At 71.8% G+C, this 48069-nt stretch carries 45 protein-coding genes (1 of these 45 only partly in view); 23 read left to right on the top strand and 22 right to left on the bottom strand.

Annotation, left to right across the window (positions count from 1 at the left end; genetic code table 11):
- A partial coding sequence (gene legP, locus ACFWZ2_RS00755) for a Dot/Icm T4SS effector Zinc-dependent metalloprotease LegP (RefSeq protein ID WP_384539691.1) occupies positions 1-1348 on the bottom strand: 1348 nt, incomplete at its 3' end.
- A 102-nt stretch (positions 1349-1450) separates the two neighbouring features.
- Between legP and ACFWZ2_RS00750 the strand changes: the two genes are divergently transcribed.
- Positions 1451-1792, top strand: a complete 342-nt coding sequence (locus ACFWZ2_RS00750; RefSeq protein WP_384539688.1) for a hypothetical protein — start codon at positions 1451-1453, stop codon at positions 1790-1792.
- Between the two features lie 52 nt (positions 1793-1844).
- On the opposite strand, the gene ACFWZ2_RS00745 is transcribed toward ACFWZ2_RS00750, so the two are convergent.
- Both ACFWZ2_RS00745 and ACFWZ2_RS00740 read right to left on the bottom strand, forming a co-directional pair.
- Positions 1845-4076 (bottom strand): OmpL47-type beta-barrel domain-containing protein, encoded by a 2232-nt coding sequence (locus ACFWZ2_RS00745; RefSeq protein WP_384539685.1) that lies wholly within the window; start codon positions 4074-4076, stop codon positions 1845-1847.
- Entirely contained in the window at positions 4073-6598 is a 2526-nt protein-coding gene (locus ACFWZ2_RS00740; RefSeq protein WP_384539683.1) for a ThuA domain-containing protein, read from the bottom strand. The genes ACFWZ2_RS00745 and ACFWZ2_RS00740 overlap by 4 nt, the downstream gene beginning before the upstream one ends.
- A 229-nt stretch (positions 6599-6827) precedes the next feature.
- Here ACFWZ2_RS00740 and ACFWZ2_RS00735 point away from each other — a divergent pair, with 229 nt between their 5' ends.
- The gene (locus ACFWZ2_RS00735; RefSeq protein ID WP_384540344.1) at positions 6828-7856 is read left to right on the top strand and encodes a multicopper oxidase domain-containing protein; all 1029 of its coding nucleotides are present in this window, start codon (positions 6828-6830) and stop codon (positions 7854-7856) included.
- 40 nt (positions 7857-7896) lie between these two features.
- Here the strand turns inward: ACFWZ2_RS00735 and ACFWZ2_RS00730 are convergent, their stop codons facing one another.
- Positions 7897-8673, bottom strand: a complete 777-nt coding sequence (locus ACFWZ2_RS00730; protein ID WP_384539680.1) for an IclR family transcriptional regulator — start codon at positions 8671-8673, stop codon at positions 7897-7899.
- A gap of 212 nt (positions 8674-8885) precedes the next feature.
- On the opposite strand from ACFWZ2_RS00730, the gene ACFWZ2_RS00725 reads away from it, so the two are divergent.
- The 8 genes from ACFWZ2_RS00725 to ACFWZ2_RS00690 all read left to right on the top strand — a co-directional run bounded on the left by ACFWZ2_RS00725 (position 8886) and on the right by ACFWZ2_RS00690 (position 15939).
- Positions 8886-8993, top strand: coding sequence for a putative leader peptide (locus ACFWZ2_RS00725; protein WP_384539677.1), 108 nt, complete (start codon positions 8886-8888; stop codon positions 8991-8993).
- A 112-nt stretch (positions 8994-9105) separates the two neighbouring features.
- Positions 9106-10218 (top strand): ABC transporter substrate-binding protein, encoded by a 1113-nt coding sequence (locus ACFWZ2_RS00720; protein ID WP_384539675.1) that lies wholly within the window; start codon positions 9106-9108, stop codon positions 10216-10218.
- A gap of 10 nt (positions 10219-10228) precedes the next feature.
- Positions 10229-11218 (top strand): NrtA/SsuA/CpmA family ABC transporter substrate-binding protein, encoded by a 990-nt coding sequence (locus ACFWZ2_RS00715; RefSeq protein WP_384539672.1) that lies wholly within the window; start codon positions 10229-10231, stop codon positions 11216-11218.
- The gene (locus ACFWZ2_RS00710) at positions 11215-12180 is read left to right on the top strand and encodes an ABC transporter permease (protein ID WP_384539669.1); all 966 of its coding nucleotides are present in this window, start codon (positions 11215-11217) and stop codon (positions 12178-12180) included. Before ACFWZ2_RS00715 ends, ACFWZ2_RS00710 begins: the two co-directional genes overlap by 4 nt.
- Complete coding sequence (locus tag ACFWZ2_RS00705) at positions 12177-12890, top strand: ABC transporter ATP-binding protein (protein ID WP_384539666.1); 714 nt, start codon at positions 12177-12179, stop codon at positions 12888-12890. Before ACFWZ2_RS00710 ends, ACFWZ2_RS00705 begins: the two co-directional genes overlap by 4 nt.
- A complete protein-coding gene (locus tag ACFWZ2_RS00700; protein WP_384539663.1) occupies positions 12891-13757 on the top strand; it encodes an ABC transporter substrate-binding protein in 867 nt (288 codons plus the stop codon).
- Between the two features lie 4 nt (positions 13758-13761).
- Positions 13762-14838 (top strand): LLM class flavin-dependent oxidoreductase, encoded by a 1077-nt coding sequence (locus tag ACFWZ2_RS00695; protein WP_384539660.1) that lies wholly within the window; start codon positions 13762-13764, stop codon positions 14836-14838.
- A 60-nt stretch (positions 14839-14898) separates the two neighbouring features.
- Complete coding sequence (locus ACFWZ2_RS00690) at positions 14899-15939, top strand: LacI family DNA-binding transcriptional regulator (RefSeq protein ID WP_384539657.1); 1041 nt, start codon at positions 14899-14901, stop codon at positions 15937-15939.
- Between the two features lie 18 nt (positions 15940-15957).
- On the opposite strand, the gene ACFWZ2_RS00685 is transcribed toward ACFWZ2_RS00690, so the two are convergent.
- Together ACFWZ2_RS00685 and ACFWZ2_RS00680 are read right to left on the bottom strand one after the other, a co-directional pair.
- On the bottom strand, positions 15958-17196 hold the full coding sequence (locus ACFWZ2_RS00685) for a glycoside hydrolase family 64 protein (RefSeq protein ID WP_384539654.1): 1239 nt from the start codon (positions 17194-17196) through the stop codon (positions 15958-15960).
- Between the two features lie 221 nt (positions 17197-17417).
- Entirely contained in the window at positions 17418-17972 is a 555-nt protein-coding gene (locus ACFWZ2_RS00680; RefSeq protein WP_384539651.1) for a hypothetical protein, read from the bottom strand.
- A 248-nt stretch (positions 17973-18220) separates the two neighbouring features.
- Here ACFWZ2_RS00680 and ACFWZ2_RS00675 point away from each other — a divergent pair, with 248 nt between their 5' ends.
- Together ACFWZ2_RS00675 and ACFWZ2_RS00670 are read left to right on the top strand one after the other, a co-directional pair.
- Positions 18221-19006, top strand: a complete 786-nt coding sequence (locus ACFWZ2_RS00675; RefSeq protein ID WP_384539649.1) for a VOC family protein — start codon at positions 18221-18223, stop codon at positions 19004-19006.
- A 163-nt stretch (positions 19007-19169) separates the two neighbouring features.
- Positions 19170-19418: a WhiB family transcriptional regulator gene (locus ACFWZ2_RS00670; protein ID WP_384539647.1), complete on the top strand. Its 249-nt coding sequence runs from the start codon at positions 19170-19172 to the stop codon at positions 19416-19418.
- A 67-nt stretch (positions 19419-19485) separates the two neighbouring features.
- Here the strand turns inward: ACFWZ2_RS00670 and ACFWZ2_RS00665 are convergent, their stop codons facing one another.
- A complete protein-coding gene (locus tag ACFWZ2_RS00665; protein WP_384539644.1) occupies positions 19486-21957 on the bottom strand; it encodes a hypothetical protein in 2472 nt (823 codons plus the stop codon).
- A 100-nt stretch (positions 21958-22057) separates the two neighbouring features.
- Positions 22058-22516 carry an Lrp/AsnC family transcriptional regulator gene (locus tag ACFWZ2_RS00660; RefSeq protein ID WP_384539641.1) on the bottom strand — a complete coding sequence of 153 codons (459 nt, stop codon included), beginning with the start codon at positions 22514-22516 and terminating at the stop codon, positions 22058-22060.
- Positions 22517-22578: 62 nt separating this feature from the next.
- On the opposite strand from ACFWZ2_RS00660, the gene ACFWZ2_RS00655 reads away from it, so the two are divergent.
- On the top strand, positions 22579-23322 hold the full coding sequence (locus ACFWZ2_RS00655; protein ID WP_384539638.1) for an AzlC family ABC transporter permease: 744 nt from the start codon (positions 22579-22581) through the stop codon (positions 23320-23322).
- Entirely contained in the window at positions 23315-23644 is a 330-nt protein-coding gene (locus tag ACFWZ2_RS00650) for a branched-chain amino acid transporter permease (protein ID WP_384539635.1), read from the top strand. The genes ACFWZ2_RS00655 and ACFWZ2_RS00650 overlap by 8 nt, the downstream gene beginning before the upstream one ends.
- A gap of 41 nt (positions 23645-23685) precedes the next feature.
- Here the strand turns inward: ACFWZ2_RS00650 and ACFWZ2_RS00645 are convergent, their stop codons facing one another.
- The 4 genes from ACFWZ2_RS00645 to ACFWZ2_RS00630 form a co-directional block, all read right to left on the bottom strand.
- On the bottom strand, positions 23686-24660 hold the full coding sequence (locus ACFWZ2_RS00645; protein ID WP_384539632.1) for an acyl-ACP desaturase: 975 nt from the start codon (positions 24658-24660) through the stop codon (positions 23686-23688).
- A 156-nt stretch (positions 24661-24816) separates the two neighbouring features.
- Positions 24817-25593 carry a dimethylargininase gene (gene ddaH, locus ACFWZ2_RS00640; RefSeq protein WP_384539629.1) on the bottom strand — a complete coding sequence of 259 codons (777 nt, stop codon included), beginning with the start codon at positions 25591-25593 and terminating at the stop codon, positions 24817-24819.
- A 37-nt stretch (positions 25594-25630) separates the two neighbouring features.
- Entirely contained in the window at positions 25631-27946 is a 2316-nt protein-coding gene (locus tag ACFWZ2_RS00635; RefSeq protein ID WP_384539625.1) for an ATP-binding cassette domain-containing protein, read from the bottom strand.
- Between the two features lie 10 nt (positions 27947-27956).
- Complete coding sequence (locus tag ACFWZ2_RS00630; RefSeq protein ID WP_384539622.1) at positions 27957-29600, bottom strand: ABC-F family ATP-binding cassette domain-containing protein; 1644 nt, start codon at positions 29598-29600, stop codon at positions 27957-27959.
- Positions 29601-29930: 330 nt separating this feature from the next.
- Between ACFWZ2_RS00630 and ACFWZ2_RS00625 the strand changes: the two genes are divergently transcribed.
- Both ACFWZ2_RS00625 and ACFWZ2_RS00620 read left to right on the top strand, forming a co-directional pair.
- A complete protein-coding gene (locus ACFWZ2_RS00625; RefSeq protein WP_384539619.1) occupies positions 29931-30614 on the top strand; it encodes a GPP34 family phosphoprotein in 684 nt (227 codons plus the stop codon).
- 91 nt (positions 30615-30705) lie between these two features.
- Positions 30706-31554, top strand: a complete 849-nt coding sequence (locus ACFWZ2_RS00620) for an isocitrate lyase/phosphoenolpyruvate mutase family protein (RefSeq protein WP_384539616.1) — start codon at positions 30706-30708, stop codon at positions 31552-31554.
- 36 nt (positions 31555-31590) lie between these two features.
- Here the strand turns inward: ACFWZ2_RS00620 and ACFWZ2_RS00615 are convergent, their stop codons facing one another.
- On the bottom strand, positions 31591-32007 hold the full coding sequence (locus ACFWZ2_RS00615) for an SsgA family sporulation/cell division regulator (protein WP_384539614.1): 417 nt from the start codon (positions 32005-32007) through the stop codon (positions 31591-31593).
- Between the two features lie 213 nt (positions 32008-32220).
- On the opposite strand from ACFWZ2_RS00615, the gene ACFWZ2_RS00610 reads away from it, so the two are divergent.
- Positions 32221-33330 carry a WD40/YVTN/BNR-like repeat-containing protein gene (locus ACFWZ2_RS00610; RefSeq protein WP_384539612.1) on the top strand — a complete coding sequence of 370 codons (1110 nt, stop codon included), beginning with the start codon at positions 32221-32223 and terminating at the stop codon, positions 33328-33330.
- A gap of 23 nt (positions 33331-33353) precedes the next feature.
- On the opposite strand, the gene ACFWZ2_RS00605 is transcribed toward ACFWZ2_RS00610, so the two are convergent.
- The 3 genes from ACFWZ2_RS00605 to ACFWZ2_RS00595 are packed head-to-tail and all read right to left on the bottom strand — an operon-like array spanning position 33354 to position 34763.
- Entirely contained in the window at positions 33354-33653 is a 300-nt protein-coding gene (locus tag ACFWZ2_RS00605; RefSeq protein ID WP_384539609.1) for a YciI family protein, read from the bottom strand.
- 43 nt (positions 33654-33696) lie between these two features.
- Positions 33697-34152, bottom strand: a complete 456-nt coding sequence (locus ACFWZ2_RS00600) for a GNAT family N-acetyltransferase (RefSeq protein ID WP_384539607.1) — start codon at positions 34150-34152, stop codon at positions 33697-33699.
- Positions 34153-34211: 59 nt separating this feature from the next.
- Positions 34212-34763 carry a GNAT family N-acetyltransferase gene (locus tag ACFWZ2_RS00595; RefSeq protein ID WP_384539605.1) on the bottom strand — a complete coding sequence of 184 codons (552 nt, stop codon included), beginning with the start codon at positions 34761-34763 and terminating at the stop codon, positions 34212-34214.
- A 50-nt stretch (positions 34764-34813) separates the two neighbouring features.
- Here ACFWZ2_RS00595 and ACFWZ2_RS00590 point away from each other — a divergent pair, with 50 nt between their 5' ends.
- Positions 34814-35464 (top strand): TetR/AcrR family transcriptional regulator, encoded by a 651-nt coding sequence (locus tag ACFWZ2_RS00590; RefSeq protein WP_384539602.1) that lies wholly within the window; start codon positions 34814-34816, stop codon positions 35462-35464.
- On the opposite strand, the gene ACFWZ2_RS00585 is transcribed toward ACFWZ2_RS00590, so the two are convergent.
- Together ACFWZ2_RS00585 and ACFWZ2_RS00580 are read right to left on the bottom strand one after the other, a co-directional pair.
- Complete coding sequence (locus ACFWZ2_RS00585) at positions 35423-38959, bottom strand: BTAD domain-containing putative transcriptional regulator (protein ID WP_384539600.1); 3537 nt, start codon at positions 38957-38959, stop codon at positions 35423-35425. The two genes, ACFWZ2_RS00590 and ACFWZ2_RS00585, sit on opposite strands and share 42 nt — an antisense overlap.
- Before the next feature lie 144 nt (positions 38960-39103).
- Complete coding sequence (locus tag ACFWZ2_RS00580) at positions 39104-39532, bottom strand: hypothetical protein (protein WP_384539597.1); 429 nt, start codon at positions 39530-39532, stop codon at positions 39104-39106.
- A 217-nt stretch (positions 39533-39749) separates the two neighbouring features.
- Between ACFWZ2_RS00580 and ACFWZ2_RS00575 the strand changes: the two genes are divergently transcribed.
- Entirely contained in the window at positions 39750-40568 is an 819-nt protein-coding gene (locus ACFWZ2_RS00575) for an SAM-dependent methyltransferase (protein ID WP_384539594.1), read from the top strand.
- 58 nt (positions 40569-40626) lie between these two features.
- Here the strand turns inward: ACFWZ2_RS00575 and ACFWZ2_RS00570 are convergent, their stop codons facing one another.
- Complete coding sequence (locus tag ACFWZ2_RS00570; protein ID WP_384539591.1) at positions 40627-42078, bottom strand: flotillin family protein; 1452 nt, start codon at positions 42076-42078, stop codon at positions 40627-40629.
- A gap of 103 nt (positions 42079-42181) precedes the next feature.
- Positions 42182-42697: a hypothetical protein gene (locus tag ACFWZ2_RS00565; protein ID WP_384539589.1), complete on the bottom strand. Its 516-nt coding sequence runs from the start codon at positions 42695-42697 to the stop codon at positions 42182-42184.
- 164 nt (positions 42698-42861) lie between these two features.
- On the opposite strand from ACFWZ2_RS00565, the gene ACFWZ2_RS00560 reads away from it, so the two are divergent.
- Positions 42862-43554 (top strand): endonuclease V, encoded by a 693-nt coding sequence (locus ACFWZ2_RS00560; protein WP_384539587.1) that lies wholly within the window; start codon positions 42862-42864, stop codon positions 43552-43554.
- Positions 43555-43582: 28 nt separating this feature from the next.
- Here ACFWZ2_RS00560 and ACFWZ2_RS00555 read toward each other — a convergent pair whose 3' ends face one another.
- Both ACFWZ2_RS00555 and ACFWZ2_RS00550 read right to left on the bottom strand, forming a co-directional pair.
- A complete protein-coding gene (locus ACFWZ2_RS00555; protein WP_384539584.1) occupies positions 43583-44806 on the bottom strand; it encodes a saccharopine dehydrogenase family protein in 1224 nt (407 codons plus the stop codon).
- Positions 44807-44889: 83 nt separating this feature from the next.
- A complete protein-coding gene (locus ACFWZ2_RS00550) occupies positions 44890-45417 on the bottom strand; it encodes a DUF523 domain-containing protein (protein ID WP_384539582.1) in 528 nt (175 codons plus the stop codon).
- Positions 45418-45562: 145 nt separating this feature from the next.
- Here ACFWZ2_RS00550 and ACFWZ2_RS00545 point away from each other — a divergent pair, with 145 nt between their 5' ends.
- The 3 genes in view from ACFWZ2_RS00545 to ACFWZ2_RS00535 are tightly spaced (at most 42 nt apart) and all read left to right on the top strand, a layout consistent with a single transcriptional unit that may run on beyond the window.
- Complete coding sequence (locus tag ACFWZ2_RS00545) at positions 45563-46708, top strand: CaiB/BaiF CoA transferase family protein (RefSeq protein WP_384539580.1); 1146 nt, start codon at positions 45563-45565, stop codon at positions 46706-46708.
- Positions 46708-47733, top strand: coding sequence for an LLM class F420-dependent oxidoreductase (locus ACFWZ2_RS00540; protein ID WP_384539577.1), 1026 nt, complete (start codon positions 46708-46710; stop codon positions 47731-47733). The genes ACFWZ2_RS00545 and ACFWZ2_RS00540 overlap by 1 nt, the downstream gene beginning before the upstream one ends.
- Before the next feature lie 42 nt (positions 47734-47775).
- On the top strand, positions 47776-48069 hold the start of the coding sequence (locus ACFWZ2_RS00535) for an acyl-CoA dehydrogenase family protein (protein WP_384539574.1). It continues 849 nt past the right edge of the window; the window shows 294 of its 1143 coding nt (coding positions 1-294); it begins with the start codon at positions 47776-47778; its stop codon lies beyond the right edge, outside the window.

Raw genomic sequence — 48069 nt, 5'->3', positions numbered from 1 at the left:
CCCACCATTTGTGGTGGAGCGCGGAATCGGTGCCGACGACGAAGAGGTCGAGCCGGTTCGCGCCCCAGGAGACCGCGACGGGTTCACTGGTGCAGATTCCGCCGAGGGATTCCCAGCCCTTGACGCTCGGACCCCACGCGTTTCCGTCCCACCACTTGTGGTGCAATGCCGAGTCGGTGCCGACCACAAAGAGATCCAGCCGGTCGGGACCCCAGGAAACAGCCTCGGGCGCGCTGGTGCAGATTCCGCCCAGGGATTCCCAGTCCTTGACGCCAGGTCCCCAGGAATTCCCGTCCCACCACTTGTGGTGCAACGCCGAGTCCGTCCCGATGACGAACACGTCGAGCCGGTCGTGCGCCCACGCGAGGGACGTCGGCGGGCTGGTGCAGATGCCGCCGAGGGATTCCCAGCCCTTGACGGCCGGGCCCCACGCCTTGCCGTCCCACCACTTGTGGTGGAGCGCCGAGTCGGTGCCGATCGCGAAGACGTCCAGACGGTCCGACTCCCACGACACCACGGGCCCCGACGCCGGTGAAGGACCGTACATCGCGTGCACGGCGGAGATGTCGTCCGTGCTGAGCCCGGCGCGCTGGCCGATGACGGCGCCCTGCACGGTCGGCACGATGGTGTCCTGGCCGTTCCTGGAGAAGGCGTCCCGCGGGTAGTGCATGATCGAGCCGTAGTCGTACGCACCCACGTCGTCGCCGTCCGTGATGTGCTGGTCGAAGTTGTGCTCGAAGCCCTGGGTGATGTTGGCCCAGATGATCGTCACGAACTGGTCCCTGTCCTCACGGCTCTGCTCGTGCCAGAGGCCGACCGCGTGCCCGATCTCGTGAATGCAGTTTCCCGTCGTGCAGCCGGTGCCGAGCGTGATGTTCTGCCCACCGCCCTGCCGTCCCACGAAGGACGAACAGCCGCCGCCGGGCACGAAACGCACGAAGTCGGGGAACTGCCCCTGATTGGCGGCCGTGCGCTGCACGAAGCGCATCCGGGTGCGGGACTGCCAGTGCGCGATCGCGTCGGTCACCCGCTGCTGGTTCGGCAGGTTCGCGTCGATCTCGAAGGGGACGAGCGCATTGGGCCAGCGGAACTGCTTTCCCGTGATGACGACCGCCGACTCCGGTACTTTCCCTTCCGATTCCGCCCGCAATTCCGAGGTGCGGCGCTCGACTTCCGCGACGGACCCGAGCACGATGTCGCCTTCGAAGACCGCGAGCCCGTCGATGTCCACATACTGCACGGGCTTGATCCGGAAGCTCACACCGTCGATCAGACCGGTCCGCACATCCCGCGAGGAGCGGAACTCCCCGTGTCCCTCACCAGAAACTCGCGACTCGGAAGCCGGCATGGTGTCTCTCCCCTCTACCCTGACTTCCCGCCCCGCCACAAAGGGCGCTATTTTGCGGAAAGTAGCGGGGCACCTGCCGACCAACAAGGGCTGGGCGAGCGTATGCGCAACGTAGAAATCGCTGTCCGTCTCGCGCCGGGCACGACGCCGCCGCGGGGCACCGTGACCCTGCGCGCACAGGTCGAGGAGATCACCGCGGCGGACGCGCCGGCCCACGTCGTGTCCCGCACCGCCGAGCGGGACGTCGACCTGACCGCGGCGCCCCGCCTCACGCTCGCGGTGCCGCGGCCGGACCCCCGGGCCCGCTACACGGTCCGGGTGCACGCGGATGTCGACGGCTCCGGGGCCGTGGCGCCCGAGGACTATGTCTCGGTGCGGAGCAACCCGGTGCTCACGCACGGCAGTCCGGACTCGGTGGCCGTCGAGGTGACGCCGGTCCGGTGACACGACGGTGCCCCCGCCCCTGGGGGACGAGGGCACCTGGAAACACCGGCCGCTATAGCTCCTTGATCCTGATGTCCCGGTACGACACCACGTCCGTCACGCCGTGCACCTGGAGGCCCAGATAGCCGGACGCGTACCGCCGCCCGTCCGTGCCCGGGTCGTCGCCGCGCGGCGGGACGAACTCCTGGCCGCCGACGTTGTCGAACTCATTGAGCAGGACGCCGTTGCGGTAGACCGAGTAGTGCTGGTCCACCACGCGGATCTCGTAGTCGTTCCACGTGCCCTTCGGGGTGACTCCGGCGCCCGCGAGGCCCACCCGGTCGAAGCCGTAGATCGATCCCGTCTTGTACATGTCGCCGTCGGGACGGTCGAGGACCTGCACCTCATGCCCGTACTTGATGGCGACCCACTCCGGACGTGACTCCTCCGGATGGTCGTGGACCTGCGGGAAGCGCACGAAGACACCGGAGTTGGTGTTGCCGTTGCCCGGTGCGTCGTCGCGCCACTGGAGCTTCAGGGAGAAGTCGCCGTACTTGCGCTCGGGGAACCAGAGCATGCCCATGCCCGGGACCGATGTGCTGCTGGTGATGGTGCCGTCGGCGTTCAGGCCGAACGTGCCGCCGCCCACCTGCTCCCACTTCTTGAAGGTCTCCTGGGTGCCGTCGAAAAGCTTGCGGTAGCCCTCCGTCTGGCCGGGCCTGCCGATGCCGGACTCCTTGGCGGCGCGGTTGATCTTGTTGTACTCGCGCTGGTCGATCTCACCCGCCTTCAGGAGCTTGTCCGTGACGCCCTTGACGTGCTTCAGGAAGAGGGCGTGCGACGTCCACTCCTTCTCGTCCTCGATCAGCTCGTTGATGCGGCAGCGGTTGTTCGTGACACGGTTCGGGATGCCGGTGTCGACCGTGCCGACGATCACCGTCAACCGCTCGTCGAATTCGGGGCAGTTGGGCGCGGGGACCCCGCCGCCCTCGGAGACGGTGAAGGAGACGGTCTTGGCCGCCGCCGTGTTGCCCGCCTTGTCGCTCGCCCGGTACGCCACGGAGTGCCGCCCCACGCGGTCGACGACGACCGGTGTCCCGTAGGCGAGATAGGGGCCGCCGTCCAGGGAGTACTCGACCTTGGCGACGCCCGATCCGGCGTCGGTCGCCGTGACCGTCACCTTCGCCCTGCCGAGGTAGGCGCCGTCCGAGTCCTTGTCGCCCTCGACCTTCGCCGAGGTCTCGGGCGGCGTCCTGTCCTCGACCGGCGGCGCGACGACCGTGAACTCGACGGACTTCTCGGCCGCCTGGTTGCCCGCCTTGTCGGACGCCCGGTAGCGGACCTTGTGCGGGCCCGTCTCGTGGACCATGACCGGCGCGGTGTACGCCGTCCAGGCGCCGTCCCCGATCGCGTACTCGATCTTGTTGACGCCGGAGCCGGTGTCGGACGCCGTCACCGTGACGGTCGCCATGCCCACGTACTGCCCCTGGTCGTTCTTCTCGCCGGTCACCGTGGCCGAGGTCTCGGGCGGCGTCTTGTCGTCCGTGGGCGGCGGGACCACCGTGAAGTCGACGGCCTTCTCCGCGGCGACGTTGCCCGCCTTGTCGGACGCCCGATAGCGGATCTTGTGGGTGCCGACCTGGTCGACGACCACGGGCGCGGTGTACGGCTGCCAGGCGCCGTCCGCCCCGACCGCGTACTCGATCCTGTCGACGCCGGAGCCCGCGTCCGTCGCCGTCACCGCGACCGTGGCCGAACCGACGTACGCGCCATCGGAGTTGGTCGTCCCCTCCACCTTGGCCGAGGTCTCCGGCGCCGTGGTGTCCTCGCCTCCGCCCTCGGTCACGACGAGGATGCCCTGCATCGACTCGTGCCCGGGGATCGTGCAGTGGTAGCGGTAGCGGCCCGGGGTGAGGGTGACCTCGGCGGTGTGCTTGCCGCCCTGGGCGTCGTTCGGGTTGGCCAGGATGTTCAGCTGGACGTCGTTGTTGTACTCGGGGTCGGAGACGTCGAACGTCAGGGTGTGCGGCATGCCGGTGGTGTTGCCGGTCGCCTCGCTGTTCTCGAACACGATCGTCGTCCTGCCCGCCACGGCCGTCGTGGGCGCCGACTTGTACGTGGTGATGTCGTTGTCGGCGGTCCAGGTCAGCGTCTGGTCGGCGGCGAGGCCGGTGTTGTCGGGGCGCGCCGTCGCGGCGGTCGACGTCAGGCCGAGCACCATGAGCAGCGCGGCGAGCAGCGCCGTCCACAGTCTTCGCTTGCGTACGGACCTCGGGACGGTCCTCGTCGTGGGGGAACGCATCATCCCGCCTTCCTTGCCAGGTCGTCGGCGGCCGGGGTCGCGGCCCCGCCCTGGTACGTCACGCGCCACAGCGCCGACTTGGCGTCCGAGGTGAAGAAGCCGCGGCCGTAGTCGAGGACGTACAGCGAACCGTCGGGGGCGAACTTCCAGTCCATGAGGTTCTTGATGCCGTCGTTGCCGATCGGAATGATCTTCCGCAGCGATTCGGCGTGCACCGGAAGGCCGCCGCTGCCGACCGTCTTCGGGTCGGTGAGCACCGCGTGGCGCGGCTGGTCGCCGTCGTAGAAGTCGCCGACGAACCACTTGCCGTCCCAGTACGAGGGCCACTTGTCGGCGCTCGTGCTCGCCGCGTCGTAGCGGTAGACCGGGCCGTTCATGGTGGCCTGGCCGCCGCCCTTGAGCCAGGGCAGGAGCTGCTTCTGCTCCTCCGTCTTGTAGCTCGGCACGCCGTTGGCGTCGCGCGGGTAGTCGACGCCGCCGCCCTGCGGCGAGTACCAGATGTTGTTGGGCTCGGCTGGCGGGATGTTCACCAGGCCGTCGTTGTTGGGCGACTCGTTCTTGAGGTTCTTGCAGTCGTACCAGCCGAGCGGCTTCGTCGGGTCGGGCAGATTGCGGTCGCGGTAGGGCTGGTTGTTGCCCATGCAGTACGGCCAGCCGCGGTTGGAGGCGTGCGTGATCGCCGCGAACGTGTCGTACTTCGCGGGGCCCCACGTCGTCGACGGCTCACCGGCGTCCGGACCGACCCAGCCCGCGTACAGGGTGTCGGTCTTCTTGTCGATGGAGATGCGCGCGGGATTCCTGACGCCCATCACATAGATCTCGCCGCGTGTCTTGCCGCCGCCCTCGTCCTGCTCCTTGCCCGTGAACAGGTTCCCTTCGGGGAGCGTGTACGTCCCGTCGGGCTCCGGGTGGATGCGCAGGATCTTGCCGTTGAGGTTGTTCGTGTTGCCCGCCGTGCGGCGCGCGTCGGCGAAGGACACGCCCTTGAAGTTCGGCTGCGGGTTGTTGCCCGAGTAACCGTCGCTGAACCGCGAGGAGTTGTTGTCGCCGGTCGCGATGTAGAGATTGCCCTTGGAGTCCCAGGCCATCCCGCCGCCCGCGTGACAGCAGCTGTGGATCTGCACCGGCCATTTCAGGAGCACCTTCTCGCTGGCCATGTCCAGCTTGTTGGTGGCCAGGTCGAGCGTGAACCGGGAGACGTAGCGCTCGCCCATGTGCGTGTCGCGGTTGATCCTGGAGTGCGGCGTGTAGTGCAGGTACACCCAGCCGTTCTGCTCGAACCCCGGGTCCAACTCGATGCCGAGCAGGCCCTCTTCGACCTTGATGAGCTCGTCGCCGCCGCCCTTGTTGCCGAAGACGGACAGGGCGCCCGCGAGGGTCACCTTCTTGGTCTTCGGGTCGTAGACGTGGATCTCGCCCTTGCCCTTGCCGATGTCCGGGTTGTTCCAGTCGGTGACGACCGGCTGCGACGCGTCGGCGCCGCCGCGGCCGATGTAGAGCACGCGTCCGTCGGGCGCGGTGACCAGGCCGTGCGGCTCGCCGATCTGGTCGTTCTGGCCCGGCTGATTGGCCTGGGTGAGGCGCTGCGCCTGGTAGTTGGCGTTGATCGTCGACTTGCAGTCGGCGCGCGCGATGCGGGTGGTCCACAGCAGGGCGCCGCGCAGATGGCCGCGGAAGTCCACTTCGTCGTACGACGATGCCGTGCCGCCCATGCCGGTGTAGAAGGAGCGGCCGCCGTCGTAGTCGCGGCACCACGACACCGGGTGGTCCCAGCCGTTCTTGGAGTCGCCCGGCTGATAGGTCGACTCCCGCACCCTGGCCACCGTGTGCACGTCGCCGGACGGGTTCCTGGTCCAGTTCAGCCACCGGTCGGGGCGCTTCCACTGGAGGGGCAGGTCCTTGGTCGCCGGGTTCTCGCGGTCGCCGACCTCGACGGTGGCGCGCTGGACGTTCGCCGGGCTCGATTCGGCGGGCCGGGCGCCGATCAGCCCGGTGAACCAGTTCGAGTACGGCTCCGCGCGCGCCGCGTCATGGATGCCGAGGAAGCCGCCGCCCGCCTCCATGAACGCCTCGAGGCCCGCCTCCTGTTCGGGGTCGAGGACGTCGCCGCCGCCGGTGAGGAAGGTGACGGCGTTGAACTTGCCGAGCTTCGCCTCGTCCGTGAAGACCGCGGGGTCGTCCGTCGCCTCGACCTTGAACCGCTGGGCGGCCGGGCCCGACTGGCCGATCTTCTCGATGGCCTCGATGCCGGCGTTCACGACCGGGGACTCGTCGCCGTCCGCGGCGGAGCCGTAGAAGATCAGGACCTTGACGTTGGCCCCGCCGGGCGGCGAAGGCAGGGACATCGTTGTCAACGGCGGTTCAGGGTACGGCCGCGCGGACGCGGCCTGCGCCGAGAGCGCCCCGGTGACCAGGGCGCCGGACAGCAGTGCGGCCGCCCAGGCCCGTCGCGAGCGGTTCGGTCTGCGTCGTGCTCTGCTCAACCCTCGTACGTCCAAGGGTTTTTGATGCGGTGTGAGCCGCATGAGTACACCCACCCCTCGTCGGTCGCAGCAACAGCGCCGTCGAAGCTAGACCTCTTTTCGCCAGTCGCCAATAGGTATGACCGTGATAGCACCAACTTTGTCCTGCCTGTGGATAAACGAAGATCACGCGGATACCGTGTGGCCGTCCCCGGGGCCTCCTGTGCCCCGTCACCCTCCGTACCGCAGTGGGGAGTTCGGCATGGACAGACGCAGTCAGGACCGGCGTGGCCTGGACCGAAGGAGCTTCAACCGGCGGATGCTGGTGGGCGGCGCGGCAGCGGCGGCGGGGGTGACATCGTTGTCGGTCGCGAGTGCGCCCGACGCGAGCACGGCCGAGGCGCCACCGCGGACCGCGCCCGCGGGCGGCGAGGTCAGACGCATCAAGCTGTACGCGGAGAAACTTCCGGACGGGCAGCTGGGCTACGGCCTGGAGAAGGGCAAGGCGTCGATCCCGGGACCGCTCATCGAACTCAACGAAGGCGACACGCTGCACATCGAGTTCGAGAACACCCTGGACGTCAACGCCAGCCTGCACGTCCACGGCATGGACTACGAGATCTCCAGCGACGGCACCAAGCACACCAGGAGCGATGTCGAGCCGGGTGGCAAACGTACCTACACCTGGCGCACGCACGCGCCGGGCCGCCGCAAGGACGGCACGTGGCGGCCGGGCACCGCGGGCTACTGGCACTACCACGACCACGTCGTCGGCACCGACCACGGCACCGGCGGCCTGCGCAAGGGGCTCTACGGTCCGCTCATCGTGCGCCGCAAGGGCGACATCCTGCCGGACAAGACCTTCACCATCGTCTTCAACGACATGACGATCAACAACAAGGCCGGTCACGACAGCCCCAACTTCGAGGCCACGGTGGGCGATCGCGTCGAGTTCGTGTCCATCACGCACGGCGAGTACTACCACACGTTCCATGTGCACGGTCATCGCTGGGCCGACAACAGGACCGGCATGCTCACCGGACCCGACGACCCCAGCCAGATCCTCGACGACAAGATCACCGGCCCCGGCGACTCGTTCGGCTTCCAGGTCATCGCGGGGGAGGGCGTGGGCGCCGGGGCCTGGATGTACCACTGCCATGTGCAGAGCCACTCCGACATGGGGATGGCGGGGCTCTTCCTGGTGAAGAAGGCGGACGGGACGATCCCGGAGTATGAGCCGCACCATGCCGGGGCGGCGCCGAAGAAGTCCTCGGGGGCTTCCAAGGGGTCCGCCGGGGCGACGGAGCATCGGCACGGGTAGGCGCGGGCCGACGGGAGGGGCAGCCCGCCGCCGGCGAAGTTCACGATTCGCTCCGGTCGCCCGGCGGAAGCAGCAGGATTTCCAGGGCGCGGGCGCAGCCCCGTGCCCTGGCCAGGAACCAGTCCGTCCGGTCGTCCGTGATCAGCTGCGGCGTCGCACGCAGGGCGAGCGCGAAGCGGGCGTACCCCGCGCGGTCGAGCACCGGCACGGCCAGGGTGCGCACGCCGTGGGCCGACTCGCCGTCGTTGCGGGCGTACCCGTCGGCCCGTACGCGGTCCAACTCGGCCTCCAGGGCCGCCGGTTCGACGATGGTCCGCTCGGTGAACGCGAACAGCGACGGCAGCGTCGCGGGGCCGCCCTCGCCCGGCCGGGCCCAGGCGAGCAGGACCTTGCCGAGCGCCGTCGAGTGCAGCGGGCGGCGCAGACCGACCTTCGGGGTGACCGAACCACCCGCCACGATCACCGCGTGATGCCCGCTGCGCAGCGCCAAGTCCGCGGTGACACCGGTGCGTTCGGCCAGATCGGCGAGTTCGGGCGCGGCCAGGTGGAGGCCGCGCTGGTGGTACGAGAGGCGCCCCAGCTCGGTGACGGAGGGGCCGAGCCGGTAGCGCGCCGTGCGGAAGTCCTGCTCAAGGAACCCGGCGTCGAGCAGGGTGCGGGCCAGGCGGTGCGCCGTCGACACGGGCAGTTCCAGGCGCCGGGCGAGATCCGACGCGCTGAGGTCGGGGCCGTTGTCGTGGAAGCAGTGCAGGACGTCGAGGGCGCGCCGCACCGCCTGGGCGCCGGCGGGACGGCGCGGCGTGGTGGCCTCGCTCATGGGGGTGTTCCTCTCCTGGTCCGCGTGCTCGTCCAGCATGGGCCGCTTCCCACATTACGGCAGCGGAATCAGCCATAAACCCCCTGGTGAAACACCCTGTTCATGTTCGTTCCCACATCATGGGAAGCGGCTTGATGAGGGGGCACGGTCCGTGCCAGTCTGCGGACGTCACCACCAGAAGCGCCCGCAGGACGGGAGAGGGGAGCAGCGCCATGCACGGTCGTCGTACCGCAGCGCCTGCCGCCCGCCCGGTTCCCGTCGCCTTCACGCTGCGCCGCCACATCGATCTGGCCCGCGTCTCCAGCGCCACCTGTAGCTGACCTCCCACCCCTTTTCACCCGCTTCTGCTTCACCCTCGCTCGCTCGTCCGTCGCCGCCCGCTGCTCCGCGGCCCGTCGGCGGCGCGCCACCACACCTCCCCGGGAAGAGTCCATGACCCATGCCCTCGTGCGCCCTGTGCCCAAGACGCTCTGGTTCACCCGCTGTCCGGTGCCCACCGCGACCGGCATCGCGGCCGATCAGCGGTGGCTGAGCGCCGAGTTCGCGCGGGACGGCATCGCCGTACGGTCCCTTCAGGACATCGATCCGGACGCCGCCCACCCCGCCGTGGACCGGCAGGCCCACTACACGCACGCACTGCCCGGACTCTTCCGTGAGGGCGGCAACGTCCCCGCGCTGTGGGCCCGTTCGCGGGGCGAGCGGACCCGGCTCGTCGGTCTCACCTGGATCGAGGAGCGCCAGGCCGTGCTCGTCGCCCCTGGATCGGGGATCCGCGGCGCCGCTGCACTGCGCGGACTGCGGCTCGCGGTGCCCCGGCACGCCGTGGCCATCGACTTCTGGCGGGCCATGGCCCTGCGCGGCTTCGAGGGCGCGCTCGCGTCGGCCGGGCTCGGTCCCGGCGACGCCGTGCCGGTCGACGTACCGGCGCGGGGGTACGAGGGGCAGTGGGCCGCGGAGCTTGCGGCGCTGCGGCGCGGGGACGTCGACGCCGTGTACGTGAAGGGCGCGCTCGCGGTGGAGGCGGCCCGGCGCGCCGGGGCGGAGGTCGCCGTCGAACTGGACGAACTCCCCGACCGCAGGCACCGCGTGAACAACGGCACGCCTCGCCCCATCACCGTCCACCAGACCCTGCTCGACGACCACCCGGAGCTCGTGGCGCGGTTCCTCTCCGTGCTGCTGCGCGCCGCCGACTGGGCCGCGGACCGGCCCGCCGACGTCGCCCGGATCCTCGGCGCCGAGACGGGTGCGGGCGCGGAGGGCGTCGCGGGCGCCTACCGCCCCGGCACGCACCGCACCCTGCACCCGGACCTGTCCGACGAGCGCATCGCCCTCCTCGCGCACCAGGAGGAGGGGCTGCGTGCGCACGGCTTCCTGCCCGAACCCGTCGACGTACACGCGTGGGCCGATCGCCGTCCGCTGCGCAGGGCCCTAGAACTGGCCCGCACGGAACCGCAGTTCGACCCCGTCGTTACACCTCAGTCCACTCAGTCCACTCAGTCCACCGCCACGGCGCCGCCCCCGTCGTCCCGCACGGCCTCACAGTAAGGACCCCGCCATGCGCATTCCGAAACTCCTGGTGGCCCTAGCGGCCCTCGCCGCGCTCGCGGGCTGCGGCGCCTCCGAGGCCGACTCCGGCGCACAGGGCGGCGGGCAGGTGACCGTCCGCATCCCCGACCCGGGCAACGCCGGTGTCCTCGCGCTCGGCAAGAAGGACGGCAGCCTCGCGAAGGCCCTTGCCGAGGTCGACGCGAAGGTCCAGTGGACGGGCAGCGCAGGTCCCTTCGCCCCGGCCGCGCAGGCCATGAACGCCGACCAGCTCGACATCGCCACCGGATCCATCACCTCGGGCCTCACCTCGCTCGCCCAGACCCCCGGCTTCGAGTTCTTCACCGCCACCGCGCCCGACCCGGTCGGCGAGGGCATTCTCGCGAAGAAGGGCTCCGGCATCCACGGCGTCGAGGACCTGGTCGGCAAGAAGGTCGCCGTGAACCAGGGCGGCACCGGCGAGTATCTGCTCCTGAAGGCCCTCGCCGAGCACGACATCCCGGCGAGCAAGGTGGAGCGCGTGTATCTGCGGCCCGACCAGACCGCCGCGGTGTTCAACACCGGCAAGGTCGACGCGTGGGCGGTCTGGGCGGCGTACGCCGTGTCCGAACTCGGCAGCGGGAAAGGCGAGTTCATCGCCGACGGCAAGGAGATCGGCTCCGACAACTACAGCCTCACCGCCGTCCGCACCGCCTTCGCCGAGCAGCACCCGAAGGTGGTGAAGGCGCTCTACGACTACCTCCACGAGAACAGCGCCAAGGAGACGAAGGACCCGGCCCGCTACCTCAACGTCACCACGGACGCGGGCCCGCAGGCCCTCACCGGCGAGGCGAAGCGCATCCAGGCCGGGTTCACCGCGCAGGGCGGCACGGTCGAGCCGATCACCCCCGCCGACATCAAGCGCTTCGAGGCGGTGGCCCGGTTCTACGCCGAGCAGAAGGTCACCAAGAAGCCCGTCGACATCGCCTCGCACGTACTCGACGTGGAGCGGCTGTCATGACGGTGCGAGAAGGGACGGCCGCCGCACGGAAGCCCGCCGGGCCCGCCGGCCATGAGGCCGGGGAGTCCGACGCGCAGACATCCGCCGGACAGCGGCCCGGGGCGCCTGGCGCCCAGACGCCCGCCGGACAGCGGCCCGCCGTGCCGCACGGCCTCGTCACCCCCGCCCCACCGGCATCCCGCCCCCGCCCTCGCGCCTACTCCCTGACCGTCCGCGCGCTGGGCCCCGTCGCCCTGCTCGCCCTCTGGTGGACCGCGTCCGCGACCGGCCTGCTCACCCCGGACGTGCTCGCCTCACCCGCCGAAGTGCTGCGGGCCGTACGGGAGTTGTGGGGCAACGGGCAGCTGCCCGACGCGCTCGCCACCTCGCTCACGCGGTCCGGGCTCGGTCTGCTGATCGGGCTCACGGCCGGCCTGACCCTGGGGGTCGTGACCGGGTTCACCCGGCTCGGCGACGAGCTGCTCGACTCCTCGATGCAGACGCTGCGCACCATCCCCTTCCTGTCCCTCGTGCCGCTGTTCATGGTGTGGTTCGGCATCAACGAGACCGCGAAGGTGCTGCTCATCGCGGTCGCCACCACCTTCCCGATGTACGTCTCCACGTCCAGCGGAGTCCGCGCCACCGACCGCAAACTGGTCGAGGCGATGCGCAGCTTCGGGATGGGCAGGCTCGGCATCGTCAGGGAGGTCGTGCTGCCCGGGGCGCTGCCCTCGCTTCTCGCGGGTCTGCGGCTCTCCATGACGCTCAGCGTGATCGCGCTGATCGCCGCCGAGGAGATCAACGCCACCGCGGGCATCGGCTACTTGATGTCGCAGGCGCAGAGCTTCGCGCGGACCGACATCCTCGCCGTCTGCATCCTCGTGTACGGACTGCTGGGTCTTCTCGCCGACGGCGTCGTACGCCTCCTGGAGCGGGTCCTCATGCCGTGGCGCCGCGCCGGGCAGGGGGTGGTGGCGCGATGAGCACCGCCGTCCATGTCGCCGGGCTGCGCCGCGTCTTCGGGGAGCGTGCCGTCCTCGACGGGCTCGATCTCACCATCGGGCGGGGCGAGTTCGTGGCCCTGCTCGGCGCGAGCGGCAGCGGCAAGACCACCCTGCTGCGCATCCTCGGAGCCCTCGACCGCGCCGACGGCGGGGACGTCCTCGTACCGGAGTCCCGCACCATCGTCTTCCAGGAGCCGCGCCTCGTACCGTCCAAGCGGGTCCTCGCCAATGTGACCGTCGCCCTGCCGCGCGGCCGCGCCGAACGGGGCCGCGGCGCGCTCGCCGAGGTCGGCCTCGAAGGGCATGCCGACGCCTGGCCCGCCACGCTCTCGGGCGGCGAGGCGCAGCGCGTCGCCCTCGCGCGGGCCTTGGTGCGCGAGCCCGAACTGCTGCTCCTCGACGAGCCGTTCGCCGCGCTCGACGCGCTCACCCGGCTGCGGATGCAGGACCTGGTCGGCGAGCTGTGCCGGGTCCACCGCCCGGCCGTGCTGCTCGTCACGCACGACGTGGAGGAGGCGGTCCGGCTCGCCGACCGCGTCTGTGTGCTCCGCGACGGGCGCCTTGTCACCGACGAGACCGTCACCGCCGACCGCCCGCGCGACCCCGGGGACCCCGCCTTCGCCGCCCTGCGCCGACGTCTCCTGAACGATCTCGGAGTCCACACCCCCGACCCCTCCGGAGTGAGCTGAATGACCATCACTATCGGTGTCCACAACAGCAATCCGACCCTCTACTACCTCTCCCGGCTCGACTGCGCGAAGGAGGAACTGGCCGCCGTCGGCGAGAGCGTCGCCTTCCACACCTACACCGACGGCGTGCGCACCGGGCAGCTCCTCACCGAAGGCGTCATCGACTTCGGCGGCACCGGATCGACGCCCCCGGTGACCGCGCAGGCCGCCGGGCACGACATCGTGTACACGGCCGTCTCCGCGCCCCGGCCCGACCATGGCGCGCTGCTCGTCACCGAGGACAGCCCGGTCCGCACCGTCGCCGACCTCAAGGGCGGCACCGTCCATCTGGCCATCGGCTCCTGGCAGACCCACCTGATCGCCAAGGCCCTGGACGACGCGGGACTCTCGTACGCCACCGACATCACGCCCGTACGCGGCGGCGAGGACAGCGAGCGCCTGTTGCGCACGGGCGGGATCACCGCCTGGGTCGCCCAGGGGGCGCAGCTCGTCGCGGCCCTGCGCACCGGGGGAGTGCGCGTGGTGGTCCGCACCGGGGACGTCATCACCGACCGGTCCGTCTTCTTCACCCGCCGTGAACTGGCCGAGCGGCGGCCCGAGATCGTGGCCGCGCTCACCCGGGCCCTGCGGCGCGCCGACGACTGGGCGGCCGCCCACCCGCGCGAGGCCGCCGAGACCGCCGCCGCCCACCAGGGCGGCACGGCCGACGACTGGGAGACCGTGCTGCGCGCCCTGCCCTGGCGCATCGAGGAGCCCGGCGACGCCTTCATCGCGGAACAGCAGCAGGCCGCCGACATCTTCGTGCGCACCGGATTCATCGACCGCCCGGTGACCGTCGCCCATGCCCTGCCCCGGAAGGCGGTGTAGGCGCATGGCATCGGAAGTCCTCTGGTACATCATTCCGCGCGAAGGCGCCTACCCCTGGGAGCCCGCGGGCCGCAGGCCCGTCGACCTCGGCTACCTCCAGCGGCTCGCGGGCGCCGTGGAGAGCCTCGGCTTCTCCGGCGCACTGCTCGCCACCGACCTGTACGACGTGTGGCCGCTCGGCAGCGCCCTCGCCGCCTCGACGTCCACCCGCTTCAAGCCGCTGCTCGCCGTCCACCCGGGCCTGATCTCGCCCACCCTGCTCGCCAAGATGGCGCTGAGCTTCGACACCCTCTTCGGCGGCAGGCTCCGCTTCAACGTCGTCAACGGCTCCACCAAGTCCCTTCAGGAGTACGGACTTCACGTGGAGCACGACGAGCGCTACGCGCTGAGCGCCGAGTACTGGTCGATCGTCAAGCGCCTGACGGCCGGTGAGATCTTCGACCACAAGGGCCGCTTCTACGATCTGAAGGACGCGGGTGCCTCCTTCCGCGAACTGCGGCCGGTCCAGGAGCCGCACGTGCCCCTCTGGTTCGGCGGTTCGTCGGCGCCCGGCATCGAGATGGCGGCGGAACACGTCGACGTCTATCTGACCTGGGGCGAACCCCCGCACCTGCTCAAGGAGAAGCTGGACCGGGTCCGCGAGCGCGCCGCCGCGCACGGCCGGTCGCTGCGCATCGGGCTGCGCCTGCACCTGATCGTGCGGGACACGGAGGACGCGGCGTGGGCCGCCGCCGACCGGCTCCTCGACGTCACCAGCGAGGCGACCTACGCCCGTCAGCTCGGCGACCGCGCGGGCGAGGACGGTGTCGGCTGGCAGCGGCAGTTCCGCCAGCACGGCGGCAGGGTCCCGGCGCGGGCACGGGAGTTGGAGACGCATCCCAACCTGTGGCCCGGCATGAGCCTGTTCCGGCCGGGGCCCGGCACGGCCGTCGTCGGTTCGGCCTCCCAGGTCGTGGAGCGCCTCAAGGAGTACGAGGCGCTGGGCGTCGACACGTTCATCCTCTCCGGCAACCCGCTCCTGGAGGAGGCCCACCGGGTGGCGGAGACGGTGCTTCCCGCGCTGGCCCATGCGGGAGGATGACTCCTGACGGCGGCCGCCGATGGGCGTCGTCCCGCGTCCGCCCGGAAGGAGAGACCCAAGGTGACCGAGGAGCCGAGCGCCGTACCGCGCCCCACCCTGGAGGCGGTGGCCGCCCGGGCCGGGGTGTCCAGGGCCACCGTCTCACGCGTCGTCAACGGCGACGCGGGGGTGCGCGAGGCGCTCGCCGTGAAGGTCAGGCACGCGGTCGAGGAACTCGGCTACGTCCCCAACCGCGCCGCCCGCAGTCTCGTCACGCGGCGCCACGACGCGGTCGCCGTGGTGATCGCGGAACCGGAGACCCGGGTCTTCGCCGACCCGTTCTTCGCGCTGCAACTGCGTGGCATCAGCAAGGAGTTGACGGCGCACGACGTGCAGCTCGTGCTGCTGCTCACCGAGGGGCGCGACGATCACGAGCGGGTCGGCCGCTATCTCGCGGGCGGTCACGTCGACGGCGCGCTGGTCTTCTCGCTGCACCTGGACGACCCGCTGCCCGGCATCATCCGGCGCGCCGGGGTGCCCACCGTGTTCGGCGGGCGCCCCGGCTGGTCGGACCCCGGCTCCGGCGCGCCCGGCGCCCCGTACGTCGACTGCGACAACCGTGGCGGGGCCCGCGAGGCCGTGCGCCATCTGGTCGGCCTCGGCCGGGGCCGCGTCGCGCACATCACCGGGCCGCTCGACCAGACGTCGGCGGTCGACCGGCTCGACGGATTCCGCGACGTGCTGCTCGACGCGGACCCCCGGCTGATCGCCGAGGGCGACTTCACGCCCGCGGGCGGCGAGCGCGCGATGCGCCGGATCCTCGATGCCTGCCCGGACGTGGACGCCGTCTTCGCGGCCAACGACCTGTCGGCGTCCGGCGCCCTCAGGGTGCTGGCGGAGTACGGCAGGAGGGTGCCGGACGATGTGGCGGTGGTCGGCTTCGACGACATGCTGCCGGTGGCCGAGCAGGTCGATCCGCCGCTGACGACGGTGCGTCAGGACATCGAGGAGATGGGCCGGTTGATGGCGCGGATGCTGCTCAGGGGGCGGGGCGAGGGGCCCGCCGCCATGCCGACGAGCGTGGTCCTGCCGACGTCCCTGGTGCGCAGGGCCTCGGCGTAGTGGCCGGGGCCCCGGCGGTCAGGAGCCCACGCTCACCGTGAACCTGCGCGGGTTCCCGTCGTGTGCCGCGCCCGACACGTCCGGCTGGCCGTCGGGACGCACGTCGTCGTACGGGAAGGCGTACCCGATGGGGGAGTTGGCGTGCACCACCCGTGACCAGTGGTTGGTCACCGGGTCGCGGTAGTAGTCGGCGGACGTCGCGCCGTTCGGCTGCTCGGGGTGGGTGAGCATGATGCTCCGGTTGAACCCGGCGGCGAGCCTGGCCAGCAGGCCCTTCTTGTCGTCGGGGTCGCCCGGGTTGTTGGCGAACGGCCCGTGGTTGCAGGTGAAGATGTCCTTCGAGGTGGGCTTGGCGAAGGAGTGGCCGCCGTTGAACGTCAGGACGTCGCCGCTGACGCGACCGGTGAACACGCCCCTGCCGCCCTGGAGGTCGATCTTCAGATCGGTGGTGCGGTACTTCTCCCACGCCTGGTCGATGTACCCGTTCCACATGTCGCGGAAGGGCATCTGGTCGGGCCGGTCGAAGTACGGGGCCATGAGGTTCTGCGGCGAGATCACCCGGAGCACGCCGCCGCCGTCACCGCGGATGACCAGCTGGTCCCACGGCTGGCCGTCCTTGCCCGCCTGCGCCGCGAGGTCCGACGCGATCCGGTCGACGGCGCCGTCGGGGAGCGGGGCGACGGTGTGCGTGGCGTCGCCCTCCAGGGTCAGGCCGATGGGCAGCGCGGTCACGAGGTCGACGTAGCTGATGTTGGCGTACAGCTGCTGCGGGTTGAAGGTGAACTCGCAGAACGACCAGGTGCGCCCGTAGTTGGGGTCCTCGCGGGTCGCGAAGGCGGGCTCGACCAGGGAGGGGCCCGGGTTCAGGAAGAAGTCGAGCTTGTCGTCGCGCACGAAGTAGACGCGGGCGCCGTACATCTGAGGCAGGGTCAGCACCTTGGGCGCCGAACCCGCGGCGCCGAGCGGGATGGCGCAGTCGACGGGCAGCGGGGTCTGCGGCGCCGATGGGGATTCGGGGCGGTAGACGCCGCCGTCGGGCTTGAGGAGCACCCAGCGGTCCGTGCCCTGTTCGTGCCCGGTGACGTAGGCGCGGACCTGCCCGGGCAACGACGTGTTCTGCAGGGCGAGTTCGCAGGTGGCGGGCGCGGCCGTGCCGCCCGCCCGGGCACTGGGGCTGAGAGCGCTCCCCCAGACGGGATAGCTGAGGGTGCCTGCGGCACCGGCGGTGGCGGTCAGGAACGTTCGACGCGATATCACGGAAGGTCTCCTGCGCGGTGGGGGGTGTGGGGGTGGTGCACCACTGTTGCGGCGGGGCGTGCGAGGCGTCAAGGGATGTGGCTGAGAGCGCTCTCATAAATCTTCCGCGTTCATGAAATGACGACGGGCGGGCGCGTGGACAGCAGCGAGCCCCCGCCCGGACCGGGCGGGGGCTCGACGCGCCTCGGCGGCTCACGGACAGCCGCCGGGCGGGATCGGGATCAGCAGCGGCGCCAGGTGCCGGGCCAGCTGCCGTTGCCCCGCGGCCGCCACCAGCAGCGGTTGTCGGTGCCGTACACCGCGGCGCCGACCTGGCCCACGACGTCCTGCGCGTCCCACACACCGATCCTGGTCGAACTGACCTTGCCGCCCAGGCTCTTCCAGTCGCTCGCGCCCTTCCAGATGTGGTAGACGGCGTAGTTGGTGCCGACGACGAAGTACTCGATGTTGCCGCCGCCCCAGTTGTAGGCGAACCCGGGGGTGTCGCAGAAAGTCCAGCCCTTGTGCCCGTAGGCCTCGATCGGGCACTTCTCCGGTGCCGCCGCGGACTTGCCCTCGGCGTCCTGTGCGGTCTTCAGGAGGGTGGGCTGCTTGCGGTTGCCCGCCTTCTCGCCGGGCGTGAAGGAGTAGACCGACACGGGCTCGGCCGCTGCGGCGGTGGTGCCCCCCGCCTTGCCCGTGACGGCACCGGCCGACGCGGTCGAAGCGGCGGCCGTCGCGCCGCCGAGGAGTGCGGCGCTGAGGGCCAGCGGAATGAGACGTGTACGCGTACGCATTGCTTGTTCCCCCTTGCCTGGAGTGACGGTCGGCAGTGGTCGGCTGCCGGCCCCGGCGGGTTCGCCGGTGGGACCAGAAGGTACGGACGGCGGGCGCCCCGCACGTCCACCCGGTGGGGTAACCGGGCCGTAAACCTCCGCGGTAGGCGGGGTAAACCGGGGCGGCAGATACCGGGACGACAGGCGCGTTGTCAGTGCCGGGTGCCAGACTCAGGGAGGACGGAAGAGATGCGACAAAGGAGTCGATCATGCTCAATACCCGTTTCGTGACCGGCGCTCCGGTCTGGGTGGACATGTGCGCCCCCGACCTCGGCAGCGTCAGTGCCTTCTACCGCGAGCTCTTCGGCTGGGAGCTGGAGCAGGGCGGCGCGGACGTGGGCGGCTACAGCCAGTTCCGGCTGTCCGGCAGGACCGCCGCGGGCGCGATGGCCGTCCCGGCGGACCAGGCCCCACCGTCCTGGACGATCTATTTCCGCACGCCGGAGGTGGACGCCACGGTGAAGTCGGTCGAGCAGGCAGGCGGCGGCACGCACTTCGAGCCCGTGGACATCCTGGACCTCGGCCGCATGGCGGGCCTCACCGACTCCGCGGGCGTGCCGTTCTCGGTGTGGCAGCAGGGGCAGCTCAAGGGCCTCGACATCCTGAACGAACCGGGCGGTCTGGTCTGGACCGAGCTGTACACCCCGGACGTCGCCGCGGCCACCGCGTTCTACGGCTCCGTGTTCGGCTGGCAGACCACCGAGACGACCTTCCCCGGTGGTTCGTACACGATGGTGCACCCCGCCGACGGCACCCCGGACGACATGTTCGGCGGCGTGGTGCCGCTCGACCGCGACCCCGCCGAATCGGGTGCGTACTGGCTGCCGTACTTCCAGGTGGACGACTGCGACGGCACGGTCGCCAAGGCCCGGGATTCCGGCGGCGAGGTGCGGATGGAGCCGGTCTCCATGGAGGGCGTGGGCCGCTTCGCCAAGCTGGCCGACCCCGCGGGGGCCCGGTTCGCCGTGTTGCAGCCGGCGCCCGGCTCCCGGTGAGCGGATGGGTGCGTAGAGTTCGGGTCCGGCGGTTTCAAGCGGCCGTCATGGGGGCAACCCTCATCGGGGCCGGGAGCCCGGGGGCCGGGGGCGAAACGCGGACCGGAAGGTCGTTGATCGTTCGTTGATCGATTGTTTCGCGCGGCAGGGCACCATCGGCGGCATGCAGATCGACATGACCGCCGAGCCCGAACTGGCCTGGCAGGAGCAGGCGCTGTGCGCACAGACAGGAGCGGACTTCTTCTTCCCCGAGCCCGGCAGCTCGGTGCGCGAGGCGAAGTTCATCTGCCGGATGTGCGAAATGCGCCCGGCCTGCCTGGAGTACGCCCTCGCCAACGACGAGCGCTTCGGCGTCTGGGGCGGCCTCTCCGAGAAGGAGCGGTTCGCCCTCAGACGCCAGTCCGGCCTGTAGCGGCACGGCCTGTAGCGGCACGTGCGGAGCGGCACCCGCCGCCCCGCACGTCGCCGTCGGCGGCCGCTCAGGCGTACGTCACGGTGAAGTGCCGTGTCCCCGCGGGGACCTGGACGTCGTCGCCGGAGACCGGCAGCTCGCGTCCGTCCGCCGACGCGGCAAGCACCCGTCCGAACCGGCACGGGTACACATACCGCACCCGTTCCGGCGCCTGCGTGACCTCCACCGCCACCGTCCGCTCGCCCGCGTCGTGGGTGAGCCGATAGCCGAAGGGCTCGCCGAACAGCGTGGGCGCGGCGTCCACCGCCACCGTGTCGCCGTCCGGCACCCAGTGCGGGCGCACCCCCGGCGCGATGTACAGATGAGGATCACGGTCCTCGTCCGCCTCGAAGAGCAGGATGTCGCGGATCAGCAGCAGATACTCCGCCGCCGCCCAGCCGTGCGGAATGTCCCCCATGTACCAGTGGCGGGAGGGCACTTCACGGAAGTCGGAGGCCAGGGTGAAGGCGTGCTGTTCGTTCCACGCACCGAGCGCCACCGCCCGCTCCTGCGTACGCGGGAAGGACGCCCCGACGATCCAGCCGAGGAGCGCGTCCATCCGCACCGGATCGCCCGCCAGCAGATAGGCGTGCGCCAACTGCGTGGTCAGATAGGGACCGTAGGCGTTCCACGCGGCCTCGTGCCGATAGCCGCCCGACACGAAGTGCGCGTACATGGTGTCCAGCGTGAAGCGCGCCGCCCGGTCGATGTCGGGGCCGAGCTTGCTGCCCATGTGCAGCCGCAGCGGATGGAAGAACGCGGCGGCGCCGATCATCGTCGAGTCCAGGCGCCCCACGTCCGCGGGCCCGGTCGGGATGTAGGTCTCCCAGGCGCCGCGCCCGCGCTGCTCCGCGAGGACCCAGCGCACCGATGCGGCCGTGGCGCGCACCATGTCGTCGTAGGCCGCCCAGAGTTCGGGCACGTCCGGCGAGCCGATGCGCTCCGCGAGCCGGGCCGCCTCGTAGAGCCCCGCGACGGCCCACAGGTCGTCCCAGTAGTGCGGCTTGTCGCGCTCGCCCAGGTGCTCCGCGCTCCAGCCGCTGTGCAGGAGCCCGTAGGCGTCACGGTTGTCCCGCAGCCACCGGGCGCCGTCGACGACGTACGGCTGGTACAGCTTCGTGCCGAACGCGGCGGCCCTGCCCTTCGTGCGGTCGAGCCGGCCGATCGCCCAGAGCGCCTGGCCGTTGCTGTCCCACTCGCGGTCGTCGCGCTCGTGCGGTCCGCCGTAGAAGCCGTACTCGGCACAGGGCCCGATCCGGCCCGTGCCCCGGTTGAACTTCAGCGGATAGTGCGTGCCCAACTGCCGTTCGGCGAGCGCCACATCACCCACCAGCGAGCAGGCGGTGGCCTCGACGGACGAATCGCGGATCCAGAACGAGTCGTAGACGGTCGGGCCCGGATGGATCTCGCCGTGGTCGGACAGGATCAGCAGCTGCGAGCGCGCCTCGCGGAACAGGTCCGTCAAGTGGGCGACCGGGCGCGGAAGTTCGGGCTGCAGCCCTTGGCCGAGCAGCTTGGACGTCCAGTACGCGCGGTTGTTCTCCTCCAGTTCGGTGGCCGGTGTGGCCCTGATCTCGGCCAGATCGGCCGCGCCGTTGTACAGATCGACGGGCAGTCGTACGTCCAGCTCGAACATCTCGTCGTCGACGACCCGGAACGGCCAGACGAATGCCGCGCTGCAGAGCCCGGCGACCTGGTCCTGCGCCTGGAGCGCGCCGTTGAGCTTGCCGCCCATGACCAGGTCGTGGAACGGGCTGTGGGCCAGATAGCGGTCCGGGTCGTAGGAGAAGTCCGGATTGCCGTACACGCCGTACTGCTCGGGAGCCGTGTCGAACACCGGGCCCCATCCGCTGTTCGTCTCCACCCGGTTCTCCTCGGGCAGATGTCGCAGGAACGTCAGCCTCCGGTCGGTGATCTGCCGTCCGTTGCGGTCGTGCCGCTGGAAGCCGCTCGGGCCCGCGGGCATGATCGCCGCGCACAGCCAGCCCTCGCGCGGCTGCCCGGACGCCGTGCCCACGGTGAGGCGGGTCACCACGAGGTCCCGCTGCCGTGCGCCGATCGCCGTGGCGAACGTCCGCTGCACGAACTCGACGCCGTCCGCCGTGCGGAAGTCGGTGAGGACCACCGGCAGATGCGGCGCCTCCATGCGCTGCCCGACCGTGCCGCCCTCGATGAGCTGCGGCAGGTGCAGGGCGCCCGTCGCCGGGTCGTAGAGGAAGAAGGACAGGCAGTACTTGTCGTAGACCGGTTCGATCTCGCCGGCCTGACCGATCAGGGACTCCTGGCGGTGGTCCTTCACACCCACCATGTGCCAGTAGCGGTACAGGGCGTTGGAGGCCAGGGCGGCCTCCTTCGATTCGTACGTGCCGGAGTCGAAGTCGTCGCTCCAGCGCCGGAAGGCCTGTTGCGTCCACCACGGAACGGGATAGGGCACCTGCGCCCTGCCCGCCCAGCTGCGCCACATGACCTCGTAGAACATCCACTCGTGGGTCTGCGCCATGGGTTCACCCCCTCGCCCACAGTTGCACCGCGGGGGGCATTCGTAAATCGGGTCCCCGGGGGTGGGAATCGGGCCCGGCGCAGGGAATCGGGCCCGCGGGTCAGGGGCCGGGCTTCACCGTCTTCATCGTCAGATGGGAGTCGACGCGCAGGACGCAGGGGAGACCGGTGAGCTTGCCGGTGAGGAACGCCTCGTAGGCGGCGTGATCGGCGACCGCGACCCGGATGAAGTAGTCGGGGCGGCCGAACATGCGCCGTACCTCTATGACTTCCTCGTACGAGGCCACGACCTCCTCGAACTCGAGGTACGTGTCCCGGTCGTTGGCGCTGACCTCGACGTCGATGAGGACTTCGAGGCCACGGCCCAGCGCCGCGGTGTCGATGACGGCGTGATAGCCGGCGATGACACCGGCCTCCTCCAGGCGCTTGACCCGGCGTAGACAGGGCGGCGCGGTCAGGCCGACGCGTTTGGCCAGCTCGACGTTGGTCAAACGGCCGTCCTGCCGCAGATGAAACAAAATTTCGTGATCAAGGGCATCGAGGCGAATTGTATTGCTCACGGGGTCATCATAGAGCCATTATCCGCAACCAAATTAGGTGTGGATCTCCATAAAATGTCGGCATGCGAATAGCTCCACCCGTCGTCGCCGACACCGCCGACACCCCTGCTCCCGCCCGGCCCCTCTCAGGACTGCGGACCGCGCTCGCGGACACCGCGTCCGTCGGGCTCGCGTTCCTTCCGCTCGGTCTCGCCTTCGGGGCGCTCGTCACCCAGTCCGGCCTCGACTGGTGGTGGGCGGGCCTGTCCGCCGCGCTCGTCTACGCGGGCTCGTTCGAGTTCCTGCTCATCGGCATGGTCTCCGCCGTCGCCCCGCTGGCGTCGATCGCCGCGACCGCCTTCATGGTGAACGTCCGGCACGTGTTCTACGCACTGTCCTATCCGCTGCACCGCGTCGAAGGACCGATCGGCAAGGCGTACGGCACCTTCGCGCTCAGCGACGAGGCGTTCGCCCTGACCTCGGGGGAGCAGGCCCGCTCCTGGCCGGGGCGGCGCGTCATCGGACTCCAACTCCTGCTGCATCTGTACTGGGTGGCCGGATCGGTCGCCGGAGCGCTGCTCGGCTCGCTCATCCCCGACAGCGTCACGGGCCTGGACTTCGCGCTGACCGCCCTGTTCACCGTGCTCGCCGTCGACGCCGTCAGGGATCTGCGCGGCGATCTGCCCACGCCTCTGCTCGCTCTGTTCAGCGCCCTGTTCGCCCGGCTCTTCTTCCCCGGCGAGCTGCTCCTGGCCGCCTTCGCCCTGTTCACCCTCGGGCTGCTGGCCCGGCACCTGGCCACCCGGAGGACGCCGAGCCATGCCTGACGCCCGTTATGCGGTCGCCGCGGTCCTCGTCGCCGCGGCCGTCACCTGGGCGCTGCGCGCCCTGCCCTTCGCGGCCCTCGCCCCGCTGCGCGAGAGCGGCACCGTCCAGTACCTCAGCACCCGCATGCCCGCGGGCGTCATGCTGATCCTCATCGTCTACTGCCTGCGCGACCTGCCGCTCACGCAACCGCGCGCCCTGGCCCCCGTGGCGGCCCTCGCCGTCACCGTCGGACTCCATCTGTGGCGCCGCAACGCGCTGTTGAGCATCCTCGGCGGCACCGCGGTCCATGTGATCCTGGCGAGCACGGTCTTCGCCCACTGAGCCCGCACCGGCCGGGCGGCGTCCCGCCCGGCCGCGGGCCGTCAGGCCCCCCGCGCCGCCATCCGCGCCTTGCGCGCGGCCAGCTTCTCGTCGAACTTCGAGGCCTCCGCGTCGAGCCCGCCCATGAAGAAGCCCAGCTCCTCCTGCGCCTTGAGGCCCTCGGGGCCGAGCCCGTCGATCTCCAGGACCTTCAGGAAGCGCAGCACGGGCTGCAGCACGTCGTCGTGGTGGATGCGCAGGTTGTAGACCTCGCCGATGGCCATCTGCGCGGCGGCCCGCTCGAAGCCGGGCATGCCGTGGCCGGGCATGCGGAAGTTGACGACCACGTCGCGCACGGCCTGCATCGTGAGGTCGGGCGCGAGCTCGAAGGCGGCCTTGAGCAGGTTCCGGTAGAAGACCATGTGGAGGTTCTCGTCGGTGGCGATGCGCGCCAGCATGCGGTCGCAGACCGGATCGCCCGACTGGTGGCCGGTGTTGCGGTGCGAGATGCGCGTGGCCAGCTCCTGGAAGGCGACGTACGCGACCGAGTGCAGCATCGAGTGGCGGTTGTCCGACTCGAAGCCCTCGCTCATGTGCGCCATCCGGAACTGCTCCAGCTGGTCCGGGTCGACGGCGCGCGAGGCGAGGAGGTAGTCGCGCATCACGATGCCGTGCCGGCCCTCCTCGGCCGTCCAGCGGTGCACCCAGGTGCCCCAGGCGCCGTCGCGGCCGAAGAGGGAGGCGATCTCGTGGTGGTAACTGGGGAGGTTGTCCTCGGTCAGCAGGTTGACGACCAGGGCGATGCGCCCGATGTCGGTGACCGGGGACTGGCCCTTCTCCCATGCCTCGCCGTCCTCGAAGAGGCCCGGGAAGTTGCGGGCGTCGGAGAACGGGACGTACTCGTGGGGCATCCAGTCCTTGGCCACCTTGAGGTGGCGATTGAGCTCCTGCTCGACCACTTCCTCCAGCGCATAGAGCAGCCGGGCGTCGGTCCAGCTGTCCGCGCTGCTGCCGAGGTGGGGAGAGGTGATCGTCACGGGGGCTCCAGAGGGGGACGGGAGTTCTTACGAGCAGTGCGAGCGGTGCACTACCTACGGTGTCGTAGGTTACGTTGCCGTAGGTTAAACCCTCCGTAAAGGGGTTGTGAGCCAGGGCCCCATCCGCCTCTGCCGCAACAAAGGCCTCATTGCTGGTCAGGCGTACAGGTCACGGAGCCGGACTGAGAGGCACGTCACACATCCATCGAGCTTCTCGAACTCGCCGATGTCCACCAGAACCGGGTCGAACCCGACGTCGGCAAGGAGGTCGGCGCTCTTCGGCGCGCTCGCCGCCATGAGGAGCTTTCCGCCGCCGAGCAGCACCACGTGCGCGCCCGACTCCTCCGGTACGGGCAGGAAGCGCGGGAAGAGCGAGGGGTGGTCGACCAGCGGCTCGTAGCCGATGACCGTCCCGTCGGGCAGCGCCGTCACCGTGGACTTCAGATGCAGGGCCTTGGTCACGGGCACGGCGACGACGCGCGCGCCCAGCGGCCCGAAGGCGGCCCGCAGCTGCCGCACCCCGTCCGCGTTGGTCCTGCCGCCCCGCCCCACGTAGACCGTCCGGCCGACCTTCAGGACGTCGCCGCCGTCCAGCGTGCCCGGCTCCCACACCCAGTTCACGGAGGCGCCGAGCCGCGCCACCGCCTCCTCGACGCCCGGCGTCTCGCCCCGCCGGGACGCGGCGCCGGGCCGGGCTATCAGCGCGACGTTGCGGAAGACGGTCACCGCGTCCTCCACGAACACCGCGTCGGGGCAGTCGTCGGCCGGTTCCACCTCGAAGGTCTGCCAGCCGTGGGCTGCAAGCGTCTCGACGTACGCCTCCCACTGGCGCGTCGCGAGGGCGGGATCGATGTGCGGGCGCGGTCCCGCGCTGACCAGGCCCTCGGCGATGCGCGGTCCCGGGCGACGGATCAGGGCCTTCTTGCTGGGCACGGCTGTGACTCCCTACGTGGCGTGGCAGTGCCGAACATCATGCAGCGCGCGCCCGCTCCTGGCCCAGAGTGCCCCGCAGATGTTCCGCGGTGAACGAGCCCTCGGCGTGCAGGAGTTGTGCCGGGGTTCCCTCGAACACGATCTGCCCGCCGTGCTTGCCGCCGTCGGGTCCCAGGTCGATCACCCAGTCCGCGTGCTTGACCACGTCGAGGTTGTGTTCGACGACGACCACCGTGTTGCCCGCGTCGACGAGCCGGTCGAGCATCGCGAGCAGGCCGTCGACGTCCGCCATGTGCAGTCCGGTGGTCGGCTCGTCGAGGACGTACGTCGTGCCCGTGCGGTGCAACTGCGTGGCCAGCTTGATGCGTTGGCGCTCACCGCCGGAGAGCGTGCTCAGCGGCTGCCCGAGCGTGAGGTAGGTCAGACCCACGTCCCGCAGGGCGCCCAGGCGGCGGCGTACGCCCTTGTCGTCGAAGCCGTCGCCGAGCCGGTCGAAGAAGTCCAGGGCCCGTGCGGCGGTCATCCCCAGGACGTCGACGATCGAGTGGCCGCCGACGGTGAGCCGCAGCACCTCGTCCTTGAAGCGCCGCCCCTCGCACGCCTCGCACGTCGTGGTCACCGGATCCATGAACGCGAGGTCGCTGTAGATGATCCCGCGCCCCTGGCAACGCTCGCACGCCCCCTGCGAGTTGAAGCTGAACAGGCTCGCCCGCTCGCCCGTCTCGCGCGCGAACAGCCTGCGCACGGTGTCCATGATCCCGAGGTACGTCGCCGGGGTCGAACGGCCCGAGATGCCGATCGCCGACTGGTCGACGACCACGGCGTCGGGGTGCGCCGCGACGAAGGCCCCCGACACCAGCGTGCTCTTGCCCGATCCCGCGACGCCGGTCACCGCGGTGAGCACCCCGGTCGGCACCCGTACGCTCACGTTCCTGAGGTTGTGCAGATCGGCGTCCCGGACCCAGTGGCCGCCGGTGGCCTCGCGCGGACGCGCCTTGACGTCCGTGGCGCGGCGCAGATGGCGGCCGGTGAGCGTGTCCGCGCCGCGCAGCTCGTCCGGGGTGCCCTCGAAGACGACGAGACCGCCGTCCGTGCCCCCGGCCGGACCCATGTCGACGACATGATCGGCGATCGCGATCACGTCCGGGTCGTGCTCGACCACGAGCACGGTGTTGCCCTTGTCGCGCAGCCGCAGCAGCAGATCGTTCAGGCGGCCCACGTCGCGCGGGTGCAGTCCGACGCTGGGCTCGTCGAAGATGTACGTCATGCCGGTCAGGCTGGAGCCGAGGTGGCGCACCATCTTCAGGCGCTGCCCCTCGCCGCCCGACAGCGTGGACGTCTCGCGGTCCAGGCTGAGATAGCCGAGGCCGATCGCCTCGATCCGCTCCAGGGCCGCCACCGCGGCACCGGCGATCGGGCCCGCCACCGGGTCCTCGATCCTGCCGAGCGCGGCGATGAGGTCGGTCACCTCCATGCGGGTGCAGTCGGTGATGCTCAGCCCTTGGATGCGGGTGGCGAGCGCCGCCTCGTTGAGCCGGGCCCCGTGGCAGGCGGGGCAGGCGCCCTCGCGCAGGAAGCCCTGTACCAGGTCGCGGGTCTTCTGGGCGAGCGTCGACAGGTCGCGGTTGAGGTAGAGCCGCTCGAAGCGGTCGGCGAGGCCCTCGTAGTCGATGTCCCGTGCGCCGCCGGTGTTGTTGACGTTGACCTTCTTCCTGCCGCGGCCGCCGCGCAGCAGGAACTCCCGTTCGGCGGCGGTGAATTCGCCGACGGGCTTGTGCGTGTCGAGGTCGGTGGTGTTGGTGTACGTCTGGCCCTGCCAGGTCCCCACGGCGAACGGCGGGAAGCGGATCGCGCCGTCCGCCAGGGACTTGGCGGGGTCGATGATGCGGTCGTAGTCGGGCCGCACGCTGCGCCCAAGCCCGTCGCAGGCGGGGCACATGCCCGCCGGGTCGTTGAACGAGTACGCGTTCGCCCCGCCCGCACTCGGTGTGCCGTGCCGGGAGAACAGCACGCGGATCACGGAGTAGATGTCCGTCATCGTGCCCACCGTCGAGCGGGAATGGCCGCCGATCGGCCGCTGGTCGACGACGATCGCGGGCGAGAGGTCCTCGATGGTGTCCGCGTGCGGCCGCTCGTACTTGGGCAGCCGGTTGCGGACGAACCAGGTGAAGGTCTCGTTCAGCTGGCGCTGCGACTCGACCGCGATCGTGTCGAAGACGACCGACGACTTTCCGGACCCGGAGACCCCGGTGAAGACCGTGAGACGGCCCTTCGGGATGCGCAGGTCCACCTCCTTGAGGTTGTTCTCGCGGGCCCCTGCGATGGTGATGAACGGGTGGCTGAACTGGTCCATGCCACCGAAGCTAGCCGGAATACCCGACAGCTTCTGTCTTCTTTTCCTGGGTGATCTCCGTCAGTTCTCCGTCCAGGAGCAGCCACCGCGTGATGCCGATGGACTCCAGGAACGGCAGGTCGTGACTGGCCACGATCAGCGCCCCCTCGTACGAATCCAGGGCCGTCGACAGCTGCCTCACGCTCGCCATGTCGAGGTTGTTGGTCGGCTCGTCGAGCATGAGCAGCTGCGGTGCGGGCTCCGCGAGCAGCAGCGCGGCGAGCGCGGCACGGAACCGCTCGCCGCCCGACAGGGTCGCCGCCCGCTGGTCGGCCTTGGCCCCCTTGAACAGGAAGCGGGCCAGGCGCGCCCTGACACGGTTGTTCGTGGCGTCGGGAGCGTACGCCGCCACGTTCTCGGCGACGGTCAGCTCGTCGTCGAGCACGTCCAGGCGCTGCGGCAGGAACCGCATCGGGACATGTGTCAGCGCCTCGCCCGCCACCGGGGCGAGCTCCCCGGCGATCGTACGGAGCAGGGTGGTCTTGCCCGCGCCGTTGCGTCCGATGAGCGCGATCCGCTCGGGGCCGCGCAGCTCGAACTCGCCCTTCACACGGGCTCCGTAGCACAGTTCGAGGCCGCTGAGGGTGAGCACGGTGCGCCCCGGGTGGACCAGGGTGTGCGGCAGGTCGACGCGGATCTCGTCGTCGTCCCGCACCGCCTCGACGGCGTCGTCCAGGCGCTCCTTGGCCTCGGCGAGCCGCTCCTCGTGCAGGATGCGGTGCTTGCCCGCCGACTCCTGGGCGGCCCGCTTGCGCGCACCCATGACGATCTTCGGCTCGCGCTTCTGGTCCCACATCTTCTGGCCGTACCGCTTGCGGCGGGCCAACTTGACCTGGGCATCGGCCAGTTCGCGCTTCTGCTTGCGCAGATCGGACTCGGCGACGCGCACCATGCGCTCCGCCGCCTCCTGTTCGACGGCGAGGGCCTCCTCGTACGCGGAGAAGTTCCCGCCGTACCAGGTGACCTCGCCCTCGCGCAGATCGGCGATCTGGTCGACGAGATCCAGGAGTTCACGGTCGTGGCTGACCACGACGAGCACCCCGGGCCAGGCCTCGACGGCCGCGTACAGGCGCCGCCGGGCGTACAGGTCGAGATTATTGGTCGGCTCGTCGAGCAGCAGGACGTCGGGCCGGCGAAGGAGCAGCGCGGCAAGGCGCAGCAGCACCGACTCGCCGCCGGACACCTCGCCCGTGGTGCGGTCAAGGCCGATGTGGCCGAGCCCGAGCTGGTCGAGGGTGGCGAGCGCGCGCTCCTCGACGTCCCAGTCGTCGCCGAGCACGGCGAAGTGCTCCTCGCTCGCGTCGCCCGCCTCGATGGCGTGCAGCGCGGCGCGGGTCGCGGCGATGCCGAGCACGTCGTCGACGCGCAGGCCGGTGTCCAGGGTGACGTTCTGCGGCAGGTAACCGACCTCGCCCGCGACCTTGACGGTGCCTTCGGTGGGCGTCAGCTCACCGGCGATCAGCTTCAACAGGGTGGACTTTCCTGACCCGTTGACGCCGATGAGCCCGGTCCTGCCGGGCCCGAAGGCCACCTGGAGGTCGTCGAAGACGCCGGTGCCGTCGCCCCAGCCGAAGGAGAGCGACGTGCAGGTGATGGAGGTGGGGAAAGTAGACATACAGGCCTCGCGGTTGCGTGGGGTGAAGCGTGGTCAGGGGCAACGCGTTCGAGACACCGCGGCGAAGGTGAGGCCGAAAGGGATCCGGAAGGGAACCGGAAAAAGAAAAGGCCTGTGCCGGGGGACGGGACGGCTCGTATGCCGAGGTCGCACGCGACGTGCAGCACAGCGAATGCTGTGTGACGCGGTGTCTCATGACCTCAAGCGAGCAACGTCCTTCTCCTGTCGACGGCAACAGAACCGCTGCAACCGTAGGAGCAGGGCCCGGCGCGTGTCAACGTGATGTGTGGTGGGCCCCGCCCGCCTTGGTGATCGGTACGAGGAGGCGCCGTGCACTACGGAACGCTGTCACTGCCCGCCAGGCTCTTCCTGCTGGCCTGGAACACGAGCCGGGACAAGATCACCGGCGCCCCCGATCTGCACCTGGCCGTCCGGGCGGGCGCCCTTGCCGAACTCGCCCAGCGCGGCGTGCTGTTCGAGCAGGACCGCATCGTCACCCCGGTCGTCGGCGCCCGCACCGGCGACCCGGTGCTCGACGCCCTCGCCGAGCTCGTCGAGCAGTCCAGGCCGCGCACCTGGCGCGGCTGGCTGACGCACCGCTCGCGCACCACCCTGGGCGCGGTCCGCGAGCAGCTGATCACCCAGGGTTATCTGCGGGCCGAGCGCGGCCGGATCCTCGGTCTCTTCCCCGCGCGGCGCTTCGTGCTGGAGCGTGCGGGACATGCCGAGGTGCTGCACGCGGAGGCGCTCGCGGTGCTGCGCGGCGGGCAGCCCGTCGCGGAGGTGCCCCAGGAGGAGGCCGCCCTGGTCGTGTGCGCGGCCACCGGCAAGCTGCGCACGGTCGTGTCGGGCAAGGACCGCAGGCGGTACAAGGACAGGCTCGACGAGCTGACCGACCGGGCCGGTGGCACATCGCCGGAGCTGCGCGCGCTGATGTCGAAACTCCGTGACGCGCTGGGCTCGGCGGTGGCATCGGCGGAGGCGGCCCGCTCGTCGGGCGGCGGGGGCGGTTGAACCGCGGAGCGGACCGGGCGTTCCCGCGGCGTCACGCAGATGTCGGATTCCCGCCAGACTCCGGGCACCCGGCGCTGGTTGAGTGCGACGCATGACGACGAACCGTCCCGCCGACGCGCTGCGCGACACGGCCCTCGGCTTCCGCGCCCTGCACATACCGGGGCGCCCCCTCGTGCTCCCCAACACCTGGGACGTCGCGAGCGCCCGCATCGTCGAGGCCGCGGGAGCCACGGCCGTCGCCACCACCAGCGCGGGTGTCGCCTGGGACCTGGGCACCGCGGACGGCGACCGGCTCGGCAGGGACCGCGCGCTGGCGGCCGTCGCCGCGATCGCCGACGTGGTGGACGTGCCCGTGACCGCCGACATCGAGAGCGGCTACGGCGCCGACGCGGCAGCCGTCGCCGGGACGGTGCGCGCGGTGCTCGCCGCGGGGGCCGTCGGCGTGAACATCGAGGACGCCGCGTACGAGGGGGACGCGCCGCTGCGGTCCGTCATGGGGCAGGCGGAGCGGATCGGCGCGGCCCGGGCGGCGGCGGACGCGGCGGGCGTGCCGCTGTTCGTCAACGCGCGCGTGGACACCTATCTGCGCGGCGTGGGGGAGCGTGCGGACCGCCTCGCGCTCACCATGGAGCGGGCGGCCGCCTATCGCGCGGCAGGGGCGGACGGGATCTTCGTGCCCGGCGTCGTCGACCCGGAGACGGTCAAGGCGCTCGTCGCGGGGGTCGGGGGGCCACTCAACGTGATGGCGGGGCCGGGGGCGCCCTCGGTCGCCGAGTTCGCCGCGCTCGGCGTCGCACGGATCAGCGTCGGCGCGGGCATCGCCCAGGCCGCGCACGCCGTCGTACGGGAGGCCGCGCGCGAGCTGCTGTCGCGGGGGACGTACGAGTCGCTGGCCGGCGGGCTCGACTACGGAGAGCTCAATGCACTGCTCGGCGGCTGAGTGAGGCCCGGTGGGGCGGGCCCGTGTACATGCCGTTCAGCAGGCGTCGCGCATCAGCTCGGCGAGGTCCTCGTCCAGGTCGACGTGGTGGTGCTCCTGGCCGACGGCCACCAGGGCCATGGTGCGGTGCAGGAAGTGACGGAGCTCGCCGGTGCGGATGTGGACGATCGCGGTGCCCTCGGGGGCGTGGAACTCCACGACGGTGCGGTCGAAGCCGTAGGGACGCACGCGCACGTCGCCGTCGCCCACCGCCCTTTCCACCCCGAGCGTGAGCAGTTCGCGGGCGAAGGTCCAGTAGACCTCGACGCCCTCCAGGGTCGCGGGCGCCGGGAAACTCATCCGTACGGCGAAGGGGTCCCGCTGGTCGTAGTGGAGCGTCGCGGGAATGGTCGGCATCCGCGGTGCGGCGGCGACGAGGCGGGCCTCTACGGCTTGCTCGATGACGGTGGACAACGCCTGCTCCCTCACTGACTGCTGGACGACTGGGGTCGGCACTTGGATAGACGACGGAATGACGAGATCCGTGCACACGGAGGGTGGGTGAGACCGAGTGACCTCTGTCACCGCGACACCGTGGAGGCGCCCACGGTTCCCCGCGACCTTCGTCGGGGGGATGCCTTCCGGCCATCTGGACGAGGCCCGGCGGGTCGGCTAGCTTCGCCCGCCATGAGGGGCATGGGGAAGACGAAGACGATGCGGCGCACGGTGTTCGTGGGACTGTGCGGAGCCGCACTGGCAGGGGCCGCGCTCGCGGCACCCTCCACCGCACTCGCCGACGGCGCGGGAAGCACCCCGAACCGGGGCCTGAGCTGGCAGCTCAAGGAGAGCGGCAGCGACGCGCGGTTCCGCGGCCTGGCCGCCGTCAGCCGCCGCACGGCCTGGGTGGCCGGCACCAAGGGCACCGTCCTGCGCACCTCCGACGGCGGCAAGACCTGGCGCGATGTCTCCCCACCGGGCGTCGCCGCGCTCGAATTCCGTGACGTGGAGGCCTTCGACGGCCGCCGCGCCGTGGTGCTCGCCATCGGCGAGGGCGAGGCGTCCCGGGTGCTGCGCACCGAGGACGGCGGAGCGACCTGGACGGAGTCCTTCCGCAACACCGACGCCCAGGCGTTCTACGACTGCATGACCTTCTTCGACCGCCGCCACGGGCTCGCGATGAGCGACCCGGTCGACGGCAGGTACCGGATCCTGTCCACCGCCGACGGCGGCCGCTCCTGGAAGGTCCTGCCGAACGCGGGCATGCCCGCCGCGCAGGAGGGCGAGGCGGGCTTCGCGGCCAGCGGCCAGTGCCTGGTCGGCTCGGGGCCGCGCGACGTGTGGCTGGCCACCGGCGGCGCGGCACGCGCGCGTGTCCTGCACTCCGCGGACCGGGGCCTCACCTGGACGGCCACCGACGCCCCGATCCCCGCGGGCGACCCGGCCCGCGGCGTCTTCGGACTCGCCTTCCGCGACCGTACGCACGGCATCGCGGTCGGCGGCGACTACCGCGCGGACCAGCCGTCACCGAAGGCGGCGGCGGTGACCGGGGACGGCGGCCGCAGCTGGGACCCCTCGGGGCGTCCGCCGCCCGCCTACCGCTCGGGCGTCGCCTGGTTCCCGCACAGCCGCTCCGCGGCGCTCGCCGTCGGCCCGACCGGCACCGACGTCACGGCGGACGGCGGGCGCACCTGGCGGACGGTCGACACCGGTTCGTACGACACCGTGGACTGCGTCGAGGACGGCAGCTGCTGGGCGTCCGGCGAGAAGGGACGGATCGCCCGCCTGGAGCGGCGCTGAGTGCCCCGACCGCACCCTGCGGGCTAGGAGGGCAACTGCTCGCGATACGCGCCGAGTTCAGGCGCCGTCTTCGTCGCGATGAACTCGGTGATGCGGTACTCGCACACCCCGGCGACCGTGAACGGGTCCGTCGCGGCGATCTGCTCGATCCGGGCGCGGTCGGCCGCGACGGCGATGATCACCCCGCCGTCGCGCGGGTTCTTGCGCCCGGACGCGATGAAGACACCGGCTTCGTAGAGCTCGTCGAGCCAGGCCACATGGGCCTCCAGCTGCGCGTCCACGGCGGAGACGGGGGCGGTGTAGGTCAATTCGAGAATGAACATGATCGCGAGGCTACCCGGCGGCCCGTGGCGCCCGGCCGGGGCGTCAGGCGGTGGCGCCCGGCGCCCGGACCATGAAGACGTCGATCTCGTCCGCGCGCTCGACCGTGAAGCCGTGCCGTTCGTAGAGCCTGCGCGCGGCGCTGCCCCGGAGGACGTCGAGACGGACGGTCGCGCCCGCCGCGTCGGTGCGCCGCAGCAGTGTGCGCAGGACGGCGGAGCCGAGGCCACGCCCCTGCGACTCGGGGGCGAGGTAGAAGTGCTCCAGCCACTGCCCGGGGCGCCCGGAGTTGTCGGGGCGCAGGGTGACGCACCCGGTGAAGGCGCCGTCCGTCTCGATCACCGACGTGTGCTCGGCGGAGAAGGAGTCCCGCAGCCGCTGCCGCACGCGGTGCGGATCGAACCGGCCGAGCCGTTCGAGGTCGGGGCGCATCACGGCGGCCCGCAGTTCGGCGATCGTCTCTATGTCCGCCGGCCCGGCGGAACGCAGTGCCCATCCCATGATCCAAGTATCCCGAGGGGCGGCGGGGCCGGGACGGCGGGTGTGGGGGAACGCGCCGGTCACGGGCGGTCGGCGTGCCATTCCGGGGCGAGGACCGCCCACATCTGCTTGTCGTGGCGGGTGCCCGCGTAGGGCCAGGTGCCGCGCTTCACGCCTTCCAGCGTCATGCCGAGGCGCTTGGCCACCGCGGAGCTGCGTTCGTTGTCGGCCCGGCAGTGCCACTCGGCGCGGTAGAGGCCCCGGGTGGTGAACGCCCAGTCGAGCAGGGCGCGGCAGGCCTCGGTGATCAGGCCGTGTCCCTCGCCCGCGGGTTCGGACCAGCAGCCGATCTCGCAGGTGCCGGACGCGGCGTCGAAGCCGACGAACATCACGCCGCCGACCAGGGTGCCGTCGAGCCAGATGCCGAAGAGGCGGGCTTCGTCGGCGGCCTGGCGCTCGGCGTACTTGCGCAGGGTGGCCCGCGCGCCCTCGACGTCGTCGGTGACGAACGCGGGGCCGACCCAGGGCCGGATGTGTTCGCGGGCCCGGTCGAGGTGGGCGGCGAACTCCTCGGCCTGCCAGGGCTCGAGCGGCCGGAGGAGGGCGTTGTCGCGCAGTGGCAGGGAGAACATGGTGACCTCGCATTCACACAACAAGCGTTATGACTATGTACCGTAGCAGCATGCCACGCACCAAGGGAGATCACGAGGCCCGCCGCCGCGACGTGTCGGAGGCGGTCTGGCGGGTGCTCGCCGCGCATGGATTCGGCGGTCTGACGATGCGCGCCGTCGCCGCCGAGCTGGGCGCGACCACCGGTCTGCTCACCCACTACTTCCCGGCCAAGCGCGACCTGGTCGCGTACGCCCTCGACCTGCTCGCCCGGCGCAGCGCCGCCCGGCCACGGCGCCCGGCCACGACGGGCCTCGCCGCCGTCCGCGCCGCCCTGCTCGACATCCTGCCGCTGACCGAAGAGGCCACCGCGAGCAACCGGATCTGGGTCTCCTCCTGGGATGTCGCCCTCGCCGACCCGGAGTTGAGCGCCGATCACGCCCGCAGGTACGGGCAGAGCCGCGACACGCTGCGCGACCTGGTGGCGGCGGCCCAGGAGCGCGGCGAACTGCGCGCGGGGGACCCCGCGGACATCGCGGCCGGTGCCCAGTCCTTCGTACTCGGCCTGGTGGTGCAGGCCCTGTTCAACCCGTCGGCGTTCCCGCCCGAGCGCCAGACGGCACTCCTCGACGCCCAGCTGGCCGCGCTGCGCTGTGCGCCGCCGTCCGAGGAGCCCGCGACGCTACCGCCCGCCGGGCAGGATGTGCGCGCGGATCGACTGTGAGCGCCCGGCGTCGGTGCGGGCCGCGGCGGGGCGGCCGGTGCGGTGCAGCAGGGCGGCCAGGTCGGTGAGGGTCTCGGCCTCGCCGTGCCGGTCCAGGATGCGCCGACGGGAGGCGAGCGCGGCGCGCAGCCGCTGCTCGGCCTCCGCATGGCGCCCCAACTGCGTACAGCCGTAGCCGATTCCGTTGAGGGCCATGGCTTCCGTGTGGGGTTCACCGATCCGCAGGGCCACGGCGGCGGCCCGCCGGTGCCACTCGATGCCCGCCTCGTGCCGCCCGCCGAAGCAGAGGGCGAGACCCCGGCCGATCATGGCCCAGGCCTCGCCGTGCGGATTGCCGATCTCCCGGGAGAGCGCGAGCGCCTGCCGGGCCCCCTCCTCGCACGCGTCCAACTCGCCCTGGTTCAGGCGGACCAGGGCCAGACCGAGCAGCGCGCTGGACTCGGGGTGCCGGTCGCCGATGGCCCGGGCGAGCGCGAGCCCCTCGTGGAGGTGACTGTCGGCATCGCCGTTCCGCCGCAGCCGCTGGTACAGATGGCCGAGCGACGTGTGCGCCCACGCCTCGGTGCCGCGGTTGCCGGTCGCCGCGCAGAGGGTGAGCGCCTGCCGCAGCTCGCGCTCGCCCTCCTCGTACCGGCCCATGCACCAGTGGACGTACCCGAGCCGCTGGAGCGTCAGGGCCTCGCCCCTGCGGTCGCAGAGGTCGCGGAAGGTGGCGAGGGCGTACTGGTGGTGCTCACCGGCCTCGACCGGCCGTCCCATGTGCCAGTCGGCGAGGCCGATCCCGTGGTGCGCCATCGCCTGCCCGCGCCGGTCGTCGGCCTCCTCGAACAGCGCGAGGGCGCGGCGGTGGTCGCGGGCGCACTGCGGATAGTTGCCGTAGAACCAGTGCGCGAGCCCGCGGTGGGCCAGTTCCTGGGCCTCCCTCCTGCGGTCCCCGGTCTCCCGGAGCATCGTGAGGGCCGTGCGGTGCTGGGCGGCGGCCTCGGTGCGGGTGTCGTGCACGAACCAGTTCGCCAGGCCGAGGCCCGCCGTCGCGCGGGCTTCGCCGTGCCGGTCGCCGGTCTCACGGAACAGCGAGAGCGCCCTGCCGTGCCGTTCCCTGCTCTCCTGGTAGCGGCCGCGCGCCCCGGAGGTGTGGCCGAGACCGCACAGCGCCTCGGCCGCCCCGTGCGTGTCGCCGAGCTCCTCGAACCGGGCCAGGGCGGACCGCAGTTGCTCCTCCGCCTCCGGGTGGCGGCCGATGGCGTCGTAGACCAGGCCGAGGTCGCACAGGAGCCGGGCCTCCCTGCCGTGGTCGCGTGCCTCGCGGGCCGCGGTGAGGCCGAGGCGCAGACCGGTGAGGCTGTCCGTGCCGTACGCGTGCAGCCCCAGGAAGGAGTGCGCCGCCGCGGCGAGCCGTGCCGCCTCCGCGTGCCAACTGCGGCGCGCGGCCTCGTTGCTGATGGCCAGGAGGCCGCCGCGTTCCTGCGTCAGCCAGCCGAGCGCCCCTGCGGCATGGGTCGGCAGCTGCTGCGGCGCCCGGTGGTGCGCGTGCTGCCGCCGTGCGGGGTCGAGGTGGTGCCGGACGGCCTCGGCCGTGCCGCAGTACCAGCGCACGAGGCGCAGTACGGCGGCCGTGCGCTGCTCCTCGCTCTCGCCCGCGAGCAGCCGCTCGCGGGCGTACAGCCGCAGCAGGGCGTGGTAGCGGTAGCGCCCTGCCGTGTGCTGCTCCAGCAGGTGCTCGTCGAGCAGTGCCTCCAGGACGTCCTCGGCCGTGGCGCGGTCGGTGCCGAGCAGGGCGGCGGCCGCGTCCGGCGTGCAGTCGTCGCCGGGGTGCAGGACGAGCAGCCGGAAGGCCCGCCGCGCGCCGGGGGAGAGCGACCGGTAGGAGAGGCCGAAGGCGGCGTCCACCGCCCGCTTGCCGACGGAGAGCCGCCGCAGCCGCTCCTCGCCGCTCTCCAGGCGCTCGGCGAGATCGGCCATGGACCAGGCGGGCCTGGTGCGCAGCCTGCGCCCGGCGAGCGCCACCGCGAGCGGCAGGTGTCCGCACAACTCGGCCACCCGCAGGGGCAGTTCGTCGGACCCGTCCCCGTCCCCCTCGCGGCCCGCGGCGCGCCGGACGAGCGCGGCCGCCTCGTCGGGCGCGAGGCCGCCCAGGCGGACGGGCAGTGCCCCGTCGAGACCGGTCAGGACGCGGCGGCTGGTGACGAGGACCAGGCACGAGGCGTCGCCGGGGAGGAGGTGCCGCACCTGCTCCTCGTCGGCGGCGTCGTCGAGGACCACCAGGGCGCGCCTGCCCGCGAGCCGTGCGCGGTACAGGGCGGCGCGCGCTTCGAGCCGTTCGGGGATGTCGGGGCCCGGGACGCCGAGGAGCCGCAGGAAGTCCTCGAGCACCTGCGCGGGATCGGCGGGCGCGCGGTCGGCGGCGAAGCCCAGCAGATCGGCCCAGAGTTGTACGTCGGTGAAGCGGCCGGCCGCGACGAACCGGTGAGCGGCGTGCACGGCGAGTCGGGTCTTCCCCGCCCCGGCCATCCCCTCGATGGCGACGACGGCCACGCCCCCGGCACCGTCCTCGGTGCCCCGCTCGCCCACGGCCTCCCGCAGCGCGGTCAGCTCGCTCTCGCGCCCGATGAACTCGGGCAGGTCCATGGGGAGTTGATGCAGGTCCTGGGCCGGGCTCGGCGGGACGTCCACCGCCTTGGTGAGGGGAGCCGGTGCCGGAGGGACGTCCAGCGACGGTTCCGCCGCCAGGATACGGCCGTGCAGTTCCTGGAGTTCCCCGCCCGGGTCGGCGCCGAGCGCCTCCCGCAGGTCGTGGCGCATGCGCCGGTACACGCTCAGGGCGTCGCTCTGGCGGCCCGAGCGGTACAGGGCGAGCATCAGCAGGGCGGTGAAGCCCTCGCGCAGCGGGAAGTCCGCGGTCAGTCGGGAGAGTTCGGGCACGAGGGCGCGGTGGCGCCCCAGGTCGAGATCCGCCTGGACGCGCTCCTCCAGGGCCGCGGCCCGCAGCTCTTCGAGCCGGTCGCGCTCCGCGTCGAGGAGCCCGCTCGACACATTGGCGAGCGCGGGGCCCCGCCACAGGCCGAGGGCCCGGTGCAGTTCGGCCGCCGCTTGTGCGGTCTCCCCGCGGGCGCGCGCCGCGCGGCCCCGCCCGACCCCGCGCTCGAAGTCGGTCAGGTCGACGGCGTCCGGCTCCACTTCGATGGTGTAGCCGCTGTCGGACCAGGTGAGGATTCCGGCGGGGGTCCGGGCCTGCCTGCCGGGTTCGAGGGTGCGGCGCAGCGCGGAGACGTACTTCTGCAGCTGGTTCACCGCGTACGCCGGAGCCTGCTCGCCCCACACGGCCTGGACGAGATGTCCCCGGGGGATGCCGCGCCCGGCCCGCAGCAGCAGGGCGGCGGCCACGGACCGCTGGCGCGGAGCGCCGAGTTCCAGCTCGTGCGCACCGCGCCAGGCCCGCACGGGCCCCAGCAGCGAGAACCGTAAGACCCCCTCGTCGTCCGTCCTGCCGCTCATGCTGCCTTCCCCCTCCACGGAACACCGCCCCCCGGGGCGTGGCCGCCGCGTACCAGCGGCCCGCCCAGTGCTTCTTCCAGTGATACGTCCAACCGAACCGATCACACTAGCGAGGCGCAAGGGCGCAGCGGTGCTGGACGGGGGTCAGCACCCTTGGATCGGACAGTGGTGGACCGTGACGTACACGATGGGGGATACGGCGCCACCGCCGACGATGCGCAGGGAGTTGCGTCCCTTGAAATCGAGCACGACCCGCAGGGTGTACGTCCCCTGCGGCGTGGTGTTCACCGTCGCGGGCAGGTCCACCCACCGCGATCCCTGCCGCTGCTGCAGGGTGACGGGAGTGCCGGGCGGCATGTGGCGGGCCGTACCGAAGATGCGGAACTGCTGCGAGGCCCGCACGGCGCTCTCCGTGGCCTGAGCGGTGAGCGTCGGGCGGGGGGTGGCGGCCGCGGTCACAGCCGTGCGCGGCGCGGTGGCCGCGGCCGCGTCCTGCGTCGCGGCCGCCGGTCCTGCCAGGGCGCCGACGAGTACGGCCAGGGCCGCGATGCCGGAGACAGGGGCGTACTTCACGCGGTTCTTGTTCAACGTGCCGTCCAGGACTAGATGCGGATCGTGTGCCGGCTCAACATAGGCAAGACGTGCCGAATTGTGGTGAATCGACGCGCTTGGACGGGTCGTCGCGTCCGGGCCCCTCCCCGAAACGTGAACTGGTGTGCATGGCGCAACTGTTGGGACGTAAGTTGTGCGGTGCACGATGCACGGCTCGGTGGAGAGACGGACGGGACCCATGACCGACCACGCGACAACGCCCGGACCTGCGGCGGCACATCAGCACATCGACACGTCGGTGCCGCACTCCGCCCGGATCTGGAACTACTGGCTCGGCGGGAAGGACAACTACCCCGTCGACGAGCAGGCCGGCGACGCCTACAGCGCCGTCTTCCCCGGCATCGTCACCGTCGCCCGCGGCAGCCGCGCCTTCCTGCGCCGCACCATCACGCACCTGGTCACCGAGGCGGGCATCCGGCAGTTCCTGGACATCGGGACCGGCCTGCCGACCGTGGACAACACCCATGAGGTCGCCCAACGGCTCGCCCCGCGGGCCAGGATCGTCTACGTCGACCACGACCCGATGGTCCTCGCGCACGCCCGCGCGCTGCTCACGTCCACCCCCGAGGGGGCGACCGCGTACGTCGACGCCGATCTGGCCGATCCCGACCGCATCCTCGCGGCGGCAGCCCAGACGCTGGACCTGACCCGGCCCACCGCCCTGATCCTCAGCAACATCCTGGGCCACATGCCCGACTACGACCGGGCGCGGGACATCGTCAGGCGCCTGGTGGACGCGCTGCCGTCCGGCAGCTATCTGGTCATCAACGACGGTTCGCGGGGCATCGACGCCGCGTACGAAAGGGCCCAGGACGGCTACAACGCGTCCGGCGCCGTGCCCTACTTCCTGCGCCCCGTCGACCAGATCGCCGCGTTCTTCGACGGCCTCGAACTCCTCGAACCCGGCGTCGTCTCGGTGCCCTTCTGGCGGCCCGACGCCGACGCCCCCGCAGCGGCGCCCATCGGCGAGCACGGCGGCCTCGCGCGCAAGCCGTGAAGCACGTGACCCCCTGGCGGACGGCCAGGGGGTCACGGAGTTGAGGGTCGGACCGGTCTCAGGTGGTGATCTCGATCCGGCCGTTCGCCGCGTCGGGGGCGTCGTCCGCGGCGCTCTTCACGGGCGCCGCGGCGGTGCCGCGCGAACCCCCGGTGATCCCCTTGAGGAGTTCCGCGAGGTCGACTCCCGTGGTGGAGCTGAGGAGTTCCACGCCCTGGGCGACATTGTCGGCGACCGTGCGCGAGAGCTGGCTCGCGCCGTCCGTGGAGATCACCGTCATCTTGTCCACCGCGCTGAGCGGCTCGGACGCCTTGGCCACGACGTTCGGCAGAACCTCGACCAGCATCTGCAGGACCGCCGCGTCGCCGTACTGCGTGAACGCGTCCGCCTTCTTCAGCATCGCCTCGGCCTCCGCCGCGCCCTTCGCGCCGATCGCGGCGGCCTCGGCCTCGCCCTCCAGACGTACGGCGTCGGCGAGCGCGGCACGCTGCGCCTTCTCGCCCTCACCGGTGAGCCGGGCCCGCTCGGCGTCCGCCTCGGCCTGCTTGACCAGGCCGATCCTGCGGGCCTCCGCCTCCTGCTCGGCCTGGTAGCGCGCGGCGTCGGCGGGCTTGCGGACCTGCGTGTCCAACTCGCTGTCGGTCAGCGCGGCCTGGCGCTTGGCGACCTTCTCCTGCTCGGTGAGGACCTCCTGCTGGCGCGCCGCCTCGGCGAGCGGCCCCGCGGCCCCGGCCCGCGCCGACGCCTCGTCCGTCTCGGCCTTGATCTCGGCCTGCTTGAGCGCGAACGTCCGCTGGGCGACCGCGATCTCCTCCTCGGCCTTCAGGCGTGCCTGCTCGGCGGCCCTGCGGGCGACGGCCTCCGCGATGTCGGCCTCCTGCTTGGCGCGGGCCGCCTCCGGGCGCCCGAGGTCCTCCAGGTAGGAGCCCTCGGTGGTGATGTCCTGGATCTGGAAGGCGTCGAGGACCAGGCCCTGCCCGGACAGGCTGGCCTCCGCCTCCTCGGCGACCTGCCCCGCGAACGCGGCGCGGTCCCGGATGATGTCCTCCACCGACATCCGCCCCACGATGGAGCGCAGCGCGCCGGAGAGCACCTCCTGGGTGAAGCCGACGATGCCGTCCTGCTGCACGAGGAACCGCTGGGCCGCGGCCCTTATCGAGTCCTCGGTGCCGCCGACCTTGACGATGGCGACGCCTTCGAGGTTGGCCTTCACACCGCGCAGCGTGACCGCGCCGCGCACCGCGATCGGGATGTGCCGCGAGGAGAGGTCGAGCGTGAACTTCTGCTGCACGAACGGCACGACGAAGACGCCGCCGCCGACCACGACCTTCTGGCCGCTGTTGTCGGTCATCACGCGGCCGGTGTCCGGATCGGTGGACTTCTTGCCGCGCCGCCCGGTCACGATGAAGGCCTCGCTCGGCCCCGCGACCTTGTAGCGGGTGATGACGACGAGCGCCAACAGGACGAGGAGTACGACGACTCCGACGACGGCGGTCAGGACTGGACTCATGGCGAATTCCCCCCTGCCTCCCGGGGGACGGCAGATCGGTTGCGTACGTCTTTCGGTTGCGGCGCCCGCGGCCCGTTGCCGCCGCGCGCCGCCGCGGCCGGGCTCAGCGCTGCACGGGCCGGACCGCCACCGAGGTGGGCGAAAGGGTCTCGTCGACCCAGATCTCGGCGCCCCGCGGCACGGCGGCGGAGCTGCGGGCCGCGAACTTCACCGGCTGGCCGGCGAGTCGGAGCAGCACCTCGCCGTAGCCGTCCGCCGGGATCGCGGTGACCACGGAACCCGCGCTGCCCACGAGGTCGTCGCCGCGGGGCGTGCGCGCGGTCTGGTCGCGCATCAGGGCCCGGGTGACCTTCCAGGTCAGCCATGCCGCCCCGGTCCCGGCGCCGACCCCCACGGCGGTGGCGGGTCCGGCGCCGAGCCCGGTGGTGCCGAGCGCGATCGCCCCGCCGAAGCCGAGCATCGACACGAACCCGGCGATGACCGGAAGTGACAGGAGCCCGTCGAAGAGCCCGTCGAGAACTCCCGCTCCGCCGAAGAGTCCTTCGAGGACCCCGTCGAGGACGAGCGAGAGGACCAGCAGCACGACCCCCGCGATGCCGAGACCCAGAAACACCGTCATCGGACCACTTCCCCCCGTCATGCCGTTCACCTCGGTACGGGACGATCCTGGCATGCACGGACGGAACCGGTCATTGCCGGATCCCGGCAATCTTTACGCTTCTTTGATGCCGGTCGGCCCCTCGATGCTCCCCGCGCATCCGGCCAACTAGGCTGATCCGCACCATGACCAGCTATGCGCCGCCCTCCGACTGGCCCACCGACGAGCGGACGGCCCGCGCCGTCCAGGACGAACTGCGCGCCCGCGTCGTCCTCGACGAGCCGGGCCCGCCGCCGGGGCAGGGACACGTCACGGGGGTGGACGTCGCCTACGACGACGAGCGGGACATCGTCGCCGCGGCCGTCGTCGTCCTGGACGGCGGCACGCTCGACGTCGTCGAGGAGGCCACCGCGGTGGGCACGGTGGCCTTCCCTTACGTGCCGGGCCTGCTGGCGTTCCGCGAGATCCCCACGGTTCTCGCGGCGCTCGACGGACTGACCGCGGACCCGGGGCTCGTCGTCTGCGACGGCTACGGCATCGCGCACCCGCGCCGCTTCGGCCTCGCGAGCCACCTCGGCGTGCTGACCGGACTGCCCACGATGGGCGTCGCCAAGAACCCCTTCACCTTCACGTACGAGGCTCCGCGGGCGGCGCGGGGCAGCGCGGCGCCGCTGCTCGACGGTGCGGAGGAGGTCGGCAGGGCGCTGCGGACCCGCGCGGACGTCAAGCCGGTGTTCGTCTCGGCGGGCCACCGGGTGGACCTGGACACCGCCTGCGCCCACACGCTGGCCCTGACGCCGCGCTACCGCCTGCCGGAGTCGACGCGGCGCGCGGACGCCCTGTGCCGGGCGGCGCTGCGCCGGGCCGTCGACGCCTGACGCAGCCGGGCCCCTGCCGCGAGCGGGCTCAGCGCACCGCCGCGACCCGGAAGCCGATCCCCGCGGCGGTGAGCCGGTCGAGCAGCGCGTCGCCCATGGCGACCGCCGTGGTGACCTGCCCCGCCACCTCGGGCAGCTCGTCGAGCGCCAGGCAGAGCGCCGACTCGGCGAGGATCTTCGCCGTCTCGTCGTACCCGGGGTCGCCGCCCGACACCTCGGTGTAGACCCGCGTGCCGCCGCCCTCGCCGACGAAGCGGACCGAGAACCACGACTTGGCGCGGCGTTCCTCGCTCGGCCCCTCGCCGGGCTTGATGCGGGCCGACAACCAGCGGCGCGCGGGCGGAAGTTGGGCCGCGGCGAGCACACCGGCCAGCGCCGCGGGGGCGCCGAGCGCGACCGGCAGCGACTTCACGGCCGCGTAGTGCCGGTAGCGGAAGTCGGGACCGTACCGGTCGAGGGCCCGCGCCGAGCGCTGCACCACCTGCGGGTCGATCGTCGGCAGCGGCAGCGCCCACGCGCCGACCTCGCTCGCGTACCGGGGCGCGCTCGGCGGGGCGTACGCCTTGCGTCCCACCAGGCGCGGCTCGTGCCGCCGCCGGTCCTTCGCGGCGGCCAGCATCTGCGGGCCGCGCCCGAACTGGTTGAGCGCGGAGGCGAAGGTGCCGCCGGAGAACTGCGCGCCCGCCCGTACGAAGCCGTCGACGCGCAGTGGCACCCCCTCGGGCAGCTGCTTGACGGTGAAGTACGCGCCCAGGTCGTGCGGGACCGAGTCGAAGCCACAGGCGTGGACGAGGCGTGCGCCGCTCTCCCGCGCGCGGGTGTCGTGCCGCACGTACATCAGGTCGACGAACTCGGGCTCACCGGTCAGGTCGAGATAGTCCGTGCCCGCCTCGGCGCACGCGGCGACCAGCTCCTGGCCGTACGTCAGATAGGGGCCGACGGTCGTGGCGACCACGCGCGCGTCGCCCGCCATCGCCCGCAGGCTCGGGGGGTCGGCCACATCGGCCTGGACGAGCGGGAGTTCGGCGCACCCCGGGTGGGCGTCGGCGAGCCGGTCCCTGAGCCGCGCCAGCTTCTCCGTGTCGCGGCCCGCGACGGCCCAGCGCAGCCCTTCGGGTGCGTGCGCGGCCAGGTACTCGGCGGTCAGCGCCCCCACGAAGCCGGTGGCTCCGAAGAGCACGATGTCGTACGGGCGGTCCGTGTGCTTGCGCTTCTCGCCGGTCTTGCTGTGCTGGCTGGTCTGGCTGGTCATGGCACCTCTCCGCCGTGGCTGGCCCCTGGGCCTTGAGCCGGATCCGTGGGTGGCCCCCGGGGCTCTGCCCCGGACCCCGCTCCTCAAACGCCGGAGGGGCTGGATTCTGGTCCCGCTCCTTGGGTGTCGGAGGGGGTGGATTCTGGTCCCGCTCCTGGGGGGCTGGATTGTAGTGCCGGTCGCACCGTGATCCCGTTCCGTTCGAACAGTGCCGCGGTGACCCCGTCGCCCGTCACCAGCTCGCCGCCGAACGTGCCGTCGTACACCGATCCGCGCCCGCACGAAGGGCTGCGCGGCATGAGCAGTGCCTCGGCGCAGCCGCCGGCGTGCGCGGCGGCCAGGGCGCGCCGCGCGCCCGCCACGAACTCGGCGGTCACGTCGCGTCCGGTGTCCTCGACGACGCGGGCGCGGCCGTCCAGGACGTCGTGCCCGTCGCCGCCGACGAGTTCGGCGGGGCGGCGCGGCGTCGGCAGACCGCCCGCGACCTCCGGGCAGAACGGGACGACCGCGCGGCCCGCCAGCGCGTCGTCGACCTCCGGCGACGCCTTGTCACGGCCGTCGTAACGGCACGGCACACCCCGCAGACACGCGCTGACCAGTACGGAATCCATGACGTCAGGCTAGGCGCCGCACGGCCGGTGTCCGTCGGCGGCCCAGAATTGGCTAAGCGCTTGCTCGTCAAGGGCTTGTGCACAGTGGAACACGTTCTTAGCATCACTGGTGTTACATCAGTTGTGTCATAGCGCTGGGGGCTCAATGGCAGTGCCAGGCAAGGGCGTTCACGGTCCGCTCGCCGGGGTGCGCGTGGTGGAGCTGGCGGGCATCGGGCCCGGCCCGTTCGCGGCCATGCTCCTCGCCGACCTCGGCGCCGATGTCGTACGCGTCGACCGCCCCGGCGGCGGCGGGCTCGCGATCGATCCCGAGTACGACGTCACCAACCGCAACAAGCGCTCCGTGATCATCGACCTGAAGGCGGCCGACGGCGCCGCACGCGTCCTCGACCTGGTCGAGCGCGCCGACGTCCTCATCGAGGGCTACCGGCCCGGCGTCGCCGAGCGCCTCGGCGTCGGCCCCGCCTCCTGCCACGCCCGCAACCCGGCGCTCGTCTACGGCCGGATGACCGGCTGGGGCCAGGAAGGACCGCTCGCGCAGCGCGCCGGGCACGACATCGCGTACATCGCGATCACCGGAACCCTCGGCATGATCGGCAACCCGGACGAGCCGCCCGCGATCCCCGCGAACCTCGTGGGCGACTACGCGGGCGGCTCGCTCTACCTCGTCGTGGGCATCCTCGCCGCACTGCACCACGCGCGCGTGCACGGCGAGGGGCAGGTCGTGGACGCCGCGATCGTCGACGGCGCCGCCCACCTCTCCGCGATGATCCACGGCATGCTCGCGGCCGGCGGCTGGCAGGACCGGCGCGGCGCCAACCTCCTCGACGGCGGCTGCCCCTTCTACGGCAACTACGAGACCGCGGACGGCGGTTACATGGCCGTCGGCTCCCTGGAGCAGCAGTTCTACGACGAGTTCATCGCGCTGCTCGGCCTCACCGATGCCGCCCCCGCCCGCAAGGACCTGGCCCGCTGGGGCGAGCTGCGCGAGGCCGTCGCCGCGCGCTTCAAGGAACGGACGCGCGACGAGTGGACGGCCCTCTTCGAGGGCTCCGACGCGTGCGTGGCGCCCGTGCTCTCGCTGCGCGAGGCGCCGGACCACCCGCATCTCGCCGCGCGCGGCACCTTCACCGACCACGGCGGCATCACCCAGCCCGCCCCCGCACCGCGCTTCTCCGCGACGCCCACGCAGGTGCGCGGCGGCCCCGCGCAGCCCGGCGCCGACACCGCCGCCGTGGCCCGCGACTGGGGCGTACCGGCCCTCGTGACCGACGACAAGGGAGACGACTGATGGAGCTTTCCTCACCCCTCGCCTACGCGGCCGACCCGCGCGAGGCCGCCGACTCCGTCGCCGCCCTGGAGTCCGCGGGACTCGACGCGGTGTGGGTCGCGGAGGCGTACGGCTTCGACTCGCCCACGATCATGGGCTACTTGGCCGCGCGCACGGAGCGCATGAGGATCGGCGCCGGCATTCTCAACGTGTACTCGCGCACCCCTGCCCTGATCGCCCAGACCGCCGCGGGCCTCGACGCGATCTCCGGCGGCCGCGCGATCATCGGCCTCGGCGCGTCGGGCCCGCAGGTCGTCGAGGGCTGGCACGGCAAGGCGTACGACAAGCCCATCGGCCGCACCCGCGAGGCCATCGAGCTGACCCGCCGCATCCTGCGCCGCGAGGTGATCGACCACCACGGCATCACGGACATGCCGCTGCCTCCGGAGAAGGGCGGCAGGCTCGGCAAGCCCTTGAAGATCCTCACCAGGCCGGTGCGCGCGGAAGTCCCGCTGTACGTCGCCTCCTTGGGCCCCGCCAACGTCCGCATGACGGCCGAGGTCGCCGACGGCTGGCTGCCCACCCTCTTCCTCCCGGAAAAGGCCCACCAGGTGTGGGGTGCCGCGCTCGCCGAGGGCAAGGAGAAGCGCGATCCGGCCCTCGGGCCGCTGGAGACCGTCGCCGGGGGACTGCTCGCCATCGGCCCCGACGCGGCGGCCGCACGCGATCTCGCGCGCCCCATGATCGCCCTCTACGTAGGCGGCATGGGCGCCAAGGGGAGGAACTTCTACAACGACGTCGCGGTCGCGTACGGCTACGAGAAGGAGGCCGCGCGCATCCAGGAGCTCTACCTCGCGGGGAAGAAGAAGGAGGCCGAGGCCGCCGTCCCGGACGAGTTCTGCGAGCTCATGTCGCTGTGCGGGCCCGAGGGTTATGTGCGCGAGCGCGTCGAGGCGTTCCGCGCGGCGGGCGTCACCATGCTCAACGTCATCCCCGTCGGCCCCGAACCCGCCAAGTCGATCGAAACCGTCAAGGGCTGGCTCTAGGGCCGGCCGGACCGGCTCCAGGCCCCAGGAGGCCACGTACAGATGAAACGGCAGATCTTCTCCGCCGAGCACGACGCGTTCCGCGAGACCGTCCGCACCTTCCTCGCCAAGGAGGTGCTCCCGCACTACGAGCAGTGGGAGAAGGACGGCATCGTCTCCCGCGACGCGTGGCGCGCGGCGGGCAAGCAGGGGCTGCTCGGCCTCGCCGTCCCCGAGGAGTACGGGGGCGGCGGCAACGACGACTTCCGCTACGCCGCCGTGCTCGCCGAGGAGTTCACGCGCGCGGGCGCCGCCGGGCTCGCCGTCGGCCTGCACAACGACATCATCGGCCCCTAT

Origin of the sequence: Streptomyces sp. NPDC059002 (assembly GCF_042740435.1) — a bacterium.
Taxonomy (GTDB): domain Bacteria; phylum Actinomycetota; class Actinomycetes; order Streptomycetales; family Streptomycetaceae; genus Streptomyces.
Note: the sequence above shows the minus strand (reverse complement) of the source record. Positions and strands in the feature narration are given on the sequence as shown.

Bases quoted from the DNA above. Each gene is read 5' to 3' on its own strand.
- ACFWZ2_RS00750 (WP_384539688.1), top strand. From the start codon at position 1,451: ATGCGCAACGTAGAAATCGCTGTCCGTCTCGCGCCGGGCACGACGCCG.
- ACFWZ2_RS00745 (WP_384539685.1), bottom strand. From the start codon at position 4,076: ATGATGCGTTCCCCCACGACGAGGACCGTCCCGAGGTCCGTACGCAAG.
- ACFWZ2_RS00740 (WP_384539683.1), bottom strand. From the start codon at position 6,598: ATGCGGCTCACACCGCATCAAAAACCCTTGGACGTACGAGGGTTGAGC.
- ACFWZ2_RS00730 (WP_384539680.1), bottom strand. From the start codon at position 8,673: ATGAGCGAGGCCACCACGCCGCGCCGTCCCGCCGGCGCCCAGGCGGTG.
- ACFWZ2_RS00725 (WP_384539677.1), top strand. From the start codon at position 8,886: ATGCACGGTCGTCGTACCGCAGCGCCTGCCGCCCGCCCGGTTCCCGTC.
- ACFWZ2_RS00720 (WP_384539675.1), top strand. From the start codon at position 9,106: ATGACCCATGCCCTCGTGCGCCCTGTGCCCAAGACGCTCTGGTTCACC.
- ACFWZ2_RS00715 (WP_384539672.1), top strand. From the start codon at position 10,229: ATGCGCATTCCGAAACTCCTGGTGGCCCTAGCGGCCCTCGCCGCGCTC.
- ACFWZ2_RS00710 (WP_384539669.1), top strand. From the start codon at position 11,215: ATGACGGTGCGAGAAGGGACGGCCGCCGCACGGAAGCCCGCCGGGCCC.
- ACFWZ2_RS00705 (WP_384539666.1), top strand. From the start codon at position 12,177: ATGAGCACCGCCGTCCATGTCGCCGGGCTGCGCCGCGTCTTCGGGGAG.
- ACFWZ2_RS00700 (WP_384539663.1), top strand. From the start codon at position 12,891: ATGACCATCACTATCGGTGTCCACAACAGCAATCCGACCCTCTACTAC.
- ACFWZ2_RS00695 (WP_384539660.1), top strand. From the start codon at position 13,762: ATGGCATCGGAAGTCCTCTGGTACATCATTCCGCGCGAAGGCGCCTAC.
- ACFWZ2_RS00680 (WP_384539651.1), bottom strand. From the start codon at position 17,972: ATGCGTACGCGTACACGTCTCATTCCGCTGGCCCTCAGCGCCGCACTC.
- ACFWZ2_RS00675 (WP_384539649.1), top strand. From the start codon at position 18,221: ATGCTCAATACCCGTTTCGTGACCGGCGCTCCGGTCTGGGTGGACATG.
- ACFWZ2_RS00670 (WP_384539647.1), top strand. From the start codon at position 19,170: ATGCAGATCGACATGACCGCCGAGCCCGAACTGGCCTGGCAGGAGCAG.
- ACFWZ2_RS00665 (WP_384539644.1), bottom strand. From the start codon at position 21,957: ATGGCGCAGACCCACGAGTGGATGTTCTACGAGGTCATGTGGCGCAGC.
- ACFWZ2_RS00655 (WP_384539638.1), top strand. From the start codon at position 22,579: ATGCGAATAGCTCCACCCGTCGTCGCCGACACCGCCGACACCCCTGCT.
- ACFWZ2_RS00650 (WP_384539635.1), top strand. From the start codon at position 23,315: ATGCCTGACGCCCGTTATGCGGTCGCCGCGGTCCTCGTCGCCGCGGCC.
- ACFWZ2_RS00635 (WP_384539625.1), bottom strand. From the start codon at position 27,946: ATGGACCAGTTCAGCCACCCGTTCATCACCATCGCAGGGGCCCGCGAG.
- ACFWZ2_RS00630 (WP_384539622.1), bottom strand. From the start codon at position 29,600: ATGTCTACTTTCCCCACCTCCATCACCTGCACGTCGCTCTCCTTCGGC.
- ACFWZ2_RS00620 (WP_384539616.1), top strand. From the start codon at position 30,706: ATGACGACGAACCGTCCCGCCGACGCGCTGCGCGACACGGCCCTCGGC.
- ACFWZ2_RS00610 (WP_384539612.1), top strand. From the start codon at position 32,221: ATGAGGGGCATGGGGAAGACGAAGACGATGCGGCGCACGGTGTTCGTG.
- ACFWZ2_RS00605 (WP_384539609.1), bottom strand. From the start codon at position 33,653: ATGTTCATTCTCGAATTGACCTACACCGCCCCCGTCTCCGCCGTGGAC.
- ACFWZ2_RS00600 (WP_384539607.1), bottom strand. From the start codon at position 34,152: ATGGGATGGGCACTGCGTTCCGCCGGGCCGGCGGACATAGAGACGATC.
- ACFWZ2_RS00595 (WP_384539605.1), bottom strand. From the start codon at position 34,763: ATGTTCTCCCTGCCACTGCGCGACAACGCCCTCCTCCGGCCGCTCGAG.
- ACFWZ2_RS00590 (WP_384539602.1), top strand. From the start codon at position 34,814: ATGCCACGCACCAAGGGAGATCACGAGGCCCGCCGCCGCGACGTGTCG.
- ACFWZ2_RS00585 (WP_384539600.1), bottom strand. From the start codon at position 38,959: ATGAGCGGCAGGACGGACGACGAGGGGGTCTTACGGTTCTCGCTGCTG.
- ACFWZ2_RS00575 (WP_384539594.1), top strand. From the start codon at position 39,750: ATGACCGACCACGCGACAACGCCCGGACCTGCGGCGGCACATCAGCAC.
- ACFWZ2_RS00570 (WP_384539591.1), bottom strand. From the start codon at position 42,078: ATGAGTCCAGTCCTGACCGCCGTCGTCGGAGTCGTCGTACTCCTCGTC.
- ACFWZ2_RS00565 (WP_384539589.1), bottom strand. From the start codon at position 42,697: ATGACGGTGTTTCTGGGTCTCGGCATCGCGGGGGTCGTGCTGCTGGTC.
- ACFWZ2_RS00560 (WP_384539587.1), top strand. From the start codon at position 42,862: ATGACCAGCTATGCGCCGCCCTCCGACTGGCCCACCGACGAGCGGACG.
- ACFWZ2_RS00555 (WP_384539584.1), bottom strand. From the start codon at position 44,806: ATGACCAGCCAGACCAGCCAGCACAGCAAGACCGGCGAGAAGCGCAAG.
- ACFWZ2_RS00550 (WP_384539582.1), bottom strand. From the start codon at position 45,417: ATGGATTCCGTACTGGTCAGCGCGTGTCTGCGGGGTGTGCCGTGCCGT.
- ACFWZ2_RS00545 (WP_384539580.1), top strand. From the start codon at position 45,563: ATGGCAGTGCCAGGCAAGGGCGTTCACGGTCCGCTCGCCGGGGTGCGC.
- ACFWZ2_RS00540 (WP_384539577.1), top strand. From the start codon at position 46,708: ATGGAGCTTTCCTCACCCCTCGCCTACGCGGCCGACCCGCGCGAGGCC.